The 41,033-nt window shown below is 70.5% G+C and carries 39 protein-coding genes and 1 pseudogene; 25 read left to right on the plus strand and 15 right to left on the minus strand.

Annotation, left to right across the window (positions count from 1 at the left end; translation table 11 throughout):
• A pseudogene (locus tag ACFHYO_RS06465) lies at positions 1-346 on the minus strand (hypothetical protein); the annotation flags it as partial.
• A gap of 100 nt (positions 347-446) precedes the next feature.
• Between ACFHYO_RS06465 and ACFHYO_RS06470 the strand changes: the two are divergent.
• Complete coding sequence (locus tag ACFHYO_RS06470) at positions 447-1,517, plus strand: calcium/sodium antiporter (RefSeq protein ID WP_211096305.1); 1,071 nt, start codon at positions 447-449, stop codon at positions 1,515-1,517.
• A 52-nt stretch (positions 1,518-1,569) separates the two neighbouring features.
• On the opposite strand, the gene gatB is transcribed toward ACFHYO_RS06470, so the two are convergent.
• Positions 1,570-3,084, minus strand: coding sequence for an Asp-tRNA(Asn)/Glu-tRNA(Gln) amidotransferase subunit GatB (gene gatB / locus ACFHYO_RS06475; RefSeq protein WP_394319188.1), 1,515 nt, complete (start codon positions 3,082-3,084; stop codon positions 1,570-1,572).
• A gap of 331 nt (positions 3,085-3,415) precedes the next feature.
• Here gatB and ACFHYO_RS06480 point away from each other — a divergent pair, with 331 nt between their 5' ends.
• Positions 3,416-4,621 (plus strand): hypothetical protein, encoded by a 1,206-nt coding sequence (locus tag ACFHYO_RS06480; RefSeq protein WP_394319190.1) that lies wholly within the window; start codon positions 3,416-3,418, stop codon positions 4,619-4,621.
• Positions 4,618-5,988 (plus strand): cytochrome P450, encoded by a 1,371-nt coding sequence (locus ACFHYO_RS06485; protein ID WP_394319192.1) that lies wholly within the window; start codon positions 4,618-4,620, stop codon positions 5,986-5,988. The genes ACFHYO_RS06480 and ACFHYO_RS06485 overlap by 4 nt, the downstream gene beginning before the upstream one ends.
• A gap of 9 nt (positions 5,989-5,997) precedes the next feature.
• Here the strand turns inward: ACFHYO_RS06485 and ACFHYO_RS06490 are convergent, their stop codons facing one another.
• Together ACFHYO_RS06490 and ACFHYO_RS06495 are read right to left on the minus strand one after the other, a co-directional pair.
• Positions 5,998-6,225 (minus strand): hypothetical protein, encoded by a 228-nt coding sequence (locus tag ACFHYO_RS06490; RefSeq protein ID WP_036704881.1) that lies wholly within the window; start codon positions 6,223-6,225, stop codon positions 5,998-6,000.
• A 72-nt stretch (positions 6,226-6,297) separates the two neighbouring features.
• On the minus strand, positions 6,298-6,705 hold the full coding sequence (locus ACFHYO_RS06495; RefSeq protein ID WP_394319194.1) for a group III truncated hemoglobin: 408 nt from the start codon (positions 6,703-6,705) through the stop codon (positions 6,298-6,300).
• Between the two features lie 296 nt (positions 6,706-7,001).
• Here ACFHYO_RS06495 and ACFHYO_RS06500 point away from each other — a divergent pair, with 296 nt between their 5' ends.
• Positions 7,002-7,556 (plus strand): TetR/AcrR family transcriptional regulator, encoded by a 555-nt coding sequence (locus ACFHYO_RS06500; protein WP_394319196.1) that lies wholly within the window; start codon positions 7,002-7,004, stop codon positions 7,554-7,556.
• Here ACFHYO_RS06500 and purU read toward each other — a convergent pair.
• The 6 genes from purU to ACFHYO_RS06530 form a co-directional block, all read right to left on the minus strand.
• Positions 7,532-8,431: a formyltetrahydrofolate deformylase gene (purU, locus tag ACFHYO_RS06505; protein ID WP_394319198.1), complete on the minus strand. Its 900-nt coding sequence runs from the start codon at positions 8,429-8,431 to the stop codon at positions 7,532-7,534. The genes ACFHYO_RS06500 and purU overlap by 25 nt on opposite strands.
• A 4-nt stretch (positions 8,432-8,435) precedes the next feature.
• Positions 8,436-8,759: a 2Fe-2S iron-sulfur cluster-binding protein gene (locus tag ACFHYO_RS06510; RefSeq protein ID WP_036707208.1), complete on the minus strand. Its 324-nt coding sequence runs from the start codon at positions 8,757-8,759 to the stop codon at positions 8,436-8,438.
• A 272-nt stretch (positions 8,760-9,031) separates the two neighbouring features.
• A complete protein-coding gene (locus ACFHYO_RS06515; RefSeq protein WP_394319200.1) occupies positions 9,032-10,390 on the minus strand; it encodes a beta-ketoacyl-[acyl-carrier-protein] synthase family protein in 1,359 nt (452 codons plus the stop codon).
• Positions 10,387-10,653 (minus strand): acyl carrier protein, encoded by a 267-nt coding sequence (locus ACFHYO_RS06520; RefSeq protein ID WP_036703809.1) that lies wholly within the window; start codon positions 10,651-10,653, stop codon positions 10,387-10,389. Before ACFHYO_RS06520 ends, ACFHYO_RS06515 begins: the two co-directional genes overlap by 4 nt.
• A 12-nt stretch (positions 10,654-10,665) precedes the next feature.
• Positions 10,666-11,766: a UDP-3-O-(3-hydroxymyristoyl)glucosamine N-acyltransferase gene (gene lpxD, locus ACFHYO_RS06525; protein ID WP_394319202.1), complete on the minus strand. Its 1,101-nt coding sequence runs from the start codon at positions 11,764-11,766 to the stop codon at positions 10,666-10,668.
• A gap of 32 nt (positions 11,767-11,798) precedes the next feature.
• Positions 11,799-13,478: a L,D-transpeptidase family protein gene (locus ACFHYO_RS06530; protein ID WP_394319204.1), complete on the minus strand. Its 1,680-nt coding sequence runs from the start codon at positions 13,476-13,478 to the stop codon at positions 11,799-11,801.
• A 278-nt stretch (positions 13,479-13,756) separates the two neighbouring features.
• Between ACFHYO_RS06530 and mepK the strand changes: the two genes are divergently transcribed.
• The 6 genes from mepK (at position 13,757) to ACFHYO_RS06560 (ending at position 20,891) form a co-directional block, all read left to right on the plus strand.
• Positions 13,757-14,314: a peptidoglycan L,D-endopeptidase MepK gene (mepK, locus tag ACFHYO_RS06535; RefSeq protein ID WP_036703811.1), complete on the plus strand. Its 558-nt coding sequence runs from the start codon at positions 13,757-13,759 to the stop codon at positions 14,312-14,314.
• A gap of 322 nt (positions 14,315-14,636) precedes the next feature.
• On the plus strand, positions 14,637-16,067 hold the full coding sequence (locus tag ACFHYO_RS06540; protein ID WP_394319206.1) for a mannose-1-phosphate guanylyltransferase/mannose-6-phosphate isomerase: 1,431 nt from the start codon (positions 14,637-14,639) through the stop codon (positions 16,065-16,067).
• Between the two features lie 129 nt (positions 16,068-16,196).
• Positions 16,197-17,552, plus strand: coding sequence for an MATE family efflux transporter (locus tag ACFHYO_RS06545; protein WP_394319208.1), 1,356 nt, complete (start codon positions 16,197-16,199; stop codon positions 17,550-17,552).
• 169 nt (positions 17,553-17,721) lie between these two features.
• Entirely contained in the window at positions 17,722-18,714 is a 993-nt protein-coding gene (locus ACFHYO_RS06550; RefSeq protein ID WP_394319210.1) for a TRAP transporter substrate-binding protein, read from the plus strand.
• A 101-nt stretch (positions 18,715-18,815) separates the two neighbouring features.
• Positions 18,816-19,565 carry a TRAP transporter small permease gene (locus tag ACFHYO_RS06555; protein ID WP_394319212.1) on the plus strand — a complete coding sequence of 250 codons (750 nt, stop codon included), beginning with the start codon at positions 18,816-18,818 and terminating at the stop codon, positions 19,563-19,565.
• Between the two features lie 3 nt (positions 19,566-19,568).
• Entirely contained in the window at positions 19,569-20,891 is a 1,323-nt protein-coding gene (locus ACFHYO_RS06560; RefSeq protein ID WP_043131149.1) for a TRAP transporter large permease, read from the plus strand.
• Between the two features lie 356 nt (positions 20,892-21,247).
• Here the strand turns inward: ACFHYO_RS06560 and ACFHYO_RS06565 are convergent, their stop codons facing one another.
• Together ACFHYO_RS06565 and ACFHYO_RS06570 are read right to left on the minus strand one after the other, a co-directional pair.
• Positions 21,248-23,272: a potassium transporter Kup gene (locus ACFHYO_RS06565; protein WP_394319214.1), complete on the minus strand. Its 2,025-nt coding sequence runs from the start codon at positions 23,270-23,272 to the stop codon at positions 21,248-21,250.
• Between the two features lie 155 nt (positions 23,273-23,427).
• Entirely contained in the window at positions 23,428-24,039 is a 612-nt protein-coding gene (locus ACFHYO_RS06570) for a TetR family transcriptional regulator C-terminal domain-containing protein (protein WP_394319216.1), read from the minus strand.
• A gap of 190 nt (positions 24,040-24,229) precedes the next feature.
• Here ACFHYO_RS06570 and aptA point away from each other — a divergent pair, with 190 nt between their 5' ends.
• The 11 genes from aptA to ACFHYO_RS06625 all read left to right on the plus strand — a co-directional run bounded on the left by aptA (position 24,230) and on the right by ACFHYO_RS06625 (position 33,557).
• Positions 24,230-25,555: an omega-aminotransferase AptA gene (gene aptA, locus ACFHYO_RS06575; protein WP_394319218.1), complete on the plus strand. Its 1,326-nt coding sequence runs from the start codon at positions 24,230-24,232 to the stop codon at positions 25,553-25,555.
• Positions 25,552-25,833, plus strand: a complete 282-nt coding sequence (locus ACFHYO_RS06580; RefSeq protein WP_168782110.1) for a cupin domain-containing protein — start codon at positions 25,552-25,554, stop codon at positions 25,831-25,833. The genes aptA and ACFHYO_RS06580 overlap by 4 nt, the downstream gene beginning before the upstream one ends.
• Positions 25,834-25,898: 65 nt before the next feature.
• A complete protein-coding gene (locus ACFHYO_RS06585) occupies positions 25,899-27,164 on the plus strand; it encodes a Zn-dependent hydrolase (RefSeq protein ID WP_394319220.1) in 1,266 nt (421 codons plus the stop codon).
• Between the two features lie 66 nt (positions 27,165-27,230).
• On the plus strand, positions 27,231-28,685 hold the full coding sequence (gene hydA / locus ACFHYO_RS06590) for a dihydropyrimidinase (protein ID WP_394319222.1): 1,455 nt from the start codon (positions 27,231-27,233) through the stop codon (positions 28,683-28,685).
• Positions 28,685-28,885 carry an SDR family oxidoreductase gene (locus ACFHYO_RS06595; RefSeq protein ID WP_394319224.1) on the plus strand — a complete coding sequence of 67 codons (201 nt, stop codon included), beginning with the start codon at positions 28,685-28,687 and terminating at the stop codon, positions 28,883-28,885. The genes hydA and ACFHYO_RS06595 overlap by 1 nt, the downstream gene beginning before the upstream one ends.
• Entirely contained in the window at positions 28,882-29,442 is a 561-nt protein-coding gene (locus ACFHYO_RS06600; RefSeq protein WP_394319226.1) for a hypothetical protein, read from the plus strand. Before ACFHYO_RS06595 ends, ACFHYO_RS06600 begins: the two co-directional genes overlap by 4 nt.
• Positions 29,439-30,221 carry an ABC transporter ATP-binding protein gene (locus ACFHYO_RS06605; RefSeq protein ID WP_394319228.1) on the plus strand — a complete coding sequence of 261 codons (783 nt, stop codon included), beginning with the start codon at positions 29,439-29,441 and terminating at the stop codon, positions 30,219-30,221. The genes ACFHYO_RS06600 and ACFHYO_RS06605 overlap by 4 nt, the downstream gene beginning before the upstream one ends.
• Entirely contained in the window at positions 30,214-30,687 is a 474-nt protein-coding gene (locus ACFHYO_RS06610; RefSeq protein WP_394319230.1) for a GNAT family N-acetyltransferase, read from the plus strand. The genes ACFHYO_RS06605 and ACFHYO_RS06610 overlap by 8 nt, the downstream gene beginning before the upstream one ends.
• A complete protein-coding gene (locus ACFHYO_RS06615; RefSeq protein WP_394319232.1) occupies positions 30,684-31,547 on the plus strand; it encodes an ABC transporter permease in 864 nt (287 codons plus the stop codon). Before ACFHYO_RS06610 ends, ACFHYO_RS06615 begins: the two co-directional genes overlap by 4 nt.
• A 125-nt stretch (positions 31,548-31,672) precedes the next feature.
• Positions 31,673-32,515, plus strand: coding sequence for an ABC transporter permease (locus ACFHYO_RS06620; RefSeq protein ID WP_394319245.1), 843 nt, complete (start codon positions 31,673-31,675; stop codon positions 32,513-32,515).
• A 55-nt stretch (positions 32,516-32,570) separates the two neighbouring features.
• Positions 32,571-33,557, plus strand: coding sequence for an ABC transporter substrate-binding protein (locus ACFHYO_RS06625; RefSeq protein WP_168782117.1), 987 nt, complete (start codon positions 32,571-32,573; stop codon positions 33,555-33,557).
• 89 nt (positions 33,558-33,646) lie between these two features.
• Here the strand turns inward: ACFHYO_RS06625 and ACFHYO_RS06630 are convergent, their stop codons facing one another.
• Genes ACFHYO_RS06630 through ACFHYO_RS06640 form a run of 3 tightly spaced genes read right to left on the minus strand, consistent with a single transcriptional unit; the run spans position 33,647 to position 35,506 of the window.
• Positions 33,647-34,582 (minus strand): diguanylate cyclase domain-containing protein, encoded by a 936-nt coding sequence (locus tag ACFHYO_RS06630; RefSeq protein ID WP_394319234.1) that lies wholly within the window; start codon positions 34,580-34,582, stop codon positions 33,647-33,649.
• Between the two features lie 20 nt (positions 34,583-34,602).
• Entirely contained in the window at positions 34,603-35,169 is a 567-nt protein-coding gene (locus ACFHYO_RS06635; RefSeq protein WP_036700283.1) for a heme NO-binding domain-containing protein, read from the minus strand.
• A 58-nt stretch (positions 35,170-35,227) separates the two neighbouring features.
• Positions 35,228-35,506 carry a DUF3572 family protein gene (locus ACFHYO_RS06640; RefSeq protein ID WP_394319236.1) on the minus strand — a complete coding sequence of 93 codons (279 nt, stop codon included), beginning with the start codon at positions 35,504-35,506 and terminating at the stop codon, positions 35,228-35,230.
• Between the two features lie 124 nt (positions 35,507-35,630).
• Here ACFHYO_RS06640 and ACFHYO_RS06645 point away from each other — a divergent pair, with 124 nt between their 5' ends.
• From ACFHYO_RS06645 to ACFHYO_RS06660, 4 genes are all read left to right on the plus strand, one after another.
• Positions 35,631-37,031: a diguanylate cyclase domain-containing protein gene (locus ACFHYO_RS06645; RefSeq protein ID WP_394319238.1), complete on the plus strand. Its 1,401-nt coding sequence runs from the start codon at positions 35,631-35,633 to the stop codon at positions 37,029-37,031.
• 457 nt (positions 37,032-37,488) lie between these two features.
• Complete coding sequence (gene cysS, locus ACFHYO_RS06650) at positions 37,489-38,913, plus strand: cysteine--tRNA ligase (RefSeq protein ID WP_394319240.1); 1,425 nt, start codon at positions 37,489-37,491, stop codon at positions 38,911-38,913.
• Between the two features lie 7 nt (positions 38,914-38,920).
• A complete protein-coding gene (gene cimA, locus ACFHYO_RS06655; RefSeq protein ID WP_394319241.1) occupies positions 38,921-40,534 on the plus strand; it encodes a citramalate synthase in 1,614 nt (537 codons plus the stop codon).
• Positions 40,531-41,033 (plus strand): squalene/phytoene synthase family protein (locus ACFHYO_RS06660; RefSeq protein ID WP_394319243.1); only part of this gene is annotated, 503 nt, incomplete at its 3' end. The genes cimA and ACFHYO_RS06660, both read left to right, overlap by 4 nt.

Raw genomic sequence — 41,033 nt, forward strand, 5'->3', positions numbered from 1 at the left:
CCGGGGCGGCGTCAGAGGGCGCGGTGGCGGCCGGCGTCGGGTGGGCGGCCGCGGCGGGACGGGCCGGGGCGAGCGCGCGGCGGAACACCAGCACGTTGTGATAGACCGTGCTGCGGCTCGTCAGCCCGCTGCGCTCTTCGCTGGGCAGCGTCTCGGCGCGCACGTATTCCCAGCCGTTCGCGGCCATGCGGTTCATCTCGGTCAGCAGCGCGAAGCTGAAGCGCTCGGCCGGGGTGCGGGCGCCGCGGGCCTTTTCACCCCGCGCCGGGGCGGGGATCACGGTGTATTCGTAGAGCTGCTGCACGCTGGCCTCCGGTTGTCCGTCGTCGGACCGGAGATAGGGCATCCGCGCCCGCCGGACCAGAGGCGGCGCGCCGATTGACCGGCGCCCCGTCCGGTGAGAGGGATGGCGCGGCCGGGGCGGACCGGCGCGCGAGAGGCGAGCAATGCTGAACATCCTGAGTTTCGTCGGCGGGCTGGCGCTGCTGGTCGCGGGCGCCGAATTGCTGGTCAAGGGCGCGTCGCGGCTGGCGATCTCGCTGGGGCTGACGCCGCTGGTCGTGGGGCTGACGGTGGTGGCCTTTGGCACCTCGGCGCCCGAGATCGCGGTCTCGGTCGGCGCGGTGGCGGGCGGGCAGACCGACATCGCCATCGGCAACGTGATCGGCAGCAACATCCTGAACGTGCTGTTCATCCTCGGCTTGAGCGCGCTGATCATGCCGCTGGCCGTGGACCGGCAACTGATCCGGCAGGAGGTGCCGATCATGATCGGCGTCACCGGGTTGCTGCTGGTGATGCTGCGCGACCGGGTGCTGGGCATGGGCGAAGCCGGGCTGCTGCTCGCGCTGCTCGTCGCCTACACGGCGTTCGTGGTGATCCAGTCGCGCCGGACGCTGCGCGCGGGCGCCGTCGCCGACGAGCCGGCCCCGGCCGAGGACTGGGCGAGCGGCCGGCTGGTGCAGGCCGGGCTGATCCTCGGCGGGCTGGTCGGGCTGGTGATCGGGGCGCAGCTCGTGGTCAGCGCCGCGGTCAGCTTTGCCCGCGCGCTGGGGGTGAGCGATCTCGTCGTGGCGCTGACCATCGTGGCGGCGGGCACCTCGCTGCCCGAGATCGCCACCTCGCTGACGGCGGCGCTGAAGGGCAACCGCGACATGGCGGTGGGCAACGTGGTCGGCAGCAACCTGTTCAACATCCTCGGCTGCCTCGGGATCGCCGGGCTGGTGGCGGGGCCGGCGGGGCTGACGGTCGCGCCCTCGGTGATGGCCTTCGACGCCTGGGTGATGATGGGGGCGGCGGTCGCCTGCCTGCCGATCTTCCTGACCGGCTGCCGGATCGCCCGGTGGGAGGGGGCGATCTTCCTGGCCTACTACGTCTTCTACGTGGGCTATCTGGTGCTGGCCGCCGAGGACTATCACCGGCTGCAGGGTTACACGCGGGCGATGCTGCTGTTCGTCATGCCGCTGACGGTGCTGACCGCCCTGGCGATCTGGCTGCGGCCGAAGCCTCAGCCGCGTTGAGGCGGGGCCGACGGCAGCTCGGTGCGCCCGCGCGCCGCCGGGGCCCCGGCCTTCAGAGCCCCAACTTCTTCGCCACCAGCTCGTTGACCGCGGCCGGGTTGGCCTTGCCGCCCGAGGCCTTGAGCACCTGGCCGGTGAACCAGCCCGCGAGCTTGGGGTTCGCCTTGGCCTTTTCCACCTGCGCGGGGTTGGCGGCGATGATCTCGTCCACCGCGGCCTCGATCGCGCCGAGGTCGGTGACCTGCTTCATGCCGCGCGCGGCGGCGATCTCGGCGGGCTCGCCGCCCTCGGTCCAGACGATCTCGAACAGGTCCTTGGCCATCTTGCCCGAGATCTCGCCCGAAGCGATGAGGTCGAGCACCCCGCCGAGCTGCGCCGCCGAGACGGGTGAGGCGCCGATCTCGAGCCCCTCCTTCTTCAGCCGCCCGAACAGGTCGTTGATGACCCAGTTGGCCGCCTGCTTGCCATCGCGGCCCTGCGCCACGGCCTCGAAATAATCGGCGTTCTCGACCTCGGCGGTCAGCACGCCGGCGTCGTATTCCGACAGGCCCAGCGCCTGCACGAAGCGCGCCTTCTTCTCGTCGGGCAGTTCCGGCATCGAGGCCGCGATGTCGTCCACCCAGCCCTGCTCGATCTCGAGCGGCAGGAGGTCGGGGTCGGGGAAGTAGCGGTAATCGTGCGCCTCTTCCTTGGAGCGCATCGAGCGCGTCTCGCCCTTGTCGGGGTCGTAGAGGCGGGTTTCCTGCACCACCGAACCGCCATCCTCGAGGATGGCGATCTGGCGGCGGGCCTCATACTCGATGGCGGCCTGGATGAAGCGCAGCGAGTTCATGTTCTTGATCTCGCAGCGGGTGCCCAGATGGCTGAAATCCTGGGTTTCCTGATAGCGCTCGTAGTCGCCGGGCTTGCAGACCGACACGTTGACGTCGGCGCGCAGGTTGCCGTTCTGCATGTTGCCGTCGCAGGTGCCGAGATAGCGCATGATCTGGCGCAGCTTGGCGACGTAGGCGGCGGCCTCCTCGGGGCCGCGGATGTCGGGGCGGCTGACGATCTCCATCAGCGCGACGCCGGTGCGGTTGAGGTCGACGAAGGACAGCGCCGGGTCCATGTCGTGGATCGACTTGCCGGCGTCCTGTTCGAGGTGGATGCGCTCGATCCGCACGCGGCGGGCAAGCCCCGGGCCCATGTCCACGATCACCTCGCCCTCGCCCACGATGGGGTGGTAGAGTTGGCTGATCTGATAGCCCTGCGGCAGGTCGGGGTAGAAGTAGTTCTTGCGGTCGAAGGCCGAGGTCAGGTTGATCGCGGCCTTGATCCCAAGCCCGGTGCGGACCGCCTGGGCCACGCAGAATTCGTTGATGACCGGCAGCATCCCCGGCATGGCCGCATCGACGAAGGCCACGTTGCTGTTCGGCTCGGCCCCGAAGGCGGTCGAGGCGCCCGAGAAGAGCTTGGCGTTCGAGACGACCTGGGCGTGGACCTCGAGGCCGATGACCAGCTCCCACTCTCCCTTCGCGCCCGAGATGACCTTGGGGGCGGGGGCGGTGAAATCGAGATGGTCGAGCATCGCGGGCGTCCTTTTCGAGTGTCGGCCGGTTCTAGGCCGCGCTCGGGTGCGGGGCAAGGGCGCGGGTGGTGTGGGGTGGGCCGGGGTTCGGGCCCGAAAGAAGGGGTGGGGCGCGTGCCGGGCGGCGGGTCCGCCCGGCCGGACGCGCCCCCGACGGTCGGTGGGGCACGGGGGGGGGCGCGTCCCCTGCCCCCGCCCCTGCCCTTGCCCTTGCCCCTGCCCTTGTCCTTTCCGCCACTGCCCCCGCCCTTGCCCCAGTCCCCGCCCCTTCCCTTGCCGCTTCGTTCCGGTTCACATACCCATTTCACGACGCTGACCGCCGAGCCGGACGATGACCCGACCTTTCCGCCGCCGGGTTCTCTACATCCCCGGCTATGACCCCATCCCCCCGCGCCGCTACCGCGAGCTCTACCGCCGCGAGGGGGCGCGGCAGGCGGCGATCTCGGGCTATCGGCTGGGGTTCGGGGCGCGCGGCGACCGGACCGGGTTCGGCTGGGGGGTGACGGGGGATTTCCCCGAGGGCGCGGCCGAGGCCGAGGTCGAGGTGCTCGTCTGGGCCGACGTGGTGGCGGGCTCGATGGGGCACTCGATCCCCGCGACCTACGGGCAGCTCGTCCGAACGGCCTGGGCCTATGTCGGCTCGGGGGCGCTCTGGCGACTGATGCGGCTCAGGCGCGGGCCGGTGATCGCGGCGCTCTATCCCATCGCGGTGCTGCTGGTGCAGGCGCTGGCCGCAGGGCTGCTGGCGGTGGGGATCGCCGTGCTCGGGGCGCGGCTGGTCCACTGGCTGCCGGGGGTGGTGCTGGGGCTGGCGGCGGGGGCGGCGCTGCTCGGGTGGTTCCGGCGCATCGACGGGCGGGTCTTCGCCTATTACCTCATGCACGATTATGCCTTCACCGCGCAGGACGGGGGCGCCTATCCGCCCGCGCTCGAGGCGCGGATCGCGGTCTTTGCCGACCGGGTGGCCGAGGTTCTGGCCGGCGACTGGGACGAGGTGCTGGTGGTGGGCCATTCCTCGGGCGCCTATCTGGCGGTCTCGGTGCTGGCCGATCTGGTGCGCGCGGGACGCGCGGCCGAGGACGGGCGGCTGGCGCTGCTGACGCTGGGGCACGTGGTGCCGATGGCCTCGTTTCTGCCGCGCGCCGGGCGGCTGCGGGCGGACCTGCGGTGTCTCTCGGCGCGGGCCGAGGTGACGTGGGTGGACGTGAGCGCGCCGGGGGACGCCTGCTGCTTCGGGCTCTGCGACCCGGTGGCGGTGTCCTCGGTCGAGCCCGAGGGGCGGGTCGGGCCGCTGGTCCTGTCGGCGGCGTTCACCCGGACGCTCTCGCCCGAGACGCAGCGCGCGCTCAGGGGCCGGTGGTTCCGGCTGCATTTCCAGTATCTCTGCGCCTTCGACCGGCCCGAGGGCTACGATTACTTCGCCATCACCGCCGGGCCCTTGCCGCTCGGGGACCGGTTCGCCGGGCGCGGGCATTCGCCGGGGCGGATCGCGCGGGCGGTGAACGACTGGCCCGGGCGGGCCGAGGGGGCGCCATGAGCGCGCCGCCGGTCCCGCCGAAGCCGCCCGCGACCGAGGGGCGCGGCAGCGTGCTGCGCTATGCCCGCGCATTCCGGCGCGACCTCTTGTCGGCGCTGCCCGCGCGGCTCTACCGCGCCTGGATGGCCGAGTTCCGCAGCCCGCTGATCCACTCGGTCGTCTGCAACGATCCGGCGCTGGTGCGGCTGGTCTTGCAGGAGCGGCCGGGGGATTTCCCCAAGTCCGCGCGGCTGCGCGAGGGGCTGGCGCCGCTGCTCGGCCGGTCGGTCTTCGTCACCAACGGCGCCGAGTGGGCGCGGCAGCGCCGGATCATCGACCCGGCGTTCGAGGGCGGGCGCCTGCGCGAGACCTTTCCCGGCGTGCGCGACGCGGCGCTGGCGCTGGCCGGGCGGCTCGGCGCGCAGGCGGGGCGCGAGATCGACGTTGAACCCGAGACGAGCCACGCCGCCGCCGACGCGATCTTCCGCACGCTGTTCTCGATCCCGATCGAGGACGCGACGGCGGCGCGGGTGTTCGCGGCCTTCCGCGCCCATCAGGACGCGCAGCCGATCGTGAACCTCGCCGCGCTGCTGCCCTGGCCCGCGTGGCTGCCGCGCCCGCACGGGCGGCGGACGCGGGCCACGGCGGCCGAGATCCGCGGGCTGATCGCCGCGCTGGTCGCCGCACGGGCCGAGGCGCTTGCGGCCGGCACCGCGCCCGACGATCTGGCGACCAAGATCATGACCACGCCCGACCCCGAGACCGGGGCAGGGTTCTCGCCCGCCGAGATGGTGGACCAGGTGGCGATCTTCTTTCTGGCCGGGCACGAGACCTCGGCCAGTGCGCTGGCCTGGGCGCTGTGGCTGCTCGCCGCCTTCCCGGACTGGCAGGAACGGGTGGCCTGTGAGGCCGCCGCGGTGCTGACCGGCGACGCGCCCGAGTTCGCCGCCGTGGCGCGGCTGCGGGTGGCCCGCGCGGTCTTCCGCGAGGCGATGCGGCTTTACCCCCCGGTGCCGATGATGGTGCGCGAGACGACCCGCCCCGAGGTCTTCCGCGAGCACCCCTTGCCGCGCGGGACGCAGGTGGTGATCTCGCCTTGGCACCTGCACCGCCACGCGCGGCTGTGGGACGACCCGGACGGCTTCGACCCCGGCCGGTGGGAGACGGAGAACGGCCGGGCCTGCGCGCGGACGGCCTATGTCCCCTTCAGCGCCGGGCAGCGGGTCTGCCCCGGCGCGGGGTTCGCGATGGTCGAGGGTCCGCTGATGCTGGCACTGATCTGCCGCGACCTGCGGCTCACGCGCGGGGCGGTCGATCCGGTGCCGGTGGCGCGGCTGACGGTGCGGGGGCGCGACGGCATCCGCGTGCGGCTGGCGCGGCGCAGCTGAGGCGGGGCGTCAGCGCGCCCGCCAGCGGCGGTAGAGCCGTACGAGCAGCACCGCGCCCGCCACCGCGCCAAGCGCCCCTGCGAACATCCCCAGCAGCCGCACGACGATCCAGAACAGCACGCCGCCGAGGGCCCCGCCCAGCGCGCCCACCACCGCCGCCTGAAGCGTCGATTCGCGGTCGTTGTCGGCCATGAGGAACCCGGCGAGCGCGCCGACGAGAGCGAAGATCAGGATCATGTCCGGCGATATGGGTCGCGCGGGGGGCGGTTCAAGGACGCCGGGTCAAGGGCGGTGGGTAAAGGGCCGGGGTCAGGCCCGCGCCCCCAGCCGCGGCACCCCGCCGGGGTTGCGCGCATCGCTGACCCCCATCCGCAGCCCCGCCCCGATCCGGTGCGCGAGCGCCGACCAGGCGACCGCCGTCGCCGCCGGCAGCGTCCGGTGCAGCGTCGCGTCGAAGAGCATCAGCCAGTCGTCGAAATGCCCCGGCCGCACGTCGCCCGCCGCCATGTGGACGCGCATCGGATTGCCGTCGTAGCCGCGCTCGTAAAGGATCGCATTGCGCCAAAAGGCGGCGATGCGCGCCTCGTGCGCGGGCCAGTCGGTGACATGGGCGGCGAAGACCGGCCCCAGCACCTCGTGCCGGCGCACGGCGGCATAGAAGACCGCGACCACGCGGTCGATCTCTTCAGGGGTGACGGCGAAGCGGGGCGGGATCATGGAGAGCCATGTGGGGAGCGGCGCCGCGCCGGGCAAGGAGGGGGACTGTCGCAGGGACGGCTTGCCCGAGGCTCGATATGCGGCACGGATTGCCGCGCTGCGCGACACTCGGGCTGCGCCGTTCCAGATGGCGGAATACCCGGCGTAAGAGAGCTGATTCTGGCCATGGACTCCCTGCAACGCCTTGTATCCAAGGCCGATCGGCGCAACTGTGGCGTGACATCGAGGAGGTTCCTGCAATGTTGAAGCCGGGCGAGACACTGACGGATCGGCTGATCCAACAGGCGGTCTGTTCAATGCTCGGGTCGCAGCCGTCGATGCCCACTCTGGCCGAGACGGCCGAGATCACGGGGGTGGATATCGCCATTGCCAGAACCATCTTCCCGACCGATGAGGCTCTGCGCGATGCCGTCGGCAGCTTCGGCATCCTGCGCCTGACCGATCACCTCTCGCGTTCGCTGATCGCCGCGCCGCCTAACGACCCGCGCGCGGCGCTGGTGGCGCTGGGCACGGCATATGTGGGCTGGGCGCGAGAGAACCCCGATCTCTACCGGGTGGTCGGGCATCAGGTCTTTCACCACGACGGGGTGAATTACCAGGGCTACGACGAAGGGTTCCGGGTGCTGGTCGAGCGTCACCTCGGCGCGACCCGGGATGGAGGCAGCCTGCGTCCACTCATGGGACGGGCCTTCATCTTCGGCCTCGCCGACATGGTGCTGGACGACCATTTCCAGATCTGGTCGCCCCCCGGCATGGACGACGAGACTGCGGTTCGGGCGGCGATCGAGGAGCTGGTGGATCTGCTCCTCGTGCCAAAGCCCGCGCCTCAGCCCATCCGCTCGGAGGCGTAGCCCCCGGGGCTGGCCGGGAAGACCACCGTGCGGGCGTCGTTCAGGAATACCCGGTGGTTGATGTGGGCGTGGATTGCCCGCGAGAGCACCACCGCCTCGACGTCGCGGCCGAGGCTCACGTAGTCCTCGGGCGACTGGGCGTGGGTGACGCGGACCGTGTCCTGCTCGATGATCGGGCCTTCGTCGAGATCGGCGGTGACGTAATGCGCCGTCGCCCCGATCAGCTTCACCCCCCGGTCATAGGCCTGCCGGTAGGGGTTGGCGCCCTTGAAGCTCGGCAGGAACGAGTGGTGGATGTTGATGATCCGCCCCGACATCCGCGCGCAGATCGTGTCCGACAGCACCTGCATGTAGCGTGCGAGGACCACGAGCTCGGTGCCGGTCTCCTCGACCACCTCCATCAGCCGGGCCTCGGCCTCGGCCTTGCGGGCCTTGGTGACGGGGATGTGGTGGAACGGCAGATCGTGGTTCACCACCAGCTTCTGGTAGGTCAGGTGGTTCGAGACGACGCCGACGATGTCGATCGGCAGCGCCCCGATCCGCCAGCGATAGAGGATGTCGTTCAGGCAATGGCCGAAGCCCGACACCATCAGCAGCACCCGCATCCGCCGGGCGGGGTCATGGATCGCCCAGTCCATGCCGAAGCCCTCGGCCACCGGCACGAAGGCCTCGCGCAGCGCCTCGGCCGCAGCGCCCGTCTCGCTGCGGAAGCTCACGCGCATGAAGAAGCGGCCGTTGGCGAGGTCGTCGAACTGCGCCGAGTCGGTGATGTTGCAGCCGTGCTCGGCGAGGAAACCGGCGACGGCGGCGACGATGCCGCGGCGCGAGGCGCAGGCGACGGTGAGGACGAGATCCTTGGTGGCGGGGTCGGCCATCGGCTCAGATCTGCTTTTCGGGCATCTGCACGACCAGCCCGTCGAGCGCCTCGGTGACCTTGAGCTGGCAGGTCAGGCGCGAGCGCTCGGCGTCGGGATGGTAGGCGAAGTCGAGCATGTCGGCTTCCATCGGGTCCTTGGGCGGCAGCCGGTCCACCCACTCGGGCGCGACATAGACGTGGCAGGTCGAGCAGGCGCAGGCGCCGCCGCAATCGGCCTCGATCCCCGGGATGCCGTTGTCGCGGGCGCCCTCCATCACTGTCATGCCGGGGCGCACGTCGACCTCGTGCCGGGTGCCGTTCCATTCGATGTAGGTGATCCGGGCCATCTGTCCTGTCCTGCGTCTGCCCGGCGCGGGGGCCGGGTCGGTCGTTCTGGTCGAGCGAGGGGATATTGTATCGGCGGGGGGATGGAAAGATCGGCCGCGTTAACCGGATGGCAAGGGGTCAGTGGCATGAGTCCGGTGAGCGGACGGAGGGTTCACATGACGCGGCAGGGACACCGGCGCATGAGGCAGCGCCAGCAGGCGCGGCGGCGGCAGGGCTGGCTGCCCGCGCGGCTGGACACCGCGGAGAGCGGTGGGAGCGCGGGCGACGGGGATCAGACCCGGCGCAGCGCGATCACCGCGTTCAGCCCGCCGAAGGCGAAGGCGTTGGACAGCACCGCCTCGACCCGCGCCTCGCGGGCGACGTTCGGGACCACGTCGAGCGCGCATTCCGGGTCGGGTTCCTCGTAGCCGATGGTGGGCGCGATGATCCCGTCCCTCAGCGCCATGACGCAGGCCAGCAGCTCGACCGCGCCGGTGCCGCCGATCAGATGCCCGTGCATCGACTTGGTGGACGACAGCATCAGGCGGTCGGCGTGATGGCCGAAGGCGTGGGCCACGGCGGCGCATTCGGTCTTGTCGTTGGCGGCGGTGCCGGTGCCGTGGGCGTTGATGTAGCCGATGTCCGAGGGGTTCAGCCCGGCGTCCACCATCGCCCCGGCGATGGCCCGCTCGGCGCCGATGGCCGAGGGCATGACGATGTCCTGAGCGTCGGCCGACATGGCGAAGCCCACCACCTCGGCGAAGATCTCGGCGCCGCGGGCGGTGGCGTGGTCCCAGTCCTCGAAGACGAAGACGCCGGCGCCCTCGCCCTGCACCATGCCGTTGCGGTTGGCGGAGAACGGGCGGCAGGCGTCGCGGGACATGACCCGCAGCCCCTCCCACGCCTTGACGCCGCCGAAGCAGAGCATCGCCTCGGACCCGCCGGCGAGCATCACCCGCGCCGCCCCCGAGCGAACCATCTGGAACGCAAGCCCCATGGCGTGGTTCGACGAGGCGCAGGCGGTGGCCACGGTGAAGGCCGGGCCGCGCAGCCCGAACTCCATGCTGACGTGGCTCGCGGCGGCGTTGTTCATCAGCTTGGGGACGACGAAGGGGTGGACGCGGTTCTTCCCCTCTTCGTAGACGATGCGGTAATTCTCGTCCCAGGTGTTCAGCCCGCCGCCGGCGGTGCCGAGGATCACGCCCGAGCAGAGCCCGAGCTCGCCGTGGAAGCTGAGGCCGGACTGGGCCACGGCCTCCTTGGCGGCGATCATCGTGAACTGGGTGAACTTGTCGTAGAGCGAGATCTGCTGGCGGTTGAAATAGGCCTCGGGGTCCCAGTCGCGGACCTGCGCGCCGATGCGGACCGAGAGCCGGTCGACGTCCTGGAACTCGAGCTCGCCGATCCCGCAGCGCGCCTCGCGCATGGCGGTCAGCGTGTCAGGCACGTTGCGGCCGAGCGCGTTGACCGTGCCCATGCCGGTGATCGCCACCCGCCTGAGCCCGCCCCTGCCCTGCGCCGCCGCGGGCGCGACATGAGGCGCGGCAGGCGGTGTGGACGGGGGTGCAGACGAGGGCGCGGCATGGGGCGCGGCCGCCGGGCCGTCGCCGCCCTTCGCCCCCGCGCCGCGCTTGACCTTGCGCGCGCTCATGCCTTGGCGGCGACGAGCGCCTCGACCGCGGCGATGATCGCGCCCATGTTCGAGATGTCGAACTCGGACTTCTCGGGCTCGTTGGCGTTGAAGGGAATCGAGATGTCGAACGCCTCTTCGATGGCGAAGATCGACTCGACCAGCCCGAGGCTGTCGATCCCGAGGTCGGCCGGGGTCGCCTCGAGGGTGATCTCGGACGGGTCGAGCATCGCCTGCTCGGCGATGATGGCGATGATGCGGTCGCGGACGGTGTCTTGGGTCATGGCTACCTCTGGTCAGTCCTTCTGCATCAGGCGTGTAACGGTTTTCTGAAGCTCGGCCAGTTGCGCGGCCATCCGCGGCAGCCGGCGCACCGCCTTGTTGATCTCGATCTGAGTATCCATCTTCACCGCCGGCGACCCGAGGATCACCCGGCCCGCAGGCACGTTGGTGAAGATCTTCGAGGCCCCGCCGGCCACCACGTCGTCGCCGACGAAGATGTTGTCGCTGACCCCGCACTGGCCGCCGAGCACCACCCGGTCGCCGATGCGCGCCGAGCCGGCGATCCCGACCTGCCCGCAGAGCAGCGTGTCGCGGCCCACCTGCACATTGTGGCCGACATGGACCATGTTGTCGAGCTTGGTGCCGGAACCGATTGATGTCGCTCGGATCGTACCGCGGTCGATGGTGGCGTTGGCACCGACCTCGACATCATCGCCGAGGGTGACGCCGCCGAGCGAGTGGATGCGGACCCAATGCTGGTCGCGCAGTTTGCCGCGGTGGCCGAGCGTGCCGCGCACCTCCTCGACCCCCGACGGGTCGGGGGTGACGAACGAGAACCCGTCCGAGCCGATCACCGCGCCGGGCTGGACGATGAGCCGGTCCCCGGCGGTGACGCCGTGGGCGAGCCGGGCGCCGGCGTGGATCAGCGCCTCGGCGCCGACCACGGTGCCCGCGCCGATGCTAACATGGGCGCCGATCCGCGCCCGGGGGCCAAGCCGCACGCCGGGGCCGATCACCACGAAGGGGCCGATGGCGGGGTCGTCCCCGATCTCGGCGGAGGGGTCGATGACGGCGCTGGGGTGGATGCCGGTGGCAAAGCCCGGCCCGGCGTCCAGCGCGCGGGTCACCCCCGCCATCGCCAGCCGCGGCCGGGCGACGATCACCGCGCCGGCCAGCCCGTAGGCCTCGGGGTCCATGCCGGCGCCGATGAGCGCGGCGGCGCCGGGGACAAGATGGGCGGCATAGGCGGGGCTCATCGCCAGCGCGACGCGGGCGGAACCGTCGCGGGCCGCCCCGGCCTCGGCCGGCTCGGCCGCGCCGGTCACCCGCAGGCTGCCGTCGCCCCACAGCGTCGCGTCGAGCGCGCGGGCCAGTTCGGCCAGGGTGATGGTCATCGGCGCCTCCGTTCCGCCCTCGCCCGCGAGAGCTAATCGGTCAGCGCCGCGGTTTCCAGTCCGGGCGCCGCCCCCGCCCGCTGCAACGCCGCCCACACCGCAGCGTCACGGCCATAGACATCCGGGAACTGCCGCAGCGAGCCGTCCTCGGCCACGGTGGTGGTGAAATAGACCAGATGCACCGGCAGATGCGGGGTCAGCTCGAGGAAGCTCTCGTTGCCCGACGCCCGCGCCCGCGAATAGCGCGCGGCGGGATCGGCGGCCGAGCCCTTGAGCAGCTCGTGGGCGAGGTCCACCGGCCGGGCCACCCGGATGCAGCCGTGCGAGAACGCGCGCCGCGATTCGCCGAACAGCCCCTTCGAGGGCGTGTCGTGCAGATAGATGTTCATGCTGTTCGGGAAGATGAACTTCACCTCGCCCAAGGCATTGTCATCGCTCGGCTTCTGCCGCATCCGATAGGGGAAGTTGGCGGGCGTGTAGCGGCCGAAGTCGATGTTGCCGCGCGGCACGACGCGGCCGCGGCTGTCTACGATGTCGAGATGCGAGACGGCGTTCGGGTTCTTCTGCAGCCGCGGCAGGTATTCCTTGACGGTGATCGAGCGCGGCACGTTCCAGCGCGGGTTGACGACGACATACTCCATCTCGTCCGAGAACTCGGGCGTGCGCTGGTCGGCCGGGTCGGACTTGCCGATCACCACCTTGGTCTGGAACACCGTCTCGCCGCCGTCACGCACCCGGGCCACGAACTCGGGCAGGTTCACCCAGACCATGCGGCCGTCGAGGTCATGGGTGCCCATCCAGCGCATCCGCTCGAGCGCGATGAGGAGGCCGCGTGGCGCCTGGCCGCCGCTGCGGTTCATCCGGGCGATGGTGCGCGGACCGGCAACGCCGTCGGGGGCGAGGCCGACGCGGGCCTGATAGGCAGCCATCTGGGCCGCGAGCGGCGCATCGAACGCGGGCGAGCCGGGAGCGCCCGCGTCAAAGCCGAGCGCGGCGAGGCGGGCGCGCAGCGCGACGATGGCCGGGTCGTTCATCCCCTCGCGCCAGGTGCCTTCGGGCGCGGGCGGCACGTCGGCGCCGACCGTCGGCCCGATCGCCGCGGCGAGCGCGGCCCGCAGCGCCCGGTAATCGCGCGACTGCGGCGGCACGGTCTCGAGCATCGCCGCGGGATCGGCGGCCTCGACAAAGCGGGCGAGCAGGGTCTCGGTCGCCACCCGCGGGACGTCGCGGCGGATGCCGGGTTCGACCCGGCGCGGGGTCAGGATGCCGCCGCCCACGTCGTGGGTCCAGCGGGCGAAGGCGCGGGCAAAGGCGGCCTCGGCCCGCGGGCCGGTCTGGCCGTCGAGGGCGGCGAGACCGCGGGCATCATAGACGTCGGGCAGGCCGTGGCTCGCGGCACCGGCGACCGCGGCGATCAGCGCGGCGCGGCGCGGGGCGGCCTCTGGGACGGTGAAGACCGGGGCGAGGCCGGTGCGGCCGTACCACGCCGCCAGCCCCGCGTCGCGCGCGACGCCTTGGGCCAGCGCCATCTCGTCGGGGGAGAAGTCGAGCCGCGGCGCCGGCGCCTGGGCCGCCGCCACGCTCGGAAGCGCCAGCATCAGCGCGAGGGCGAGCCGCCGTCCGCAGCGCAGTCGGCGCCGCGACTCGGCCCCCCGGTTGCCGTGCCGACGGGGGGATCGATTCGCGCTGCGGTTGAGTGGCGGGTAGGTCACGCTGGGTCTCTTTCGGCGGTTGAAGGCGGTTCCGAGGGTAACGCCGTGCCCGTCAAGCGGGCAGGTCACGATTGCGAAACCCGGGTTTGGCGCGGCTTTTGCGCAACGGCCCCGAAGTCATCGGCAAGTTTCCGCCGACATTGGCACGATCTTGCTGCACGATGGAACTCACAGTTCCGCAACCGGGGCGCTGGTGACATATTGTCAATCATTCCGGGGTACACCGGACAAGCCAATCGCTGGCACAGAAAACGAACGCAGGACAGGCGGATCTGAACATGACCTTCGAATTCTCGCGTCGCGGCATTCTCGGCGTCTTCGCAGCCACGACCGTGGCCGCCGCCCCTGTGATGGCAAATGCCTTCGGCATCATCCGCGGCGCCGGTGACTATCGCCGCATCCGGATGTATTCGGGTCGCACCGGGGAAAGCATCGACACCGTCTACTGGGTCGAGGGCAAGTACATCCGCGACGCCCTGAACGAGATCAACATCTTCATGCGCGACTGGCGCACCGGGCAGGTGATCGGCATCGACCCGCGCACCGTCGACATCGCCGCGGCGAGCCATCGGCTGCTGCAGACCAACGAACCCTACATGATGCTGTCGGGCTACCGCTCGCCCAAGACCAACGCCATGCTGCGCTCGCGCAGCGGCGCGGTGGCGCGCAACTCGCTGCACATGTCGGGCAAGGCCGCCGACATGCGGCTCAAGTCGCGCTCGGTCGCGCAGATGTACAAGGCCGTGACCTCGTGCCGCGCCGGGGGCGTGGGTAAGTACTCGCGCTCGAACTTCGTGCACATGGACTGCGGCCCGCTGCGCACCTGGGGCGGCTGAGGGGTTCGCGCCGTCCGGCAGAGCAGCCGTGTGAGTTGAGAGGAAAGCCCGCCGTTGTGCGGGCTTTTTGATTTTCGGGAGAATGCGCTCGGACGCTGGCCCGGAGTTCATCGGCTGGTCGAACCCCGAGTCGACCCCATACGTCGTCGATCCGTCGGGCCGGTCCGTCTGTCTGGGGCGACACCACCCCAGCTTCACCTTCGCTCAGTCTCCACCCCCTTTTCCCTTCGCGCACCTGACTTGCTTTGCCCCTCGGTGCCAAGGCAGAGTCGGACGAACCGCGCGGGGCACGAACCGCGGGATCGCGGTCAAGGAGAAATGCATGACCCACGGCGTCGTCCCCGTCCTTCTGGCCGGCGGCTCGGGCACCCGGCTGTGGCCGGTCTCGCGAAAGTCGTTCCCCAAGCAGTTTGCGCCGCTGATCGGCGCGCAGTCGCTGTTCCAGGCGTCAGCACTGCGGCTGGCCGGGCCGCGCTATGCCGCGCCGCTGGTACTGACGGGGGCCGACTTCCGCTTCATCGTCACCGAGCAGCTCGCCGAGATCGGCGTCGCGCCGCAGGGGGTGCTGATCGAGCCGTCGGGGCGCAACACCGCCCCCGCGGTGCTGGCCGCGGCGCTGCACGTGGGGGCCGAGGACCCGGACGGGCTGATCCTCGTTGCGCCCTCGGATCACGTCGTTCCCGATGCCGAGGCCTTCGGGCGGGCGGTGGACCGCGCCGTGCCGCTGGCGCAGGCGGGACGGATCGTGACCTTCGGCATCCAGCCGACCCGCGCCGAGACCGGGTACGGCTGGCTGGAACTCGACGAGAGCGCCGACCCCGACACCGCACCCCTGCGCCGCTTCGTCGAAAAGCCCGATGCCGCGACGGCCGCGAAGATGCTCGCCGAGGGCGACTTCCTGTGGAACGCCGGCATCTTCCTCTTCACCGCCCGGACCATGATCGCGGCGTTCCGCGCCCACGCCCCCGAGTTCGTCGCCCCGGTTGAGGCGGCACTGGCGGACGCCACGCCCGACCTCGGGTTTCTGCGGCTGGCGCCCGCGCCGTGGAACAGCCTGCCCGACCTCTCGGTCGACTACGCGGTGATGGAGAAGTCCGACGCGCTCTCGGTCGTCCGCTTCGCCGAGCACTGGTCCGACCTCGGCGGTTGGGATGCCGTCTGGCGCGAGGCACAGATCGACGCGCCGGCCTGGCGCGGGGTGGTCACCGATGCCCGTTCGACCGCGATCGACTGCGACGACGTGCTGCTGCGCTCGGACGACGAGGACATGCAGGTGGTGGGGATCGGCCTGCGCGACACGATGGTGATCGCCACCGGCGACGCGGTGCTGGTCGCGGACATGAACCGCGCGCAGGACGTCCGGCAGGCGGTCACCGCACTGAAGGGGCGCGGGATCCGGCAGGCCGAGTCGTTCCTGCGCGACCACCGCCCCTGGGGGTGGTTCGAGACGCTGGTGATGGGCGACCGCTTCCAGGTCAAGCGGATCGTCGTCCATCCCGGCGCGGCGCTCTCGCTGCAGAGCCACGTCCACCGCGCCGAGCACTGGATCGTGGTCAGCGGCACCGCCCGCGTCACGGTGGACGACAAGGTGACGCTGGTGACCGAGAACCAGTCGATCTACGTCCCCCTCGGCGCGGTCCACCGGATGGAGAACCCCGGCAAGGTGCCGATGATCCTGATCGAGGTGCAGACCGGCGTCTATCTCGGCGAGGACGACATCATCCGCTACGACGACGTCTACGCCCGCAAGTGACGGCCGGGGTGGCGGCCGGCCGCGCGCCTCTTCGCCGGCCCCCGCCCCGCGGCCTTGCGTCGCAGGCGCGGCGGGCTTAGGCCAAGCTGCGGCGCCGGCAGGGTCCGGCGCGCCGCCCCCGGATATCCCATGAGCCCAAGACGCCCCTCGATCCAGGAAGGCCCGCTGTGGCGGAGCTTTCTCGTCTTTCTCCTGCCGCTGATCGGGCAGAACATCCTGCAATCGCTGGGGATGACGATCAACAGCATCGTCGTGGGCCAGATGCTCGGCACAGGGGCGCTGGCGGCGGTGGCGACGTTCATGCCGTTCGCGTTCTTCTTCATCGCGTTCGTGATCGGGGTCACGGCCGGGGCGAGCGTGCTGATCGGGCAGGCCTGGGGGGCGCAGAAGATCGACCTCGTGCGCCGGATCGGCGGCACCGCGCTGGGCGCGACGCTGGCGATCGGGCTGGTGATCGGGACGACCGGGATCGCGCTGGCGCCGTGGATGCTGGCGCGGATGGGCACGCCCGCGGACGTCATGGCGCCGGCGATTTCCTATGCGCGGACCGCCTTTGCGACCATGCCGATCCTGTTTCTGTTCATCGCCGCCGGCGCGCTGCTGCGCGGGACCGGCGATTCGGTCCGCCCGCTGGTCGTGCAGGCGGTGGCGACCGGGGTCGCCGCAGGGCTGACCATCGTCATGGTGGCCGAGATGGGCTTCGGGGTGGCGGCCGCGGCGCTCTCGGTCGGGGTGGCGCAGAGCGCGGCGCTGGTGGTGCTGGGGCTGTGGCTTCGGGCTCGCGCGCATCCGCTCGCCCCCGGGGCGGGGCTGCTGCGGGCGCTGTGGCCGGACTGGGGCCTTCTGCGGACCGTGCTGCGGATCGGGCTGCCGACCGGCGCGCAGCTCGTCGTCGGCTCGCTCGCCGGGCTGGTGATCGTCGGGCTGATCAACCGCTTCGGCTCGGACGCGACCGCGGCCTATGGCGCCGTCAGCCAGGTCCAGAACTACGCCCAGTTCCCGGCGCTCTCGATCGCCATCGCCGCCTCGATCTTCGGCGCGCAGGCGATCGGCGCGGGGCGGCCCGACCGGCTGGCCGTGGTGCTGCGCACGGCGATGGTGATGAACCTCGTGCTGACCGGCGGGCTGGTGGCGCTCGTCTACCTGTTCTCGCGCCTGCTCGTGCAGGCCTTCATCGCCGATCCCGAGGTCGTTGAGCTGGCCCAGCACCTGCTGCACATCGTCAGCTGGTCGGCGCTGATGTTCGGGGCAGGCACGATCTTCTCGGGGATCATGCGCGCCTCGGGGACGGTGATCCCGCCGATGCTGATCGCCATGGGCTGCGTGGCCTTCGTCGAGCTGCCGCTGGCGGTCCTGCTGTCGCGGTCGATGGGGCTCGAGGGGATCTGGTGGGCCTATGTGGCGAGCTTCGCGGCGCTGATGGTCGCGCAGGGGGCCTATTACACCTTCGTCTGGCGCAAGCGGAAGATCACCGCGCTGGTCTGAGGCCGGGCGGCGTCGTCGTCCCCTGCCCCCGCGGCCCGGTCGCGCGACCTGTCAACAGTGTCGCAGCGGCCGCTCACGCCCTTTTCAGATCGGGTGACCGCGCCTAAGGTGCGCCGTCAGAGACCCAGCCCGCCGGGCTGCCAGAACCTCAGGGAGAGAGTCCGACACCATGAACATGCTCATCAAGACCGGCTTTGCCGCGATCGTTGCCGCGGCGCTGGCCGTGCCTGCCGTGGCGCAGGACATCACCATCAAGTTCAGCCACGTCGTCGCCCCCGACACCCCCAAGGGCAAGGCCGCGCAGAAGTTCAAGGAACTCGCCGAGCAGTACACCGAGGGCAAGGTCAAGGTTGAGGTCTACCCGAACAGCCAGCTCTACAAGGACAAGGAAGAGCTCGAGGCGCTGCAGCTCGGCTCGGTCCAGATGCTCGCGCCGAGCCTTGCCAAGTTCGGCCCGCTCGGCATCCCGGATTTCGAGGCGTTCGACCTGCCCTACATCTTTGACGGCTACGACCAGCTGCGCAAGGTGACCGACGGCGAGGTGGGCAAGGGGATGCTCGCCAAGCTCGAGGACAAGGGGATCAAGGGCCTCGCCTACTGGGACAACGGCTTCAAGATCATGTCGGCCAACAGCCCGCTGCACACGCCCGACGATTTCCTGGGGCTGAAGATGCGCATCCAGTCCTCGAAGGTGCTCGAGGCCGAGATGAACGCGTTGGGTGCGGTGCCGCAGGTGATGGCCTTCTCGGAAGTCTATCAGGCGCTGCAGACCGGCGTCGTGGACGGGACCGAGAACCCGCCCTCGAACATGTTCACCCAGAAGATGCACGAGGTGCAGAAGCACGCCACGATCTCGAACCACGGCTATCTGGGCTATGCGCTGATCGTGAACAAGGCGTTCTGGGACGGTCTGCCCGAGGATATCCGCGGCCAGCTGGACAAGGCGGTGGCCGAGGCGACCGCCTACGGCAACGGCATCGCCAAGGAAGAGAACGACAAGGCGCTCGAGGCGATGAAGGCGGCGGGCAAGACCGAGTTCCACGAGCTGACGCCCGAGGAGAAGGAAGCCTGGCGCGCTGCGCTGCTGCCGGGCCGCGAGGAGATGGCGGGCCGCATCGGCGCCGACCTGATCAAGTCGATCGAGGCGGCCACGGCCCAGTGATCCCCGCCCGCGCGGCGGATTGACCTGCGGGCGGGCCGGACCATCGCGGTCCGGCCCGTCTGCCACCAACCACAACAAGGCACATCAGGGGGGACGCGGGCATGAAGGTGCTCGACAGGCTCGAGGAAATCCTGATCGCCACGCTGATCGCCGCAGCCACGCTGCTGATCTTCGTGTCGGTCGCACAGCGCTACTCGCTCGATCTGGCGGCCAGCACGATGCGCTGGGCCCGCGGCCACGAGATGGACGGGCTGGCCGCGTTCGCGCGCTCGGCATTCATGACCATCAAGTCGGTAAACCTGATCTGGGCGCAGGAGCTGACGATCATCATGTTCGTCTGGATGGCCAAGTTCGGCGCCGCCTATGGCGTCAGGACCGGCATCCATGTCGGCATCGACGTGCTCATCAACCGGCTCAAGCCGCGGGCGCGCGGCTTCTTCATCCTGTTCGGGCTGCTGGCCGGGGCGCTCTTCACCGGCATCATCGCGGCGATGGGGGCGAAGTTCGTCTATCACGTCCGGCTGGCGTCCTCGTTTTCGCCCGACCTCGGGATTCCGCAGTGGATCGTCTATCTGGCGATCCCGCTCGGCTCGGCGCTGATGTGCTTCCGCTTCCTGCAGGTGGCCTGGTCCTTCTGGCACACGGGCGAGCTGCCGCATCACGACCACGGCCACGTGGACGGGATCACCGACGACCCCGAGGGGCTGGCCGACGGCGTCGACCCGGTGGGCGAGGCGATGCGCGACAGCCCCCTGACCCCGCGCGACATGGTCAGCGAGCGCCCCTCGGAGCGGCGCGGTCCCCCGCCGCCGCCGCCGCCCGCCCCGCCCTCGGACCCGAAGGACCGCTGAGCCATGACCGCACTCATCATCTTTGGCATCCTCGTCGCGCTGATGCTGACGGGCATGCCGATCTCGATCGCGCTCGGCCTCACGGTGCTGACGTTCCTCTTCACCATGACCACGGTGCCGCTCGACACCGTGGCGCTGAAGCTCTTCACCGGCATCGAGAAGTTCGAGATCATGGCGATCCCGTTCTTCATCCTCGCCGGCAACTTCCTGACCCACGGCGGCGTGGCGCGGCGGATGATCAACTTCGCCACCTCGATGGTCGGGCACTGGCACGGGGGGCTTGGCCTCGCGGGCGTGATCGCCTGTGCGCTGTTTGCGGCCGTGTCGGGCTCGTCGCCCGCGACGGTGGTGGCCATCGGCTCGGTGATCCTGCCGGCGATGGTGGCGCAGGGGTTCCCCAAGCAGTTCGGCGCGGGCGTCATCACCACCTCGGGCGCGCTCGGCATCCTGATCCCGCCGTCGATCGTGATGGTGATGTATTCTGTCGCCACCTCGGGGATGCAGGCGGTCGGGCCGGACGGCCAGCCGGTCGACAGCGCCTCGGTGGGCGAGCTGTTCATGGCGGGCGTCATCCCCGGCCTGATGCTCGCGGGGTTCCTGGCCTTCACCACCTGGAACCGGGCGCGCCGCTTCGGCTATCCGCGCCTGCCCAAGGCCAGCTTCCGCCAGCGGTGGGACGCGTTCCGCAAGGCGATGTGGGGGCTTTTCCTCATCGTCATCGTGATCGGCGGGATCTACGCCGGCATCTTCACCCCGACCGAAGCCGCGGCGATGTCGGCCGTCTACGCCTTCGTCATCGCGGTCTTCGTCTACAAGGACATGAGCCTGCGCGACGTGCCGCGCGTCCTGCTGGCCTCCGCGAACATGAGCGCGATGCTGCTCTACATCATCACCAACGCGGTGCTGTTCAGCTTCCTGATGACCTCGGAAGGCATCCCTCAGGCGCTGGGCGAGTGGATGGTGAACGCGGGGCTCTCGTGGTGGATGTTCCTGATCGTGGTCAACATCCTGCTGCTCGCGGCCGGCAACTTCATGGAGCCGTCGTCGATCGTGCTGATCATGGCGCCGATCCTGTTCCCGGTCGCGGTGCGACTGGGGATCGACCCGGTGCATTTCGGGATCATGATCGTGGTGAACATGGAGGTCGGGATGTGCCACCCGCCGGTGGGCCTCAACCTCTACGTGGCGAGCGGGATCACCAAGATGGGCATCACCGAGCTGACCGTGGCGGTCTGGCCGTGGCTGGTCACGATGCTGCTGTTCCTGGTGCTGGTGACCTATGTACCGGCACTGTCGCTGTGGCTGCCCCACGCGCTGGGGATGTAGGCCGGGCGCCACGGCCGAGACGTCTGGAGGCGGCCCCCTGCGCGGGGCCGCTTTCGTTTTTGCGGGTGCTTGCGGTGGGGCTATGGGTGCAGGCGCCCTAAACCGAACACGTGGGGAGGTCTGTCTGAGAGAGTCGGCCACGACTGCCAGACGCTCGGACGGGTCGGCAGCGGTTAGGGTCACGCGGCCAGCGCGGTTTCTAACCCCAGTGTCGGCGGGGCGCTGGGGTTTCGTCTCCAGTCTTTGACCCGTCTCACTCGCTGACGAGGGGAGCCAAGCACAAATACACGACACCTCGAGAAGCGCGGCAGGCACGCCCCGCGCAAGCTCGCCCCTACCCTGCCTGCAGCACAGCCTCAGATGTTGATCTGCTGCCCCAGCTCCACCACCCGGTTCGAGGGCAGGCGGTAGAAGTTCGTGGGCTCGGACGCCGAGCGATACATCCCGGCATAGAGCCGCGAGGCCCAGAGCGGCATCATGTGCGCCTTGCCCACCCGCAGCGAGCGGCGGTTCAGGAAATACGAGGTGGACATGATGTCGAAGCGGTGCCCGTGCTCGCGGGCGATGGCGAGCGCGCGCGGGACGTTGGGCTGCTCCATGTAGCCGAAGCGCAGCCAGACGCGCCAGAAGCGCGGCGCGATCTGCTCGATCCGCAGGCGGTCGGCCTCGGCCACCACGGGGCGCGGCGCGGTCTCGACCTTCACGATGAAGTTGCGCTCGTGCAGCACCCGGTTGTGCTTGAGGTTGTGCATCAGCGCGGGCGGCGCCAGCGCCGGGTCGGCGGTCAGGAACACCGCCGTGCCCGGCACGATCACCGGCGGGCTGTCCGACAGCTTCTTGGCCAGGAAGTCGATCTGCACCGACTCGGCCGACAGCTTCTGCTGGATGAGCTGCGTGCCCTTCATCCACACCACCATGAAGGTGATGACCACCGCCGCGAACATCAGCGGGATGTAGCCGCCGTCCGGCACCTTGAGGATGTTGGCGTAGAAGAACACCAGCTCGATGGCGAGGATCGGCAGCATGATCCCCAGCACCACCGGCCAGCGCCAGCCCCAGGCGAAGCGGAAGACGATGATGGCGAGGATCGAGGTGATCACCATGTCGCCCGTCACCGCGATCCCGTAGGCGCTGGCCAGCGCCGAGGACGACCCGAAGGCGAGCACCAGCGCGCAGACCCCGATCATCAAGAGCGTGTTGACCTTGGGCATGTAGATCTGCCCGGCCTGGGTATCCGAGGTGTGCTGGATCTCGAGCCGCGGCAGCAGCCCCAGCTGCACCGCCTGCTGGCTGACCGAGAAGGCGCCCGAGATCACCGCCTGGCTGGCGATCACCGTGGCCCCGGTCGCCAGCAGCACCAGCGGCAGGGTGAACCAGCCGGGGGCCATCAGGAAGAACGGGTTGGACGCGGTCTCGGGGTGCGCCAGCACCATCGCGCCCTGCCCGAAATAGCTGATCGTCAGGGCCGGGAACACGATAGCCAGCCACGAGACCCGCACCGGGCTGCGGCCGAAATGGCCCATGTCGGCGTAAAGCGCCTCGGCCCCGGTCACGGCGAGGAAGACCGAGCCCATCACCGGCAGCGCGCCGAAGCCGTTGGTGGCGATGAACCCCGCCGCGCGCAGCGGGTTCAGCGCCTGCAGGATGCGCGCGTCGTCGAAGAGATGCAGCGCCCCCAGCGTCGCCATCGTCCCGAACCAGACCAGCATCACCGGCCCGAACAGGCGCGAGACCGCCTCGGTCCCCGACCTCTGGACCCAGAACAGCACGATGACGATGAAGAGCGTGACCGGCACCACCCAGTCGCCGAAGCCCGGCACGACGAGGTCCATCCCCTCGACCGCCGACATGACCGACATGGCCGGCGTGATGATCGCGTCCCCGAAGAACAGCGACACGCCGACGATGCCGATGAGATAGAGCCACCACGCCCGCCGCCCGAGCGCGCCCTGCGCCTTGGCGACCAGCGACAGCGTGCCGCCCTCGCCGTTGTTGTCGGCGCGCAGGATGAGGGTGACGTATTTCAGCGTCACGATCAGCACCACGGTCCAGAACAGCATCGAGACGATGCCGATCACCGCGGTCTCGGCCATGTGATGCTCGTGGGCATGGACAAGCGATTCGCGCAGCGCATAGAGCGGGGATGTCCCGATGTCGCCGAAGACGACGCCGAGGCACGACAGCACCAGCGCCGGCGTGGCCTTGGCGTCGACGTGGCTGCGCGGATGCTCGGGTGTCCGCAGCGCGGCCCCGGCCTCGGACGCCCCGGCCTCGGGCGGAGTCGCCGCCGCGGCGGGGGCCTCGGGTTCGGGGGGCTGCGGGGGGGTCGGCTGACGGGACGCTGCGCGCTGCGGGGCGGCCGGGTCGCGGGGCTCGGGCATCGATTCGCCTCTGGTCTAAAGCCGGCGCGTTCTGACCCGCGTCTGGTGACAAGACAAGAGAGCCATTCGCCTGCGCGCGCAAGTCCCGGCGTCCGGGCCACACAGCCGCCCGCGCCCGGCCCGTTTCCACCCTGCCCGCCCCGCGGGCACGCCGGTCAGACCGCCAGCAACCGCCGGTAAAGCGTTTCGAGGAACGGCCCGGCCTCGGCATAGGGATCATGCGCGGGGCCGAGGACCGCGCGCACCTGCGCCTCGAAATCCGCGTAATGCTGGGTCAGCGCCCAGACCGAGAAGATCAGGTGATGAGGATCGACCGGGGCGATGCGCCCGGCCTGGGCCCAGCCGCGGATCAGCGCCGCCCGGTCGGCCACGAGCTGCGCCAGCGGCCCGGCGATCACCGGCCCGAGCCGCGGCGCACCCTGCAGCACCTCGTTGGCAAAGAGCCGGCTTTCGCGCGGGTGGCTTTGCGAGAGCGCCAGCTTCTTGCGCACATAGGTCAGGATCTCGGCCTGCGGGTCGCCCCCGGGATCGAGGTCGCGCAGCGGTGCCAGCCAGAGGTCGAGCAGATCGTCCAGAAGCGCCGTGTAGATCGCCTCTTTCGAGGCGAAGTAATAGAGCAGGTTCGGCTTCGACAGCCCCGCCGCCGCCGCGATCCGGTCGAGCGTCACGCCGGCGAAGCCCGCCGCGGCGAACTCCTTGAGCGCGGCGTCCAGGATCACGCGGCGGTTGCGGGTCTGGATGCGGCTGAGGGGCTGGTCGTGCGGCATGGCGCAGGCTCTTCCGTTGGTCGCGTCCCGCCATGGTCCCAGAGACGGGGCCGGCGTCCGGGTCGGGGTGCGGCCGGGCTGCGGCATCGCCCCCACCCGCGGCGGCTTGACTGGGTCTTGTCCCGTGCTAGCGTGATCCTGACCAACTGGTCAATTCCCGCGTGAAACCTCCAGCCAGCAAGGGTCCGCCATGGCACTTGACCACAAGCCCGCCCCGAACGACCTCAGCGCCTTCTGGATGCCGTTCACGGCCAACCGGCAGTTCAAGTCGCAGCCGCGGATGCTCGTCGCCGCGCAGGACATGCATTACACCACCGCCGACGGGCGGCAGGTGCTGGATGGCACGGCCGGGCTCTGGTGCTGCAACGCCGGCCACGGGCGGCCGCGGATCACGAAAGCCATCAGCGAGATGGCCGGGACGCTCGACTATGCGCCGGCGTTCCAGATGGGCCACCCGGCGGCCTTCGAGCTGGCGAACCGGATCGTGGACATCGCGCCGGACGGGATCGAGCACGTCTTCTACTGCAACTCGGGCTCCGAAGCGGTCGACACGGCGCTGAAGATCGCGCTCGCCTATCACCGCGCCCGCGGCGAGGGGCAGCGCACCCGGCTGATCGGCCGCGAGCGCGGCTATCACGGCGTGGGCTTCGGCGGCATCTCGGTCGGCGGCATCGTCAACAACCGCCGCTTCTTCGGCTCGCTGCTGGCGGGCGTCGACCACCTGCCGCACACCCACCTGCCCGAGAACCGCATGACCCGCGGCCAGCCCACGCATGGCGCGCATCTGGCCGACGACCTCGAGCGCATCGTCGCGCTGCACGGGGCCGAGACCATCGCCGCGGTCATCGTCGAGCCGATGGCGGGCTCGACCGGGGTGCTGATGCCGCCGAAGGGCTATCTGGAAAAACTGCGCGAGATCACCCGCAAGCACGGCATCCTGCTGATCTTCGACGAGGTCATCACCGGGTTCGGCCGGCTCGGCTCGCCCTTCGCGGCCCAGCATTTCGGCGTCGTGCCGGACATGATCACCTGCGCCAAGGGCCTGACCAACGGGGTGATCCCGATGGGCGCGGTGCTGACCTCGGCCGCGATCCACGACGCCTTCATGCAGGGCCCCGAGCACGTCATCGAGCTGTTCCACGGCTACACCTACTCGGGCAACCCGATCGCCAGCGCCGCCGGCATCGCCACCCTCGACACCTATGCCGAGGACGGGCTGCTGACCCGCGCCGCCGACCTCGAGGCCTATTGGGAGAATGCCCTGCACGGGCTCGCCGACCACCCCCATGTCGTCGACATCCGCAACATGGGGCTGATCGGCGCGGTCGAGCTGGCGCCCATCGACGGCCAGCCGGGCAAGCGCGCCTTCGACGCCTTCCTCAAGGCCTACGAGGCCGGCATCCTGATCCGCGTGACCGGCGACATCATCGCGCTGTCGCCCCCGCTTATCATCTCAGAGGTGCAGATCGACGAGCTGATCGGCACCCTCGGCCAGGTCCTGAAGGCCGCGGCATGAGCGCGGCGGTCGGCACCCCGCTGATGGAGAACGAGCGGGTGCGCGTGACCCGCTTCGACTTCCAGCCCGGCGACGAGACCGGCTGGCACGTCCACCCCTACGAATACGTCATCACCACGCTGACCGAGTGCCACCTTCGGCTTGAGCTGCCGGGCGGCGAGACGCGCGACAGCGTGATCCCGGCGGGGCAGGCCTACACCCGCCCCGAGGGGACCGAGCACAACGTCATCAACGCCGGCACCGCGCCGATGGCCTTCATCGAGGTCGAGCTGAAGTAGCCGGCCGGCATTTGTCCCGACCGCCCCGGAAGACGGGCGGCGGGCCGCGACAGGGAGACATGAACATGACCAGCGACAGCGGGCCGGTTTCGGCCGCCAACACCCGGGTGAACGGCGAACGCCTGTGGGATTCGCTGATGCTGATGGCCGAGATCGGCCCCGGCGTCGCCGGCGGCAACAACCGCCAGACCCTGACCGATGCCGATGCCGAGGGGCGGCGGCTCTTCCAGTCGTGGTGCGAGGCGGCGGGCATGACCATGGCGCTCGACCGGATGGGCAACATGTTCATGCGGCTCGAGGGCGCGGACCCCGACGCGGACCCGGTGATGATCGGCAGCCACCTCGACACCCAGCCGACCGGCGGGCGCTTCGACGGGGTGCTGGGGGTGCTCGCGGGGCTCGAGGTGGTGCGGACCATCCGCGACATGGGCGTGACCCCGCGCCGCCCAATCGTGGTGGTGAACTGGACCAACGAAGAGGGCGCGCGGTTTGCCCCCGCCATGCTCGCTTCGGGCGTGTTCGCGGGCATCCATACCGAGGATTACGCCAACAGCCGCGTGGACGCTGCGGGCAAGCGCTTCGGCGACGAGCTCGACCGGATCGGCTGGCGCGGGGAGGAGCCGGTGGGCGGGCGCCCGATCCATGCGATGTTCGAATACCACATCGAGCAGGGCCCGATCCTCGAGGCCGAGGGCCGCGAGATCGGCGTGGTGACCCACGGCCAGGGGCTCTGGTGGCTCGAGGTGACGCTGACCGGCAAGGACGCGCACACCGGCTCGACCCCCATGGCGATGCGGGTGAACGCGGGGCTCGGCATGGCGCGGATCATCGAGGCGGTGCACCGCATCGCCATGGACCACCAGCCCGCCGCGGTGGGCGCGGTGGGGCAGGCGAACGTCTGGCCGAACTCGCGCAACGTGATCCCGGGCAAGGCGGTGTTCACCGTCGATTTCCGCTCGCCCGATCTCGGCAAGCTGAACGCCATGCGGGCGCGGCTCGAGGCGGAGGCGGCCGGGATCGCCGCCGATCTGGGGCTGGGGATTTCCATCGAGCCGGTCGGCCATTTCGACCCCGTGACCTTCGACCCGAGGCTCGTCGAGGTGGTCCGCGGCGCGGCCGAACGGCTGGGCTATTCGCACATGGATATCGTGTCGGGCGCCGGCCACGACGCCTGCTGGATCAACCGCGTCGCCCCCACGGTGATGATCATGTGCCCCTGCGTGGACGGGCTCTCGCACAACGAGGCCGAGGAGATCACGCCCGAATGGGCGTCGGCCGGGGCGGATGTGTTGCTGAATGCGGTGCTCGAGGTGGCGGGCAGCGCGGACTGAGCCGCCGGAGCGGGGGTTTTCCACCCCCGCACCCCCGGAGGATATTTGCGTCAAGGAGAAACGGATTTGGGCAGCACGGTCATCAAGGGCGGCACGGTCGTCACCGCAGACCTCACCTATGGCGCGGATGTGCGGATCGAGGGGGGGCGCATCGCCGAGATCGGACCGAACCTCTCGGGCGACACCGTGTTGGACGCCACCGGCTGCTACGTCATGCCGGGCGGGATCGATCCGCACACGCATCTCGAGATGCCGTTCATGGGCACCTATTCGGCCGATGACTTCGACAGCGGCACCCGGGCGGCGCTGGCGGGCGGCACGACGATGGTGATCGACTTCGCCCTGCCCTCGCCCGACCAGAGCCTGATGGACGCGCTCAAGGTCTGGGACAACAAGACCGCGCGGGCGCATTGCGACTATTCCTTCCACATGGCGATCACCGGCTGGAACGAGGGCATCCACGCCGAGATGGCCGAGGTCGTGGATCGCGGGATCACCAGCTTCAAGCACTTCATGGCCTACAAGGGCGCGCTGATGGTGAACGACGACGAGCTGTTCGCGTCGTTCCGCCGGGTGGGCGAGCTGGGCGGGATCGCCATGGTCCACGCCGAGAACGGCGACGTGGTGGCCGAGATGTGCGCGCGGCTGTTGGCCGAGGGCAACACCGGCCCCGAGGCGCACGCCTATTCCCGCCCGCCCGCGGTCGAGGGCGAGGCGACGAACCGCGCGATCATGATCGCCGACATGGCGCGGGTGCCGCTCTACGTCGTCCACGTCAGCTGCGAGGACAGTCACGAGGCGATCCGCCGGGCGCGCGCCCTCGGCCGCCGGGTCTGGGGCGAGCCGCTGATCCAGCACCTGACGCTGGACGAAAGCGAATACCTCAACCCCGACTGGGACCATGCCGCCCGCCGCGTCATGTCGCCCCCGTTCCGCGACAAGCGCCATCAGGAGTCGCTCTGGTCGGGGCTGATGTCGGGCTCGCTGTCCGCGGTGGCGACCGACCACTGCGCCTTCACCACCGAGCAGAAGCGGTTCGGGGTGGGCGACTTCACCAAGATCCCGAACGGCACCGGCGGGCTCGAGGATCGGCTGCCGATGCTCTGGACGCACGGGGTGGCGACCGGGCGGCTGACGCCGAACGAGTTCGTCGCGGTGACCTCGACTAACATCGCCAAGATCATGGGGATGTATCCGAGGAAGGGCGCGGTGCTGGTGGGCGCGGACGCCGATCTGGTCGTGCTGGACCCGAAGGCGAAGAAGACCATCTCGGCCAGGTCGCAGCAATCGGCGATCGATTACAACGTGTTCGAGGGCCACGAGGTGATCGGCCTGCCACGCTTCACGCTCACCCGCGGGCGGGTCGCGGTGACCGAGGGCAAGCTCGACGGGCGCGAGGGCTGGGGCGAGTTCGTCGCCCGCGAGCCCAAGGGCGCCGTCAACCGCGCGCTGTCCGAGTGGAAGGCGCTGAGCTCGCCGCGCCCGGTCGAGCGCGCGGGCATCCCCGCGACGGGGGTGTGATGCGGGTCGCCCTCGTCACCGCAGGCGGCTCGGGCATGGGCGCGGCCTGCGCCCGCCGGCTGGCCGCGGAAGTGCCGATGGGACGCCATGGCTCCGTCGACGAGATCGCGGCGACGGTGGCGTTTCTGACGTCCGAGGGTGCGGCCAATATCACCGGGCAGAAACCGCGCGTCGCTGGCGGGCTGACGAGGTCGGTATGAACGGTCCGGGAGTTCATCACAACTTGATTGCAAAGGATATCGGGTATTTCCTTCAGTGCGTCGCGAACTTGGAGCTGACGCTCGACGATGTGCTTTGCCTTGCCAACGCACGACGTGAAAGACTTGGCAAGTTGTTGCCCAAAAAATACCCGAATAGTGTACTTGAAAAAATTGATGTTGCAGCGGCACTATCTTACCATCTGGATTGCCCATCTTTTGCTGCAAAAGATATCTTTGAGAGGATACTTGAAGGGCGACACCAGCTTTCTCACGGCGCCATAACTCATATTAATCCTGCAAGCGACGGGTATTCGTTGTCCATTGCAAAAATGGGACGTCCGACTCGTGAGGCAGGGCAACAAACTATGGTCCGACAAACGTATTCCCTGTCCAAGTCGGAGATCATTTCATTTGCGCAAGTATTGGATGAAACTCAAGATAAGCTTCGCGCTCTTGAGAGAGCGGTGTTTGGAGCGGGCGACGGTTGGCCGACCTTCTTAGTACTTCCATACGGCGATCCTCTGGGCGTCAGACAACTAGCCGAGAAGCTGAAATGATGGCGTCCAAAGTCATCCAGGCCCGCGACGTCAGCCTGACCTTTCCAACCGCGGACGGGCCGGTCCATGCGCTGAAGGACGTGTCGCTCGACATCGCGGCGGGCGATTTCGTCAGCTTCATCGGCCCCTCGGGCTGCGGCAAGACCACCTTCCTGCGCTGCATCGCCGGGCTCGAGACGCCGACCGGCGGCACCCTGACGGTGAACGGCATGACCCCGGACGCGGCGCGGCGCGCGCGGGCCTATGGTTATGTGTTCCAGGCGCCCGGCCTCTATCCCTGGCGGAGCATCGCCGGCAACATTTCACTGCCGCTCGAGATCATGGGGTTTCCCCGCGCCGACCGGGCCGAGCGGGTGGCGCGCGTCCTCGACCTCGTGGACCTCAAGGGGTTCGGCGGCAAATACCCCTGGCAGCTCTCGGGCGGGATGCAGCAGCGCGCCTCGATCGCGCGCGCGCTGTCCTTCGACGCCGACATCCTGCTGATGGACGAGCCGTTCGGGGCGCTTGACGAGATCGTGCGCGACCGGCTGAACGAGGCGCTGCTGGCGCTCTGGGCCAAGACCGGCAAGACCATCGGCTTTGTGACCCACTCGATCCCCGAGGCGGTCTATCTCTCGACCCGCATCGTGGTGATGAGCCCGCGGCCGGGTCGGATCGCGGACGTGATCGAAAGCTCCCTGCCCCGCGAGCGCCCGCTCGACATCCGCGACAGCGCCGCCTTCATCGACATCGCCCACCGCGTCCGCGAGGGGCTGCGCGCGGGGCACAGCTATGATTGACGTGGTCATCCGGGCGGCGCGGCCCGCCGACCTGCCGGCCTGCGCGGCGATCATCAACGCCTATATCGACGCGACCGACTGGCTGCCCCGCGCCCGCCCGGACGAGGAAATCGCGGCGATGTTCTCGCCCGACCTGCTCGAGCGGCGGCGGGTGCTGGTCGCCGAGCAGGGCGGCACGGTGGTGGGCTACGCCTCGCTCGACCCGGCGACGGCGTTTCTCGCCTCGCTCTACCTCGCGCCCGCGGCGCAGGGGCGCGGGGTCGGGCGGCAGATGCTCGACCGGATCAAGGCCGAGGCGCCGGGCGGGTTCGTGCTCAACGTCTGGCAGCCGAACACCGCCGCGCGCCGGTTCTATGAGCGCGAGGGGCTGGCCGTTGCCGGCGAGAGCGTCGATGCCGACGGGCTGCCGGTGTGGGAGATGGCGTGGCCCGGGATGTCAGCGCCGGATCTGGGGGCGCCCGCATGAGGCGCCTGTTGCCGGTGCTGACGGTCCTCGCCGTGATCACGGTGGTCTGGTACGCCGCCGCCGTGCTGATGAACGCGCCCTGGGTGCGCGACCAGGCGGCCCGCAGCGGCGAGACGGTCTCGACCTCGGCGCTGGTGCGCGAGACCCTGAGCCTCGAGCGCCCGGTCCTGCCCGCCCCGCACCAGGTCGCCGCCGGATTGTGGGAGGGGGTTGCGGGGCAGAAGATCACCTCGCGCCGCAGCCTGGTCTGGCACGGCTGGATCACGCTGTCGGCGACGCTCGCGGGCTTTGCCATCGGCGCGGCGGCCGGGGTGCTGCTGGCGGTGGGCATCGTCCACAACCGGGCGATGGACATGTCGATCATGCCGTGGGCGGTCGCCTCGCAGACCGTGCCGATCCTCGCCATCGCGCCGATGGTGATCGTGGTGTTCGCCAGCGCCGGGGTGACGGGGCTCTTGCCCAAGGCCTTCATCGCGGCGTGGCTGTCGTTCTTTCCGGTGCTGGTGGGGATGGTGAAGGGGCTGAGGACGCCCGACGCGATGCAGCTTGACCTGATGCGGTCGTGGAATGCGAGTGCCGGTCAGGTGCTGCGGCATCTGCGGCTGCCGGCCTCGCTGCCTTATCTCTTCGCCTCGCTCAAGGTGGCGGTGGCGGCGGCGCTGGTCGGGACCATTGTGGGTGAGCTGCCCGCGGGCGCCTCGCAGGGGCTCGGCGCGCGGCTTCTGTCGGGCAGCTACTACGGCCAGACGATCCAGATCTGGGCGGCGCTGTTTGCCGCGGCGATCCTCGCGGCCGGTCTGGTGATGCTGATCGGGCTGGTCGAGCGCCTGACGCTGACCCGCATGGGGCTGGCGCGATGAGCGCGCGTGGTGAGGCGGCGGGGGCCGGCGCGGGGCGCGGCCTGGCAGCGTGGGTGCCGCTTGGCGTGGCCCTGGTGGGCATCGCCGTCCTGTGGGCGAGCCCCGGTTTCGGTGCGGCCGGTCGTATGGCGGGGCTGGTGCTGGTCTGGATGGGCCTGTGGGGCGCCAACACGCGCCTCGCCACGCTGGAGGTCGCGCCGGCCTGGGCGCGCCTGCGCCGGTTCGCGGTGGCGGCGATCTTCGGCCTGACACTCCTCACCCTGTGGGAGGCGGCGGTGACGGTCTTCGCCGTCCCCTCGGTCATCCTGCCCGCGCCCTCGGTGATCGGCGCCCGCTTCGTCTCGGCCCTGCCGATGATCCTGGGCGATTTGTGGCAGACGCTGATCAAGGGGGCGCTGACCGGCTGGCTGATCGGCGCCGCCGCCGCGGTGGGCACCGCCATCGCCATCGACCGCTCGCCGTTCCTGCAACGCGGGCTGCTCCCGATCGGCAATTTCGTCGCCGCCCTGCCGATCGTCGGCATCGCCCCGATCCTCGTCATGTGGTTCGGCTTCGACTGGCAGTCCAAGGCCGCCGTGGTCGTGGTCATGGTGTTCTTCCCGATCCTCGTGAACATGGTTGCGGGGCTCGCCGCCACCGACGCGCTGCAACGCGACCAGATGGCAACGTGGAGCGCGGGCTACTGGCAATCCCTCGTCAAGCTGCGGCTGCCGGCGGCGATGCCGTTCCTCTTCAACGGGTTGAAGATCACCACGACGCTTGCCCTGATCGGCGCCATCGTTGCGGAATTCTTCGGCAGCCCGACCCGCGGGATGGGGTTCCGCATCTCGACGGCCGTGGGGCAGATGGACCTCGCCCTCGTCTGGGCCGAGATTCTGATGGCGGCCATCGCCGGGTCGCTGTTCTATGGATTCGTTGCGCTGATCGAGCGCCGGGTGACCTTCTGGCACCCCTCGCAGCGCCAGTGACTGCGTGGACGGAAGCTCGCGGGGCAACGACCCCGCGCCAACAGGAGAGGATGCGATGACCAGACTGATGACGAGTGCCGCCGCCTTCGCACTGCTCGCCGGCGGGGCGTGGGCCGCCGATCCGCTGACGCTGCAGCTCAAGTGGGTGACGCAGGCCCAGTTCGCCGGCTACTACGTGGCCAAGGACAAGGGGTTCTACGGGGACGAGAACCTCGACGTGACGATCCGACCCGGCGGTCCCGACATCGCCCCGACGCAGGTGCTGGCCGGCGGCGGGGCCGACGTGACGGTGGAGTGGATGCCGGCCGCCCTCGCCGCGCGCGAGAAGGGGCTGCCGATCGTCAACATCGCCCAGCCGTTCAAGGCGTCGGGGATGATGCTGACCTGCCTCAAGGAAAGCGGCATCACCGACCCCAAGACCGACTTCAAGGGCAAGACGCTGGGCGTCTGGTTCTTCGGCAACGAGTTCCCGTTCCTGTCGTGGATGAACCACCTCGGGCTCAAGACCGACGGCGGCCCCGAGGGGGTGACGGTGCTGAAGCAGGGCTTCAACGTCGATCCGCTGCTGCAGAAGCAGGCGGCCTGCATCTCGACCATGACCTACAACGAATATGGCCAGGTGCTGGATGCGGGGCTGAAACCCGAGGACCTGGTGACGTTCAAATACGAGGATCAGGGCGTGGCGACCCTCGAGGACGGGCTCTACACGCTCGAGGACAAGCTCAAGGACCCGGCGATGGAGGACAAGCTGGTGCGCTTCGTCCGGGCCAGCATGAAGGGCTGGAAATACGCCGAGGAGCACCCCGAGGAAGCCGCGCAGATCGTGCTCGACAACGACGAGACCGGGGCGCAGACCGAGGCCCATCAGGTCCGCATGATGCAGGAGGTCGCCAAGCTGACCGCCGGCTCGAACGGCGCGCTGGACCCCGCCGACGCCGAGCGGACGGTCGAGACGCTGCTCTCGGGCGGCTCTGACCCGGTGATCTCGAAGAAGCCCGAGGGGGCGTGGACGAGCGCGATCACCGACAAGGCGCTGAAATAGAGCCGGCGCGGCGGGTCCGGCCGGTTCCCGTAGGGGTTCGACGCTTCGAAAGGGCGCTGCGTTGGCAGCGCCCTTTGCCGTGCCGGCCGTCACCGCGACACCCGCAGGCAGCCGCGCCCGTCCCGCTTGGCGGCGTAGAGCGCCTCGTCCGCCGCGGCCTCGAGCGCGGTCCAGTCGAGGGTGGGGCAGTCGCGCGACAGCACCGCCCCGACGCTCGCGGACAGGGACTGGACGGTGCCGCCGATCGGCACCGGACGGGTGATCGCCGCACAGATCCGCGCCCCCAGCGCCTCGAGCTGGTGCGCATCGGCGAGGCCGGGGATCAGCAGCACGAACTCGTCGCCGCCGGTGCGCGCGATGGTGTCCTCGTCGCGCGTGACGACGCGCAGCCGTTGCGCCACCGCGCGCAGCATCGCATCGCCCGCGGCGTGGCCCATGCTGTCGTTCAGCGCCTTGAAGCGGTCGAGGTCGAGCACCAGCACCGCGAACTGCCGCTCGGGGTCTGCCACCGCGGCGCGGCGCAGGGCCTCGAACGCCAGCTCGAGCCCGCGGCGGTTCGAGAGCCCGGTGAGCGGGTCGGTGAAGGCCTCGGCCTCGGCCTTGCTGCGCGCCTCCTCCAGCCGCAGGTTGGCGCGGGTCAACTCGTCGGTCATGACGTTGTTGGCCTCGGTGAGAAACAGCACCTCCATGACCAACTCCGACGGGGCGAAGTCGCGGTCGGTGAGACCGAAGCGGCGGATCGCCTCGACCACGCCGATGCCGAACCCGAGGTTGAGCAGCGTCCCCCCCTGCCCGTCCGGGGCAGCCTGCCCCCTGAGCATGATGCCGTCGTCGCCGAGCAGCCGCAGGAACACCCGTCCCGTGGCCCCGGCCCCGGCGAGCCCCTCGGGCCCCGCGGGTTCGAAGGCGGCGTCGAACTGCGCGGCCTCGCCGATCAGGTGGCGAAGCGTCGTCCCCGCCGAGAGGATGCGGCGATTGGCGTCGAGATGCAGGTGCATCGGCATCAGCCGCAGGGCGGTCGTCATCACAGTCTCAGCCCCGCCGCTCATCCCAGCCCCACCATCGGATCGCTGAGCGAGAACGGCCGTCCCTCGCTGAAATCGGTGAGCGGCACCGAGACCGAGAGCCCCTCGGGCCGCACCGAGATCACCGCCAGCACCCCGTAATCGTCGGCCATGGCATGAAGGATGCCGCTCAGGACATGCGGCCACACCCCGTCCCCCTCGATCGCCACGCACCAGCCGTGCGCGGCGGCCCGGACCCGGATGCGGGGCAGCTCGAACCCCCTGACCACCATCGTGATCCGGTCGCCCATCTCGGGCAGGACCGTCATGAACCCGGCGAAATCCGGCGCCGCAAAGCGAAGCAGGCGGCGAATCGTCGGGATCCGCGCGACCCACGCGCCGATGTCCTCGGCCAGGTCACCCTCGCTGCGGGACAGTCGCCGGGCGAGTTCGGCGATCAGCGTGCGCGTGGTGGCGTCGCCATAGACGCGCATGACGACGAAGCCGCGGGGATCGACCCCCGCCGCGGCCGCCGCACCCGCCCACATCCCGTCGCCATAGGTGCTGCGCGTGAATTCCTCGATCGCCCGATTGACCAGCCCGTGCATTGCTCACCCTTCCGCTCGGCCGCACCATAGCCGCGCAGGGGTTAAGGCCGGGTAAAGATCAGCCGACCGCGCCCGCCTCGAGCGCCGCGCGGGCATAGGCGACGCGCGCCGCGGGCCAGCCGCTCGCCTCGGCAAAGCCGATGAGCCGCGCGTCGTCACCGCAGATGAAGTCGAGGAGCGCCGCCGCGAGATCCTCGGGCGTCCGCGCCGCGAGGCGCCGCAGGTCGCCCGGCGCAAGGCCCGTCTCGGCGGACAGCGCCCCGACCAGGTCGGGTGAGGCCGCGAGATGCGCGAGCAGGTCCTGGGTCAGCTGGTCGAGGGTCGCGCGCGAAATCATGACGGCAGGTCTAGCGATGGTGGGAGCCGCGGCGCAAGCACGAGCGCGTGAGCGGCGTGGGCGCAAACCATTTGTTAATCTTTCTAAGGAAGTGTGGTCATCACGAAACCCCAGAGGGCCACGGATGTCGGGTCAGATCCTCGTCGTTGACGGCACGGCGACACATCGAATCACGCTCAAGGTCAGGCTGGCTGCGGCCTGCTATGATCCGCTCACCGCGCGCACGGGGGCCGAGGCGCTGGCGATCCTGGCCCGGGCGCGCCCGACGCTGGTGCTGATCGGCGGCGAGCCGGGCGACATGGGGGCGGTCGATCTGTGCGGGCGAATCGCGGCCGGCTGGCCGGGGGTGCCGGTGCTGATGATCGTGCCGCAGGCCGACCGGATCGCGGCGCTCAAGGCGGGCGCGGCGGCGGTGCTCGACGGGCCGGTGGACGATCTGAACCTCTTCGCGCGCATCCGCGGGCTGATGCGGGACGAGGCCGATGCGGCGCCCCGTCCGCTGCTGGCAGGGCTGGCCGAGGACCAGGCGACCTTCGCCTTCGAGCCGGCGCTGCCGGCGCTGCCGCCGCCGTCCGTGCTACTGGTGGCCGGGGATACCGCGACGGCGCTCGGCTGGCGTCGCACGCTCGCGCCGCGGTTGGCGGCGCGGCTCTCGGTGGCGGATGCCGACCGCGCGCTGGCCGACGCCGCGGTGGGGTTGGTCCCGGATCTCTACGTGATCGCCGCGGACCTGAGCCTGCAGGGGGACGGGCTGCGGCTGCTCTCGGAACTGCGCTGCCGGCGGACCTCGCGGAACGCGAGCTTCGCGGTCGTCCTGCCCTCGCACCGGCAGGAGATGATGTCGGTGGCGCTCGACCTTGGTGCCGGCGACGTGCTGGCGGCGGGTTTTTCCGCCGAGGCCGTGGCCGACGAGGCTGCGTTGCGGCTGTCGGGCCTGATCCGGCGCAAGCGCTCGGCCGACAAGAACAGGGCGGCGGCCGAGCACGAGCGGACGCTGGCGCGGATCGATCCGCTGACGGGGCTGGTGAACCGCCGCTTTGCCCTGCCCCGGCTGGCGGGAATGTGCGATGCCCCCCCGCGGGACGGGCGCGGCTGCGCGGTGGTGGCGATCGACATCGACCGCTTCAAGCAGGTGAACGACCACCACGGCCACGCGGCGGGCGACGCGGTGCTGATCGAGGTGGCCGAGCGCATCGAGCGCGTCGTCCCGCCCTCCGGCTTCGTCGCGCGGATGGGCGGCGAGGAATTCCTGGCCGCCCTGCCGGACACCAGCCCCGCCGAGGCCGCCGCGCTTGCCGAGGCAATGCGGCAGGCTGTGTCGGCGCGTCCCGTCTCGGCCGGGGGCGCCGGGGTGACGCTCTCGATCACCATCTCGGCGGGCGTCTCGACGCTGACGCCGGACCTGTGCGGGGCCGGGCGCGACCGGGCCGCCGCGCTGCTGCTGCGCGCCGACGGGGCGCTGATGTCGGCCAAGCGGGCGGGGCGGAACCGGTTGATGGTCGCGGGGCTCGACGCGGTGGCGTGAGGGAGGACCAGGGACACTTAAAACGCTCTCAGCTTGCCCGGGCCGACTGGAGGTGCTTCGGCGCTGACCACTCCTTGGCAGTTACCCGAGCCAGCCACAGGCAGGCGCCGCGCCCACGCCCTAGCCTATGGTAGATTGCCCCCTGCTGTTGCCCAATGCCGGATGCCGGATGCCGGATGCCGGATGCCGGATGCCGGATGCCGGATGCCGGATGCCGGATGCCGGATGCCGGATGCCGGGACCGTGTGCGGGCGTTCAAGGCGTGTCCATCCCCGGCCTCAACACATCCCCACCCGCCAAGCCTTCCCCGCCACCCGCACCGCTTGCCCGGACCGCGCCCCGCTGGTAACACCGCCCCCATGGACGCGCGCGCCACTCTTTTCTGCTGCCGGATCGTCTGACATTCAGCCAGGCGGGACGTCCGGTATCGACGCGACCCCCGCCGCAGGGGGACCTCATGACCGAGATCAGGCTCACCAACAGCCGTACCCGCCGCAAGGAGGCGCTGGCGCCGATCCGCGCCGACGACGTGCGGATGTATCTCTGCGGGCCGACCGTCTATGACCGCGCGCATCTCGGCAATGCTCGGCCGGTGGTCATGTTCGACGTGCTGTTCCGCCTGCTGCGCCACGTCTATGGCGCCGACCACGTGAGCTACGTCCGGAACTTCACTGACGTCGACGACAAGATCAACGCCGCCGCGCTCGCCCGGCGCGAGGCAGGGGCGACGGGCACGCTCGAAGAGCTGATCCGCGCCCGCACGGCCGAGACGATCGACTGGTACCATGCCGACATGGACGCGCTTGGCGCGCTGCGCCCGGCGCTCCGGGGCGAGGCGACGGACCGGGCCGAGCCGCGCGCCACGGACTACATCCCCGAGATGATCGCGATGATCGGCCAGCTCGTTGCAGACGGCCACGCCTATGCCGCCGAGGGGCACGTGCTCTTCGACGTCCGATCGTTCCCGGACTACGGCGCGCTCTCGGGCCGGTCGGTGGACGACATGATCGCTGGCGCCCGGGTCGAGGTGGCGCCCTTCAAGCGCGACCCGATGGACTTCGTGCTCTGGAAGCCCTCGGACGACGATCTGCCGGGGTGGGACAGCCCCTGGGGCCGCGGTCGCCCGGGCTGGCACATCGAGTGCTCGGCGATGTCGGCCGCGCTGCTGGGCGAAAGTTTCGACATCCACGGCGGCGGCATCGACCTGCAGTTCCCGCACCACGAAAACGAGATCGCGCAGAGCTGCTGCGCCCACCCCGAGGCCGAGTTCGCCCGCATCTGGCTGCACAACGAGATGCTGCAGGTCGAGGGGCGGAAAATGTCGAAAAGCCTCGGCAATTTCTTCACCGTCCGCGACCTGCTGGATCAGGGCGTGCCGGGCGAGGTGATCCGCTTCGTGTTCCTGATGACGCACTATCGCAAGCCGATGGACTGGACCGCCGACAAGGCGCGCGAGGCTGAAGCCACGCTGCGCAAGTGGCGGGGGCTGGCGGGCGACACCCTGCCCGGCGCCCCCGACCCGGCGGTGATCGCGGCGTTGGCGGACGACTTGAACACCGCAGGCGCGCTGGCCCGGCTGCACGAGATGGCGCGCGCCCTGCCCGGCCCGACGGCACCCGCGTTCGTCGGCTCGGCCCAGCTTCTCGGGCTGCTGACCCCTGAACTGGGCGCGTGGGCGACGGCGGCCCCGGACCTCACGGCGCTGGCCGACCGGCTCGCGGCGCTGCGCGCGGCCGCGAAGCAGAGCCGCGACTTCGCCCCGGTCGATGCGCTCAAGGCGGCGTTGATCTCGGCCGGAGTCGAGGTGCGGATGACGGCCTCGGGCGTTGATCTGGTCGCCGGGCCCGGGTTCGACCCGGCGCGCCTGCCCGAACCCGTCTGAGGCCGCCATGACCGACCGCCTCAGCCTCTACGACACCACGCTGCGCGACGGCCAGCAGACCCAGGGCGTCCAGTTCACCGCCACGGAGAAGGCCGAGATCGCCGCCATGCTCGACGAGCTGGGGGTGGATTACATCGAGGGCGGCTGGCCGGGGGCGAACCCGACCGACAGCGAGTTCTTCGCCAACCCACCCCGGACCCGGGCGGTGATGACCGCCTTCGGCATGACCCGCCGCGCCGGGCGCTCGGCGGGCAACGATGACGTGCTGGCGGCGGTGCTGGATGCGCGCACGCCCGCCGTGTGCCTCGTCGGCAAGACCCATGATTACCACGTCCGCGAGGCGCTCGGCATCACGCTCGACGAGAACCTCGAGACGATCGGCAGCTCGATCGCCCATGTCGTGGCGCAGGGGCGCGAGGCGATCTTCGACGCCGAGCATTTCTTCGACGGCTATGCGGCGAACCCGGCGTATGCGCTGGCCTGCCTGCGGGCGGCGGCCGAGGCCGGGGCGCGCTGGATCGTGCTCTGCGACACCAACGGCGGCACCCTGCCCGACCGGATCGGCGCCGTCACCGCCGAGGTCATCGCCGCCGGCATCCCCGGTGCGCGGCTGGGCATCCACTGCCACGACGACACCGGCAACGCCGTCGCAGGCTCGCTCGCCGCCATCGCCGCCGGCGCGCGTCAGGTGCAGGGCACGCTGAACGGCCTGGGCGAGCGCTGCGGCAACGCGAGCCTCACCACGCTGATCCCGAACCTGCTGTTGAAAGAGCCGTTCCGCAGCGCCCTCTCGCTCGGCGTCGGGCCCGAGGGGCTGGCGGCGCTGACCCGCATCTCGCGGCGGCTGGACGAGATCCTGAACCGCGTCCCCGACCGGGCCGCGCCCTATGTCGGCGCCTCGGCCTTTGCCCACAAGGCGGGGCTGCACGCGAGCGCCATCCTCAAGGCGCCGCAGACCTATGAGCACGTCGACCCCGCGCTCGTCGGCAACGCCCGGGTGATCCCGATGTCGAACCAGGCGGGGCAGTCGAACCTGCGCGCGCGCCTCGCCGGAGCCGGGATCGCCGTCGAGCCGGGCGATCCGGCGCTCGCCCGCATCCTGTCGGCCGTCAAGGCGCGCGAGGATCAGGGCTATGCCTACGACTCCGCCCAGGCCTCGTTCGAGCTGCTGGCGCGGGCCGAGCTGGGCCAGATGCCGGCGCTGTTCGAGGTCGAGCGCTACCGGGTCACCGTCGAGCGGCGGCTGAACGCCATCGGGCGGCGGATCTCTGTCAGCGAGGCGGTGGTCGTGGTCCGCATCGGCGACCAGCGGGTAATGTCGGTGAGCGACTCGGTGGGCGAGACGGGCGAGGACGCCGGTCCGGTCAACGCGCTCTGGCGGGCGCTGGCCAAGGATCTGGGGCCGTGGCAGCGGTCGATCGACGAGATGGCGCTGACCGATTTCCGGGTCCGGATCATCGGGGCGGGCACCGACGCGGTGACGCGGGTGACGATCGATTCCGCCGACAGCCGCGGGGCGGCGTGGTCCACCGTGGGCGTCTCCCCCAACATCGTGGACGCGAGCTTTGAGGCGCTGGTGGACGCGATCCGCTGGAAGCTGATCCGCGACGGCGCGGCGTGAGCGGTGCCGAGGCGCTGATCGCCGGGCTGCGGCAAGCCGACCCCGACCGGCTGGCCATGGCGCTGCTCACGCCCCGTCCGGCGCGGCTGCGGCTGCTCGGCCTCTACGCGCTGAACGACGAGCTGGCGCGCACCGCGCTCGCGGCCCGCGAACCACTGGTGGCCGAGATGCGGGTGCGCTGGTGGGCCGACCGGCTCGCGGCGATGGCCGACGGGCCGCCGCCGGCGCACGCGCTCCTCGACGCGCTCTGGGCGGGTTGGGGCCGCGAGGCGGCGACGCTTGCCCCGCTGGCCGAGGCGCGGATGCATGACGCAGCTCGCCTGCCGCACCCGGACGTCGAGGCGGTGATCGCCTATGCCGACGCCACCGGCGGGGCGCTGATGGAGCGTGCCGGCGCGGCTCTCGGCGCAGGCGAGCCCGCCATGTTCCGCGACCAGGGGCGCGGCGCGGGGCTGGTGGCGTGGCTGCGCGCCCGCCCGGCGCTGGCGGCGCTGGGGCT

Source organism: Paracoccus panacisoli (assembly GCF_042435015.1).
Classification (GTDB): Bacteria; Pseudomonadota; Alphaproteobacteria; order Rhodobacterales; family Rhodobacteraceae; genus Paracoccus; species Paracoccus panacisoli.

Coding starts and splice junctions, on each gene's coding strand:
- ACFHYO_RS06565 (WP_394319214.1), bottom strand. CDS start 23,272: ATGCCCGAGCCCCGCGACCCGGCCGCCCCGCAGCGCGCAGCGTCCCGT.
- ACFHYO_RS06620 (WP_394319245.1), top strand. CDS start 31,673: ATGGCGGGGCTGGTGCTGGTCTGGATGGGCCTGTGGGGCGCCAACACG.
- ACFHYO_RS06605 (WP_394319228.1), top strand. CDS start 29,439: ATGATGGCGTCCAAAGTCATCCAGGCCCGCGACGTCAGCCTGACCTTT.
- ACFHYO_RS06600 (WP_394319226.1), top strand. CDS start 28,882: ATGAACGGTCCGGGAGTTCATCACAACTTGATTGCAAAGGATATCGGG.
- ACFHYO_RS06585 (WP_394319220.1), top strand. CDS start 25,899: ATGACCAGCGACAGCGGGCCGGTTTCGGCCGCCAACACCCGGGTGAAC.
- ACFHYO_RS06645 (WP_394319238.1), top strand. CDS start 35,631: ATGTCGGGTCAGATCCTCGTCGTTGACGGCACGGCGACACATCGAATC.
- ACFHYO_RS06520 (WP_036703809.1), bottom strand. CDS start 10,653: ATGACCCAAGACACCGTCCGCGACCGCATCATCGCCATCATCGCCGAG.
- ACFHYO_RS06490 (WP_036704881.1), bottom strand. CDS start 6,225: ATGATCCTGATCTTCGCTCTCGTCGGCGCGCTCGCCGGGTTCCTCATG.
- ACFHYO_RS06545 (WP_394319208.1), top strand. CDS start 16,197: ATGAGCCCAAGACGCCCCTCGATCCAGGAAGGCCCGCTGTGGCGGAGC.
- ACFHYO_RS06515 (WP_394319200.1), bottom strand. CDS start 10,390: ATGAGCGCGCGCAAGGTCAAGCGCGGCGCGGGGGCGAAGGGCGGCGAC.
- ACFHYO_RS06540 (WP_394319206.1), top strand. CDS start 14,637: ATGACCCACGGCGTCGTCCCCGTCCTTCTGGCCGGCGGCTCGGGCACC.
- mepK (WP_036703811.1), top strand. CDS start 13,757: ATGACCTTCGAATTCTCGCGTCGCGGCATTCTCGGCGTCTTCGCAGCC.
- ACFHYO_RS06500 (WP_394319196.1), top strand. CDS start 7,002: ATGCTCGGGTCGCAGCCGTCGATGCCCACTCTGGCCGAGACGGCCGAG.
- ACFHYO_RS06615 (WP_394319232.1), top strand. CDS start 30,684: ATGAGGCGCCTGTTGCCGGTGCTGACGGTCCTCGCCGTGATCACGGTG.
- ACFHYO_RS06635 (WP_036700283.1), bottom strand. CDS start 35,169: ATGCACGGGCTGGTCAATCGGGCGATCGAGGAATTCACGCGCAGCACC.
- aptA (WP_394319218.1), top strand. CDS start 24,230: ATGGCACTTGACCACAAGCCCGCCCCGAACGACCTCAGCGCCTTCTGG.
- ACFHYO_RS06640 (WP_394319236.1), bottom strand. CDS start 35,506: ATGATTTCGCGCGCGACCCTCGACCAGCTGACCCAGGACCTGCTCGCG.
- ACFHYO_RS06550 (WP_394319210.1), top strand. CDS start 17,722: ATGAACATGCTCATCAAGACCGGCTTTGCCGCGATCGTTGCCGCGGCG.
- ACFHYO_RS06630 (WP_394319234.1), bottom strand. CDS start 34,582: ATGACGACCGCCCTGCGGCTGATGCCGATGCACCTGCATCTCGACGCC.
- ACFHYO_RS06485 (WP_394319192.1), top strand. CDS start 4,618: ATGAGCGCGCCGCCGGTCCCGCCGAAGCCGCCCGCGACCGAGGGGCGC.
- ACFHYO_RS06610 (WP_394319230.1), top strand. CDS start 30,214: ATGATTGACGTGGTCATCCGGGCGGCGCGGCCCGCCGACCTGCCGGCC.
- cimA (WP_394319241.1), top strand. CDS start 38,921: ATGACCGACCGCCTCAGCCTCTACGACACCACGCTGCGCGACGGCCAG.
- purU (WP_394319198.1), bottom strand. CDS start 8,431: ATGGCCGACCCCGCCACCAAGGATCTCGTCCTCACCGTCGCCTGCGCC.
- ACFHYO_RS06510 (WP_036707208.1), bottom strand. CDS start 8,759: ATGGCCCGGATCACCTACATCGAATGGAACGGCACCCGGCACGAGGTC.
- ACFHYO_RS06580 (WP_168782110.1), top strand. CDS start 25,552: ATGAGCGCGGCGGTCGGCACCCCGCTGATGGAGAACGAGCGGGTGCGC.
- ACFHYO_RS06555 (WP_394319212.1), top strand. CDS start 18,816: ATGAAGGTGCTCGACAGGCTCGAGGAAATCCTGATCGCCACGCTGATC.
- ACFHYO_RS06470 (WP_211096305.1), top strand. CDS start 447: ATGCTGAACATCCTGAGTTTCGTCGGCGGGCTGGCGCTGCTGGTCGCG.
- ACFHYO_RS06495 (WP_394319194.1), bottom strand. CDS start 6,705: ATGATCCCGCCCCGCTTCGCCGTCACCCCTGAAGAGATCGACCGCGTG.
- lpxD (WP_394319202.1), bottom strand. CDS start 11,766: ATGACCATCACCCTGGCCGAACTGGCCCGCGCGCTCGACGCGACGCTG.
- gatB (WP_394319188.1), bottom strand. CDS start 3,084: ATGCTCGACCATCTCGATTTCACCGCCCCCGCCCCCAAGGTCATCTCG.
- ACFHYO_RS06480 (WP_394319190.1), top strand. CDS start 3,416: ATGACCCGACCTTTCCGCCGCCGGGTTCTCTACATCCCCGGCTATGAC.
- cysS (WP_394319240.1), top strand. CDS start 37,489: ATGACCGAGATCAGGCTCACCAACAGCCGTACCCGCCGCAAGGAGGCG.
- ACFHYO_RS06595 (WP_394319224.1), top strand. CDS start 28,685: ATGCGGGTCGCCCTCGTCACCGCAGGCGGCTCGGGCATGGGCGCGGCC.
- ACFHYO_RS06570 (WP_394319216.1), bottom strand. CDS start 24,039: ATGCCGCACGACCAGCCCCTCAGCCGCATCCAGACCCGCAACCGCCGC.
- ACFHYO_RS06560 (WP_043131149.1), top strand. CDS start 19,569: ATGACCGCACTCATCATCTTTGGCATCCTCGTCGCGCTGATGCTGACG.
- ACFHYO_RS06625 (WP_168782117.1), top strand. CDS start 32,571: ATGACCAGACTGATGACGAGTGCCGCCGCCTTCGCACTGCTCGCCGGC.